The following is a 57,671-nucleotide window of genomic DNA, read 5'->3' as shown; positions in this document are numbered from 1 at the left end:
TCGTCTTCCACCGAGCCCTTGGGCCGGCGCACGTTGGCATTGGCGATGGTGTTGCGCACATCGTCCAGGGCCACGCCGTACTGGTTCAGCGACTGCGGTTCGAGCTCGATACGTACCGCCGGCAGAGAACTGCCGCCGATCTGCACCTCGCCGACGCCCTGCACCTGGGACAGGCTCTGGGACAGAATCGTCGAGGCCAGGTCATAGAGCTGGCCTTTTTCCAGCACATCCGACGTCAGCGACAGCACCATGATCGGCGCCTGGGACGGATTGACCTTCTTGTAGGTCGGCATGCTGCGCATCCCGCTCGGCAACAGGTTGCGCGAGGCATTGATGGCCGCCTGCACTTCCCGCGCCGCACCATTGATGTCACGGTCCAGATCGAACTGCAGGATCACCCGGGTCGAGCCCTGGCTGGACCGGCTGCTCATGGTGTTGATCCCGGCGATGGCGCCGAAGGAACGCTCCAGCGGTGTGGCCACCGTCGACGCCATCACCTCGGGGCTGGCCCCGGGCAGGCTGGCCTGGACCACGATCACCGGAAAGTCCATTTGCGGCAGCGGCGATACGGGCAGCAAACCGAAACTCACGCCGCCCAGCAACATGATGGCCAGGCTCAGCAGCATGGTCGCCACCGGGCGCTTGATGAAAGGTCCCGAAAGGTTCATGGCTGCTCTACCGCTTCCACGGACTCAGGCTTGCGGCCCCAGCGCCGACCGAGACGGTCGAAGTAGAGGTAGATCACAGGCGTGGTGAACAGCGTCAGAATCTGGCTCAGCAACAGGCCGCCAACCATCACCAGACCCAGCGGCTGGCGCAGTTCCGCGCCGGATCCGGTGGCCAGCATCAGCGGCACGGCACCGAACAAAGCCGCCAGGGTGGTCATCAGGATCGGCCGGAAACGCAGCAAAGCCGCCTGATAGATCGCCGTCTGCGGGTCCATGCCCTGATTGCGCTCGGCGTCGAGGGCGAAGTCGATCATCATGATCGCGTTCTTCTTCACGATGCCGATCAGCAGAATGATGCCGATGATCGCGATCATGCCCAGGTCGTTGCCGCTGAGGATCAACGCCAGCAAGGCGCCCACCGCCGCCGAAGGCAAGGTCGACAGAATGGTGATCGGGTGGATGTAGCTCTCGTAGAGCACCCCCAGCACGATGTACATGGTCACCACCGCCGCCAGAATCAGCAGCAACGTGCTCGACAACGAAGCCTGGAACGCCTGCGCCGCGCCCTGGAACTGTGTCTGCACGCCAATCGGCATGCCGATGTCCTTCTGCACCTGTTCGATGATCTGCACCGCATGCCCCAGCGCCACGCCGGGTGCCAGGTTGAACGACATCATCACCGCCGGGAACTGGCCGATGTGGGTGATCGCCAGTTGCGCCTGGCGCTCTTCGATATGCGCCAGGCTGGACAATCGCACCTGGCCGCCATCGGTGGTCTTGACGTGAATCTGCTCCAGCGCCTGCGGGCCGAGCTTCTCGCCGGACTGCGATTGCAGCACCACACGGTACTGGCTGGCCTGGGTGTAGATGGTGGATATCTGCCGCTGGCCGAAGGCGTCGTACAGCGCATCGGTGATGTTCGACACCGACACCCCGACCCGCGACGCCGCATCGCGGTCGATCACCAGATAGACCTGCAAGCCCTTGTCCTGCAAATCGCTGGCCACGTCGGTCAGTTCCGGCCGGTCGGCCAAGGCTTCGACCAGACGCCCGCTCCACAGGCTCAGCAACTCCGAATCCGGCGACGACATGCTGAACTGGTACTGCGTGCGGCTGACCCGGTCTTCAATGGTCAGGTCCTGCACCGGCTGCATGAACAGACGGATGCCCACCAGTTTGTCCAACTCCGGTTGCAGGCGGGCAATCACTTGCGTGGCGCTCAGGTCACGGTCGTGGTGTGACTTGAGGTTGATCAGCAACCGACCGCTGTTGAGGGTCGAGTTGTCGCCATCCACGCCAATGTAGGAGGACAGGCTCTCGACGGCCGGGTCGGCCAGAATCACCTTGGCCAGTTCCTGCTGACGCTCGCTCATGGCCGCGAAGGATATCGATTGCGGCGCTTCGGAAATGCCCTGGATAACGCCGGTGTCCTGCACCGGGAAGAAGCCCTTGGGCACCACCATATACAGGAATACCGTCAGCGCCAAAGTGCCAATGGCCACCATCAGGGTCAGCGGCTGGTGCTTGAGCACCCACTGCAACTTGCGCCCGTAGGCGGCGATCATCCAGTCGATGAACGCGCCGCTGGCACGGTAGAAACGGCCCTGCTCGGCTTCCTTGGGTTCACGCTTGAGCAAGCGTGCGCACATCATCGGGGTCAGGGTCAGGGAAACGACCAGGGAAATCAGGATTGCCACCGCCAGGGTGATGGCGAACTCGCGGAACAACCGCCCGACCACATCCGCCATGAACAGCAGCGGGATCAGCACGGCGATCAGCGACAACGTCAGGGAGATCAGGGTGAACCCGATCTGTTTGGCGCCTTTGAGCGCCGCGTTCAGCGGGCTGTCGCCCTCCTCGATGAAACGCGCAATGTTCTCCAGCATGACGATCGCATCGTCCACCACGAAACCGGTGGCGATGGTCAGGGCCATCAGGGTCAGGTTATTGACCGAGAACCCTGCCAGGTACATCACGCCGAACGTACCGATCAGCGACAGCGGCACGGCCACTGACGGAATGATCGTGGCGCTGGCGCGACGCAGAAACAGGAAGGTGACCATGACCACCAGGGCGATGGCGATCAGCAATTCGTGCTGCACGTCCTTGACCGAGGCGCGGATGGTCTGGGTGCGGTCGGTCAGCACCACCACGTCGAGGCCGGCCGGCAGGTTATCGGTGATGCTCGGCAGCAGGGCCTTGATCCGGTCCACCACCTCGATCACGTTGGCGCCGGGCTGGCGCTGGATGTTCAGCAGTACCGCCTGGTTCTCGTTGGCCCACGCAGCGAGTCGCTCGTTCTCCGCGCCGTCGACAATTTCCGCAACGTCCTTGAGCCGCAACGGCGCGCCATTGGCGTAGGCCAGAATCAGGTTGGCGTAGTCCTTGGGCGATGTCAGCTGATCGTTGGCATCGAGCATCGAGACCCGGGTCGGGCCGTCGAAGTTACCCTTGGGCTGGTTGACGTTGGAAGCGCCGATCAGCGTGCGCACATCCGACAGGTTCAAGCCGTTGGCCGCCAGGGCCTCGGGGTTGACCTTGATCCGCACGGCCTGGCGCTGGCCGCCGGCAATGCTGACCATGCCGACACCGCTGATCTGGGCGATTTTCTGCGCCATGCGCGTATCGACCAGATCATTGAGTTTGGGCAGCAACATGGTTTTGGAGGTGATGGCCAGCGTCAGCACCGGTGTATCTGCCGGGTTGACCTTGTTGTACACCGGCGGTGCCGGCAAGTCCTTGGGCAACAGGTTGGTGGCGGCGTTGATCGCGGCTTGCACCTGTTGCTCGGCGACGTCCATGTTGATGTCCAGGCTGAAACGCAGGGTCAGCACCGAGGCACCACCCGAACTGGTCGAGGCCATTTGCGTCAGGCCGGGCATTTGCCCGAACTGCCGTTCAAGCGGCGCGGTCACCGCACTGGTCATGACGTCCGGGCTTGCACCGGGATACAAGGTCATGACGCGAATGGTCGGGTAATCGACCTGAGGCAGCGCCGAAACCGGCAGCAACCGATAAGCGATGACTCCGGCCAGGATAATGGCCAGCATGCTCAGCGTGGTGGCTACCGGGCGAAGGATGAACAGCCGCGAGAGATTCATGCGCCGCCCTTTTTCGCCTTGTCGGTGGTCGCGGGCTCAGCCGCGTCGGCCGCCGACTTGCCTTGCAGGTGTTCGCCCGGTGTGGCCGGCACATCCTGACTGTCGTTGACCACCTCCACGTCACTGCCGTCCTTCAGGCGGTCGGTACCTTCCAGCACAACCCGGTCACCCGCCGACAGGCCTTCGGTGACCACGGTGTTCAGGCCATCGCTGGCGCCGACTTTCAACTGACGGATCTTGACCTTCTTGTCACCGTCCAGGGCATAGACGAACGTGCCGTTGGTACCGAACTGGATCGCGGCGGAAGGCGCGAGCACTACGCCTTTGAGGGTGTCGGCCAACAGGCGCACATTGACGAACTGGTTGGGGAACAGCGACTGATCGCGGTTCTCGTAGCGGGCCTTGAATTTCAGGGTGCCGGTGGTGACGTCAATCTGGTTATCCAGGCTCTGCAACACGCCAGTGGCTTGCAGTTTGGTATCACCGCGATCCCAGGCTTCAGCCGGCAATCTGGCCCCGCTGCGATAACGGGCAAGCACTGTGTCGAGGCTGTTTTCCGGGAGAGTGAAGGCCACGCTGATCGGCTGGGTCTGGGTGATGATCGCCAACGCGGTGGTGTCGTTGGCGGCGACCAGGTTGCCGACGTCCAGTTGACGCAGGCCGACGCGACCGGTGATCGGTGCGCGGATCCTGGTGAATTCGAGGTTGAGCCTGGCGTCGTTGACCGCGGCCTGATTGGTCTTGACCGTGCCCTGGAACTGACCGACCAGCGCTTCGGCGGTGTCCAGGGTCTGTTTGGCAATACTGTCTTCGCGGTACAGGCCGCGATAGCGCTCGACGTCGACCTGGGCGTTTTTCAGCTGCGCCTGATTCTGCAGCAAGGTACCTTCGGCCTGAAGCAAGGCGTTCTGGTAAGGGCGCGGGTCGATTTCAGCCAGCAGATCGCCCGCCTTGACCATCTGCCCTTCTTCGAAATAAATCTTGACCAGCTCTCCGCCGACGCGGCTGCGGACATTGATGGTGTTGAGTGCCGTGACCGTGCCCAGCGCCTTGAAATACAGCGGGAAGTCACCGATGACTGCCGGCGCCACTCGCACCGGTACCGGCCCGGACGCCCCGCCGAACCCCGGACGCATCCCCCCCGACCGGCCAGTATGCCCGGCGACGGCTTTCTGCCCCGCTGCCTCTTTGGGTGCAGCGCTGCCGGGCCAGAATTTCCAGCACAAGGCGGCGATGACCAACAGGACAAGCAGGCCAAACAGCCAGCGACGGGGACTACGGGAAGCGGAGGATTGCATTGAGTGATCAACCATTGGGCGCGTGGGCTTTTTTTACATGAGGCTGAACGATAAGCACTGGCGGGGCTTAAGCAAAGCGCCTTTACCGGCAATTTACCTTCGGCTTACGTTACAGGTGTTTTATCCAAGACACTGAATCACAAATGAAAACGGCCTGGACAGAGGGTAATGCTGCTCAATGTAGGAGCGAGCGTGCTCGCGATGGTCGTTAACGATGCCGCGTGTTTACTGACTAAACGCAGCGCTCTTGAATCCATCGCGAGCAAGCTCGCTCCTACAAGTCTTTAACTGAACAGCATTTTTGACAGCGGGGGTGTTAACAATTGTAAAGCTGCTTACTTACTTCAGAACGGCAAGTGCCGCTTCGTAATTCGGCTCGTCAGCGATTTCGCCAACCAGTTCGCTGTGCAGTACGTTGTCATTTTCGTCCAGCACCACCACAGCACGGGCGGTCAGGCCTTTGAGCGGGCCGTCTGCGATGGCCACGCCGTAGTTCTGGATGAACTCGGCACCGCGCAGGGTCGACAGGTTCTGTACGTTTTCCAGGCCTTCGGCACCGCAGAAACGCGCCTGGGCGAACGGCAGGTCAGCGGAGATGCACAGCACGACAGTATTGTCGACGCTGCCGGCCTTGGCGTTGAACTGGCGCACGGAGGTGGCGCAGGTCGGGGTGTCAATGCTTGGGAAGATGTTCAGCACTTTGCGCTTGCCGGCAAAGTCCTTCAGGGTGACGTCGGACAGATTGCCGGCAACCAGGGAAAAGGCTGGCGCCTTGGAACCGGCTTGTGGCAGTTGGCCGTTGACTTGAACCGGATTGCCTTTAAGAGTGACTTGAGCCATGAACGGAGTCCTTCTGAACGTTGTTGTAGAGAATTTTGACGAGGCCGAAGTTAACCACGAAATTGTCCGACGACCTATGGTCAAACATAAATTGTCATGTATCAGCACACAAAATTGGATACATGTGCCCTCCCATACACCACAAGACCCTGTGGGAGCGGGCTTGCCCGCGAATGCGGCAGCCCATTCAACATCGCCGTGACTGACAGATCGCGCTCGCGAGCAAGCCCGCTCGAACAGGGACAGCGGTGTTATTTGAGCAACCGCAACATATTGCGATGGCGCGCCTCGAAAATCCGTCGCATGTAGCCATTGACCAGCAACCACTCCATTGGCGCGCCGCCAATCGCCGAATAGGTCACCCGATCGGTGTATAGCGTACCGCCCTCTCCCGCCGCGACCCGATGTTCATGACGAAAGGCGCGCATCGGCCCGCTGAGCATTTCATCGATGAAATGAGCATCGCCCACCTCCCGTATGACCACCATCCAGTTCGACGGAATGATATTGAACATCCAGTGCCGAAAACGAAACTCGCGCCCCACCTCTATTCGCAAGTTACTCAAGTCGACATCGCCCAGCGGTGTGATACGTTCGGGGAAGATTTTCGGGAAATTCACGCCTTCGAGGCAGAAGTCGAGGACTTGTGCTGGTGTGCGGTTGGGAATGAGAGTCGTGAGTTCCAGGACAGGCATGAGCAGTGGCAATCCATTGGCCGGGGGGACCCGCAGGCTACCATCTCACTAAAGCCCCATGCATCCCTTTGGGGTATCCCAAAATTTATTGCGGTTTTTTTGTTAAAGGATTGTCGATTCAGACGCCAATCATTCGACTATCAAGTAACTCACTTACCACAATGGAGAAAAGCCATGCGATTCATGATTATCATCAAAGCCAGCCAGGATTCCGAAGCCGGCGTAATGCCCAGCCAGGAACTGCTGACCGCCATGGGCAACTACAACGAGGAACTGGCCAAGGCCGGCGTCCTCCTCGCCGGTGAAGGTCTGCATCCCAGCAGCAAAGGCGCCCGTGTGCGCTTCAGCGGCGACAAACGCACAGTCATCGATGGCCCCTTCGCGGAAACCAAGGAACTGATCGCCGGTTACTGGCTCTGGCAGGTGAAGTCCTGGGAAGAAGCCATCGAATGGGTCAAGCGCTGCCCCAACCCGATGCCGGGCACCGAAGCCGAGATCGAGATTCGCCAGGTATTTGAACTGGACGATTTTGGCGCCGAGCTCACCCCGGAACTACGTGAACAGGAAGAGCGAGCGTTCGGTCTGGGGAAGAAATGCTGATTAGCGAATCCACGCCGAGGATCTGAATCCTGCAAAACCCGCCGTTCATGCTTGCGCAAATGGCGGGTTTGTTCATTACAGCAGCGATCCCCTCCCGACTTTTGAAGGGTTCAACCCCTTCGACTGGCTGCCAGCCGTTTGCAAAAACAGGGTCTGGTCGCCCAGTGGCTGCCGCTGCCGACACAGAACATCGACGATTCGCGCTCGCTGGTGCGCAGTTTCCTCGATGTCTTCCCCTACGCCAGCGTGTGGACCAGTGAGTTCCACGAGATGCTGCTGGTAGGCTCGCTCGAACCGATCGAACTGGATGCAGCAAAAATCAGCCAACGCTTCCAGCAAGACACGGTTCGCAGCACCTTGCAGGATGTCGGCATCGGCTCGGCCGCTGCGCTGCTCGCGACCTGGGTAACCGACCGCAGCGGCCTGGAACGCTTCGCCGCAGACGCGCAACCGGTGACTGACGATCAACCGCGTATCGAATACGCCCCCTGGGTGCGGGCCAGGGAGATCACCCGGGTGCTGCCGGCCCTGCTGGACTTGCACCAGCCGCCAGCACTGCTGAACGCCGACGCCGGGTTCATCGAGCGCATGAACACCCAGCAACAACGCCTGATGCAGTTCTATCGGGCGAGCCTGCATGCGTACGATGGTGACCGTGAGGCCTGGGCCAGGGATATGCGCGAGGTGATGCGCGGGGATGCGGGGAATCCGTATTACCGGTGGTTTGGCGGAGAATGATTTGACGCCTTCGCGGGCAAGTCGAAACGTCGCACCGCCGCTCCCACAGGTTCGGTGTCGATCACAGAATTTGGGCACGACATAAACCCTGTGGGAGCGGGCTTGCCCGCGAAGGGGCCATCAGCCTCAAAACAATGTCATTTGACACACACCAGCCATCCGGCAAAGCTGCATCGAGCTTCAACGCGCGCCGCAAGGCAATCGCACCTGGACCATGGAAGTCGCAATGCCAAAACATAAAAACAAAGCGTTGACCCCAAACCCTGATTCGCAACCGACCCTGATCTATCGTTACCTGTTCCCTGTCACCATCGGCATCCTGCTACTGGCCGTCGCAGGCATCAGCTGGTTCCTGTTCAGCAGCAAACCGGTCCCGGTGCCCTATGCGCCCGTAAGTACAGCGGTCGTTCAACCCGTCAAGCCACCACCTCAACCGGTTGCCGTGGCACCGGCGAAAATGGTCGACGAGCAACAGTGTCAGGGCTGCCACAATGCGCAGGTCAAGGACTGGCAAGGCTCCCATCACCAACTGGCGATGCAGGAGGCCAACGCCGACACCCTGCTTGGCAACTTCAACAACGTCACGTTCAAGGCGGAAAACGAAACCACCCGTTTCTCGCGCAAGGACGACGGGTTCTGGGTCAATACCCCCGGCATCGATGGCAAAAACGCGGATTTCAAGATCGCCTACACCTTCGGTATCGCCCCCTTGCAGCAATACCTGATCGAGGTCGGCGACGGTCGCTTGCAGGCCCTGGGCGTGGCCTGGGATACCGAGAAGCAGCGCTGGTTTCACCTCTATCCGGGTCAGGGCGTGACCTTCAAGGACCCGCTGCACTGGAGCAAACCGAGCCAGAACGCGAACTTCATGTGCGTCGAGTGCCACACCACCGGTTACAAGCGCAATTTCGACACGGCGAAAAACACCTTCGACAGTCAGTGGAACAGCCTGGGTGTCGGTTGCCAGGCCTGCCACGGTCCGGCCTCCGACCACCTGGAATGGACGGCGAAGAAAAGCGATTTGCTCCATGCCGGATTTGCCGTCGACCTCAAGGACAGGAACGCCACCGTCGAAATCGAAACCTGCGCCCGCTGCCACTCGCGCCGCGCGCCGCTGGGGGATGGTTTCACGGTTGGCAAGCGCCTGATGGATGATTACCTGCCGAGCCCCCTGACCCGTGAGTTGTACGCACTGGACGGCAAGATCAAGGACGAGGTGTTCGAGCACGGTTCCTTCGCCCAGAGCAAAATGTTCGACAAGGGCGTACGTTGCAGCAACTGCCACAACCCGCACAGCACGCAGCTAAAGGCGCCAGGCAATAGTCTGTGCCTGCAATGCCATAACACCGTCGGCAAAACCACCGTGGAAGGCGTCGACGGCAAGGGCCTGCAAGCGAAGAACTACGACTCCATCGAACACACCCGCCACACCATGGGTCAACCGGGTTCGCAGTGTGTGGATTGCCACATGCCCGGCAAGTTCTACATGGGCAACGACTGGCGGCATGACCACAGTTTCAGCATTCCCAACCCCGAGCGGGCGAAAAAGCTGGGTACGCCTGACGCCTGCCTGACCTGCCACCAAGGCAAAGCCGGTGACAAGGTCACCGAACAGTTCAAGCTGTGGAACACCGCCAACGCCAGCGCGGTGCAAGCCCCTCGCTACGACGAAAGCCTGTGGCTGATTCGCAACGGCCAACCGGGTGCGGCGCAGGCGTTGTTCGAGCAACTGCAACGCAGCAATCTGCCGGCGATCCAGCGCGCGACGCTACTCGGCGAATTGTCGCTGTATCCGAGCGAGCAAGCGTTGAAACTGGCCACCAGGGACCTGAACAACCCGGCGCCTCAAGTACGTGAGAGCGCCATACACGCGCTTAGCGCATTCCTGCCGCCACTGGAACGCGCGCCGCTGCTGACACCCTTGTTGAGTGACCCGGTGAAAGCCGTGCGCATCGCCGCCGCCCGGGATTTGCTCAGCGTGGCACGCAACGGCCTGGGCACGGCTCAGGACAGCTGGAATGCCGCCATCGCCGAATACGAGGCAGTGCAGAAAAACCTGCTCGAACGCGCCGAAGCGAACCTTAATCTGGCGATGCTGTATCAGGCCAGCGGACGCAGTGCCGAAGTCGAAGGACTCCTGCGCGCGGCCCTGCAACGCGATCCGGATTTCTTCCCGGCGCTGGTCACCCTGGTGCAATGGCTGGAAGCCAACGGCCGCAGCCAGGAAGGCCATGCCCTGCTGGCGCAAAGCCTCACGGACCACCCCGACTCAGGCCTGCTGCAACACACCCAGGGCCTGGCGCTGATTCGTGCGGGCCAAACCGCTCAAGCCATGCCGTACCTGCACAAGGCCGCGCAACTGGAACCACAGAGCGGACAGTTCGGCTATGTACTGGCGGTGGCCCTGCATGACAGCGGCAAGATCGACGAGGCGTGCGCAGAACTGGAACGGCTGTTGAAAGAACAACCAACCAACCGCAATGCACGGCTGTCACTGATCCAGTATTACCTGGACAACGGCCAGGAACCCAAGGCGCAAGTGCTGTTGCAGGGCTGGAAGAAAATGAACATGGGGGACCCGGCGTTGAAATGATCGGGGCTGAACCGGACGCCCCTTCACAGGCAACCCTTTGGTAGCGGGCTTGCCCGTGAAGACGGCCGTGCGAGCAACGCCCATCCCAGACATGTCACTTCCCCGTTTGCCCTGTATCGGTCAGCAAACAATGCGAACCCCTCAGATTTTTAGTGATATCACTACGCCACTAGTGATAAGGTTCGCGGCGCTTGAAAAACCTCCCCCCATTAGATTTCGAGGCGACATGAAACACGCCTCGGCCAATGACGGCAATGACCGGTCGCAAGGATCAACCATGGAAGCTCTCCGCAAGCTGTTCACCGTTACAGCCCTGACCACAGCACTCCTGACTTCGGGCTGTGCAAGCATCGTCGGTGACAGCAAATACCCGGTGAACGTATCGAGCACGCCTAGCGGCGCCAACTTCACCATTACCAACAAAGCCGGTGTCGTCGTACATAACGGCTCCACGCCCAACACCGTGACACTGCCTTCCGGTCGTGGCTACTTCAAGGGTGAGGCCTACACCATCACCTTCAAGAAAGAGGGTTATGCCGATGCCAGTACCACTCTGGATACCAGCATGAGCGGCTGGTACTGGGGCAACATCCTGCTTGGCGGGTTGATCGGCATGCTGGTAGTCGATCCAATGACCGGCGCAATGTACAAACTTCCCGAGAACGCCACGGGTAACCTCGGCAGTCCGTTGGCCGGCGAAGCAGCAAAAAACCTGACACTGCTGGAAATCGATCAGCTGTCGCCAACCCAGCGCGCGACGCTGGTTCGCATCAACTGACAGCACCCGGCGCATCCCGCCGTTCGGGATGCGCCCTTTGCTCTAGCCCCGCCGACGAAACAACGGCCGCGGCTCAATCACCGAACGCCCGTACAACACGCTCATCCCCGCCAATCCCTTCAATGCATCTTCTGCGGATTTGTCTTCACGCACGGTAAAGCTGTCGAAACCGCATTGGCGCATGTGACTGAGTTGATCGCGCAAGACATCGCCGATGGCGCGCAACTCCCCGGTCCAGCCCAGTCGTGTGCGCAGCAGATACGCCTGGCTGTAACCGCGCCCATCGCGAAAACTCGGAAAATCCAGGGCAATCAGTGGCAATTGATCAAACCAGGGCTTGAGGGCTTCCACCTCATCGTCCGGCCCCAGCCACACCGCATTTCGCTGTGGACTTTCCAGCCAGCGGGCCAGCGGCAGGATCGCCTTGCCCACTGGCGATGGCGGTGCCAGATCCCGAACCAGCATCCACGGATCATCCGCATCGATGCGTGCCTCACCCTTTTCCAGTCGCAACAGATTGTTCACGGCGAAACCTCCAGCGCTTGCGTATAAACCGCCTCCTTGAAAGGCTCCAGGCCGATACGCTGCAACGTGTCGACCAATACTTCCTCGCTCTCGCGATAGCGCACGAAGGTGTCGACAATGCGTTCGATCACCTCGGGCACTTGCGCGGCGCTGAAGGACGGGCCAATGACCTTGCCCAGCGCGCTGTTCTTGCCCTGGGCGCCACCGAGGGTGATCTGGTACCACTCGCTGCCGTTTTTATCGACACCCAGAATCCCGATGTTGCCGATGTGGTGATGACCGCAGGCATTCATGCAGCCGGAAATGTTGAGGCTGATGTCACCCAGGTCATGCAGGTAGTCGAGGTCTTCGAAGCGGGCCTGAATGGCCTGGGCGATGGGGATCGACTTGGCATTGGCCAGCGCACAGAAATCGCCACCGGGGCAGGCGATGATGTCGGTCAGCAAACCGATGTTGGCGCTGCCCAGATTGTGTTCGCAGGCCAGGCACCATAGTGCGAACAGCTCGGCCTTGGGCACGTCCGGCAGGACGATGTTCTGTTCATGGGCAATGCGGATTTCGCCGAAACCAAAGCGCTCGGACCATTCGGCAACCGCCTCCATCTGCGTGTCCGTCACGTCGCCCGGTGGCGCAGCGATGCCGGGCTTGGTCGACAGCACGACGCTGGCATAACCGGGTACTTTGTGCGGCTGCACGTTACGCTGCACCCAGCGGGCGAACGTCGGATTTTCGGCCAGGTGCGTGCCGAAATCGAGATGGGTGTCGGACAGATCACGATATGGCGGTGCGACGAACGCACTGGCCACACGCTCGAATTCGGCGTCGGTCAGTTGCGCGGGGCCATCCTTGAGGTACTGCCACTCATCCTCCACTTCCCGGGCGAAAGCTTCGATGCCCAGGGCCTTGACCAGAATCTTGATCCGCGCCTTGTACTTGTTGTCACGTCGACCATGGCGGTTGTACACACGCAGCACCGCCTCGACGTAGGACAACAAATGTTGCCATGGCAAGCCTTCGCGGATCTGCAAGCCGAGGATCGGCGTGCGCCCCAGACCGCCGCCGACGATCACCCGCAGGAGCATTTGCCCGCTGTCGCCGGGATAAAGATACAGGCCGATGTCATGCATCATGATCGCTGCACGGTCCTGCTCTGCCGAGCAGATGGCGATCTTGAATTTGCGGGGCAGGAACAGGAATTCCGGGTTGATGGTCGACCACTGCCGCAGGATCTCCGCCAAGGGGCGCGGGTCGATCATCTCGTCGGCGGCGACCCCGGCAAAGGCTTCGGTGGTGATGTTGCGTACGCAGTTGCCTGAGGTCTGGATCGCGTGCATTTCCACCTGGGCCAGGCGCTCAAGGATGTCTGGCACCTGGGCCAGTTCGATCCAGTTGAACTGCATGTTCTGCCGGGTGGTGAAGTGGCCGTAGCCGCGATCGTAATCCCGGGCGATGCTCGCCAGCGTACGCATCTGCCGGGCGCTCAGCGTGCCGTAGGGAATGGCCACCCGCAGCATATAGGCGTGTTTCTGCATGTACAGACCGTTTTGCAAGCGCAATGGCAGGAATTCTTCCTCGCTCAGTTCACCGGCCATGAAACGTTCGACCTGATCGCGAAACTGCGCAACCCGCTCGGACACCAGCGCCCGGTCATAGTCGTCGTACTGATACATCTGGCTACCTCATCAGGATTAGGCACAGAACCCTGTAGGAGCGAGCCCTGCTCGCGATGGAGTCAAAGGCGACGCGTTTATCCAGGAAGTTCGCGTTTTCGTTGACGTCCATCGCGAGCAGGGTTCGCTCCTGCAGGGGGGCGCAAGTCGGGCTCTGCGGCTCGTTTCGAGGTAACGACTATGAGCTTGCGGTGCAGTACGTTACAGATTCACTTGAACTCTAAAAAACCGTATCAGAACACGGTGGACAGCCACAGGAATGCCGAAGTATCTGATCCGTACAAATGAACTTACCCTGAGTCTGTTTTGTTTTTACCGGCGTTTTTACAGTGCACGGCATTGCAACCGTGGAAGCATTGAGCATGAGCACAACTACTATCAGTCAGGCCTATAACTACAAGGTCGTGCGTCAGTTCGTCGTGGCGACTGTCTTCTGGGGCGTCGTGGGGATGGCGATGGGAGTGTGGATCGCCTCGCAACTGGTATGGCCGCAGATGAATCTTGACCTGCCGTGGACTACCTTCGGCCGGTTACGCCCGTTGCACACCAGCCTGGTGATTTTCGGTTTTGCCGGCAGCGCGCAATTTGCCGCCAGTTACTACGCGGTACAGCGTACCTGTCAGGTGCGGCTGTTCTCCGACAAGCTCGCCGCGTTCACCTTCTGGGGCTGGCAATCGGTGATAGTGGTGATGCTGATCAGCCTGCCGCTGGGCTATACCACCACCAAGGAATACGCCGAGATCGAGTTCTCCGGCGCGGTGTGGATGACCGTGGTCTGGGTAGCCTACGCCATCGTGTTCTTCACCACCCTTGTGCAGCGCAAGACCAGACACATTTACGTCGGCAACTGGTTCTTCGGCGCGTTCATCGTAGTGATCGCCATGTTGCACGTGGTCAATCACCTGTCGACTCCAGTGAGCTGGTTCAAGTCCTATCCGGTGTATTCCGGGGCCACCGACGCCATGGTCCAGTGGTGGTACGGGCACAACGCGGTGGGGTTTTTCCTGACCACCGGTTTCCTCGGGATGATGTACTACTTCGTGCCCAAGCAGGTTGGGCGGCCGGTGTACTCCTATCGCTTGTCCATCGTGCATTTCTGGGCACTGATCACCCTGTACATCTGGGCCGGCCCGCACCACTTGCACTACACCGCGCTGCCGGACTGGGCGCAGTCGCTGGGCATGGCCATGTCGTTGATCCTGCTGGCGCCGAGCTGGGGCGGGATGATCAACGGCATGATGACGCTCTCGGGCGCCTGGCATAAGCTGCGCACCGACCCGATCCTGCGCTTTCTCGTGCTATCCCTGGCGTTCTACGGCATGTCGACCTTCGAAGGGCCGATGATGGCGATCAAGACGGTCAACGCCCTCTCGCACTACACCGACTGGACCATCGGCCACGTACACGCCGGTGCCCTCGGCTGGGTGGCGATGATCACCTTCGGCGCGACCTACCACATGGTGCCAAAAGTCTTCGGCCGAGCGCAGATGCACAGCACGCCGCTGATCAACCTGCACTTCTGGCTGGCGACCATCGGCACGGTGCTGTACATCGCGTCGATGTGGGTCAATGGCATCACCCAAGGCCTGATGTGGCGGGCGATCAACGACGATGGCACGCTGACCTATTCCTTCGTCGAAGCCCTCCAGGCCAGCCATCCGGGTTTCCTGGTACGTTTCATCGGCGGCGTGTTCTTCCTCGGTGGCATGTTGCTGATGGCGTACAACGTGTGGCGCACGGTATGGGTGTCGGACCTGAAAATGGCACAGCGCGAGGCGCAGATAGCCTGATGATCGAGCTTGCGCTGAATGTACTGGGAGTGGCGAGTCTATGGCTGGCGGTCGAATACTGCTTGAAGCACCAGACCGCCGAGAGTCTTGAAGAGGCGAGCCTGATTCCGTTTGCCGATGATCCGCAAGTGGCACGGCGGGTGGAGTTGGCGACAGGGAAGACCGTGAAAGCGGTTGCCCCGCCGGAGCTGAAATCAGGCTGGGGCAACCTCGATATCTGATGCACTACCCATCAATGTGGGTTATCCGCGCTCCCGAGGAATCAGGCTCTGCAACTGCTGCGCCAGAAAATCCCCATCGAAGACAAAGATGTCCGGATCCTTCAAGCCGTTGGTCTTGCGCCATTGCCAGGCATTGGACGGTGGCAGGCACACGAGCGAAACACTGCCGTAGCGCGCAGCCGTAAAGCCCATCACGGCCACCGAGATCTGTCCGCCGGATCCCATCACGTCCGGCACGAACTCCACCGGTTTGCCAACAATCACGATGGACAGCTTCTCGGTCTTGAATGGCGATGTCTCGACAGGAATGCTCGGGCCCGAGGCGACATAGGCTTCGCGACTCACCTCCAGCAGGTTGGGGGCCTGCACCGGCTCCAGCCACTGCTGGATCTGATCGAACAGGTCACCAATGCGCGTCGCCCATTCCGCCGACTGCGACTCAAACACTGGCTTCTTGTGGGCTTCGCTTTCGGCGTAGTGGCGAAGCATTTCGCCCAGTTGCTGTACGTCATCCATTGCGGTGTTCCTTTGATTGCAGCGGTGCTACGGACATTGAGCATGGCAGATGCGTGATGACGGTGCGCGACTAACAGCCGGGAGGTACGTCGGCGGCGGTGTTCGCCCTGGACGAGTGACTCAACCGGTCTTGGGCGGGCGACGCAGGCGCGCCATGCTCAAGGTGTCCACCAGCACGCCGTCGCGCACGGCGTAATCACGGAACAGGCCCTCGGTTTCGAAGCCGAATTTGCGATACAACGCAATGGCCGCTTCGTTGTCGGCATACACCGAAAGCTCGATGCGCTGCAGATTCATCCAGTTGTCGGCGATATCCAGCGCCGTCGCGAGCAGCTTCGAGCCCACGCCCTTGCCCTGCCACGCCACCGCAACGCCCATGCCGAAACTGCCGGCATGACTGCGACGAATGCGTGAGAACTGCTCCAGGCCGATGTTGCCGATGACCGTGCCTTGATGCAGGGCCACCACTTTCACCAGGCGTTCGTTATCCAGCGCCAGGCGACTGCGCCAGAGTTCGGTGGACTGAAACGGCATTTGCAGGGTCTGCCGGGCGATCTCCGGGGCGTTGTACAGCGCCGTGATGCCTTCGATGTGGGACTCGTTGAAGCGCTCGAGCGTGATGACGGGGTCAGTGGCTGGCATGGGTGAATCATCCTTGAAGCAGACATGGCCGTTCACTCTATAACGCTACCTTCCAGTGTGGCGAGTACCAATGTGGGTGCGACGGTGCGGCGATCCGACCTGCTCGCGATAGCAGAGTGTCAGTCGCCATCAATTTTACTGGGCTGACGCTATCGCGAGCAGGCTCGCTCCCACAGTTGGATCTCGCTCAACTTTCGAACCACTCCCGGCGCTCGCTGAAGGTGTTTTCAATCAACTCGGCGATCATCCGTACCTGCGCGTCGTGCTCGGAATGGGCGTTGACCGCCATCCACACCTGACGCTGCATGGGCTGGCCAAACAGACTTGGCAAGGCAATCAGGCCGCGGTCGAAGTGGCTCATGTAGTGCGGCAGCAGGCCGATGCAGGCACTGCAACGGATCATCTCCAGCATCAACTCCCAGGATTGCAGCTGCACCGCTCCGGCCAGGCGCTGATCGACCAGTGCATTCCACGGCCGGAAGCTCTCAACCTGGCAGTCCTGCCGCCATTGCACCAGGAGAAAATCGGCCAGGTCATCCAGGCATTCCGGCCTGGAGGTAACCCGCGAGTAGCGCTTGGCCATGTGCGGCAGGTAATCCAGTCGCGCCAGAAGTCGTGGTTCAGTGGTGGCAAAGCTCGGCCCCGGTAACGGCGATCCGCTCTCGCCCAGCCACACCACGACGTCGGCGCTGACCGCTTGCAATGACAATTCGCTGTCGAGCGTGATGATGTCCAGCCGCACGCTGGCGTTGCGCCGCAGCAGTGCTACCAGGTCGCGTCCGAGAATGTCATGCAGGATCGAATCCGCCACGGCCAGCCGAATCAACGGCTGTTCGATCACCGGCAAATCGCGCTCATGGGCCAGGGCGATCAATTGTGCGTGCAAGCGCAAGCCATCGCGGCTGAGGCTGAAACCATTGTCTGAATGAGTGAACAGTGGACACTGGAGCTGCGTCTCCAGCAACACCAGTTGCCTGCGCAGGCGGGTGGCCTTGATGTTGAGACTGCGGGCGGCCTGCATGAAGCAACCGCAACGGACGCTAACGATGAAACACTGCGCCGGTTCAGGATCGATAGCCGCTGCCAGCTGACGCCAGGACGGATTTTTATCGATGGCTACGCGATACTCGACAGCCCCCTGGTGGGCGCTGATTTCCATGAATGACATCGAGGACTCCCTGTCGATCTGACACTGACCGCTCTATCCTGCGGATCGTTCATGAACCTGCTGTGACAAGGACTCAGGCGCTGGGTGTCTGGCGAAAGCTCACCGCCAGGCGATTCCAGCTGTTGATGGTGGTGACGGCAATGGTCAAGTCGACCATTTCGCTTTCATTGAACTGCTCCCGGGCCTGGTCGTAGACATCGTCCGGCACGTGGCTTTCGCAGAGCAAGGTGACCGCCTCGGTCCAGGCCAGCGCGGCTCTTTCCCGCGGATTGAAAAAATTGCTGTCACGCCAGACCACAATGGAATAAAGACGCCGGTCGCTCTCACCCAGGCGCCTTGCATCCACCGAGTGCATGTCGGTGCAGAACGCGCAGCCGTTAAGCTGCGAAGCGCGGATCTTGATCAGGTGCAGCAGCGCCGGTTCGATGCTCAAACTGCTGGTCAGGGCCTCCATGGCGATCATGGCTTTCATCGCTTTGGGGGAAGCGCTGTAGTAATCCAGACGGGGTGTCATGGAGCGGCCTCATGGATCGGACAGGTCTGTCCAAGGTAGGCGTTGGTACAGCAACGTTACAGATCCAATTCGGCGAAAAATCCGTGGACCAGCGAAAAGTACGCCAATTGGCGGTTTTTGTGCCACGCAACTTCTGCGTGGCGGCTCATGCGGGTAATCTGGCGCACAGTCTTTGCCTCGTTCAACCAGGGAGCCTTGCCGGTATGGAACTACATGTTGTCATCAACGGCCGCAAGGATCTGGCGGGCCAGTTGTACAACCAACTGCGCAGCGCCATTGAATCCGGTCGTCTGGCAGCAGGGACGCAACTTCCACCGAGCCGCTTGCTGGCCGAACAGCTGGGCATTTCGCGCAAGACCATTTCCGATACCTACGCCCAACTGACCTACGAAAACTTCCTCACCGGGGTGATCGGCAAAGGCACCTACGTCAACGCGCGGGTGTCGAAAGTCGAGCGCAAGCAGAACCCTTCGGAGCTGGCCGGTTACGAGGTGATCGAATCCTGGCGCAACCTGCCGGTGTTTCTGCGTCACCCGACCCTGGAAGGCTCGCTGCGCTACGACTTTATCGGCGGCGCCACCAGCAAGGGCCAGTTTCCCCAGGACGACTGGCGGCGTTGCACTTCCCACGCCTTGCGCCAGATCGCCGCTTCCAAGGGCTTCTACAGCCTGCCGGAGGGGTTGCCGGCCCTGCGCAATGCCATCGCCCGGCATATCGCGTTCTCTCGCGGGGTCAACTGCCAGGACGAAGACGTGGTGGTGTGCAACGGCGCACAGCAGGCCCTGGACCTGATTTCCCGGGTGCTGACCCGCCCAGGCAGCATCGTCGCCATGGAAGATCCCGGTTATCCACCGGCACGCCTGTTGTTCGGTACCCACGGTGCCACGGTGATCGGAGTGCCGGTGGACGCCGAGGGCATCCAGGTGGACAGGATTCCCCTTGGGACACGGCTGATTTATGTCACCCCTTCCCACCAATTCCCGCTGGGCATGCCGATGAGCCAGGAGCGCCGCGTTGCGCTGCTGGCCAGGGCCCATGAACTGGGCGCGATCATCATAGAGGACGACTACGACAGCGAATTCCGCTACGAAGGACGTCCGACGGACTCGCTGCAAAGCATGGATGAGCGCGGGATTGTCGCCTACGTCGGGACCTTCTCGAAAACCCTGCTGCCGGAGCTGCGGCTGGGCTACGCGATCCTGCCTCCGGCCATTCTCGATGCGGTGGTGCGCGCCAAGCAGCTGACCGACCTGCACACCTCCACCCTGCCCCAATGGGCGCTGGCCAAGTTCATCGCCGAAGGTTGCCTGCTCAAGCACATCCGACGCTGCCACACGATTTACGCCGGTCGACGCGAACGAATCCTGGCACGCATGGCCGGTGATCTGGCGCCGTGGCTTGAAGCGGTACCGACCATGGCCGGTTTTCACATGGTGGTGCTGTGCAAAGTGCCGATGGATATTCCATTGGTGATCGAACTGGCGAAAAAAGTCGAAGTCGGGCTCTATGCCATCGACAGCTTTTTCTATCAGCAAGCCCCGCAGGCCGGGTTTTTCCTCGGTTTCGGCGCCATTGAAACCCTGGACATCGACATCGCCCTGGATCGTTTGCGGGATATTTTGCAACAAGTTGCCTGACAGATTGGACTGCGGCTTTATCCGGCGATTGGCTATTGGTGGTCCCCGGGTGCAGGCCTATCCTGCATAGGCGTTATCCCTCAATGAGCAGGATACGTCCGGCCTGATTCAGGAGTGTGAGCAATGTTCAACAAAGCGATCAATACCGTAGAGGTGCAGGCCGTCGCCGGCCGCTCGGACGAACTGGGCAGGCAACTGCAAAAGATCGTCGAAACCCTGCGCGAACTGCCGGGGTGCGAGTCCTATATGGTCGACCGCTGCCCCGAGGACAGCAATCGCTGGACAGTCAGCGCCCAGTGGCAGTCGGAAGCGGCCATGCGATCGCATTTCAACAGTCCCCAGGCTCAAGGCTTCATCGATTTGATCGATTGCCAATTGGCCAATGCCGTCGACTTCAACAGCTTTCCGATCCGCTAAGCCCCCCCCTGTAGGAGCGAGCTCGCTCGCGATGGTCGTCAACGATAACGCGTGCTTACTGGCTGTTCGCGGCGTTTTCGCGTCCATCGCGAGCGAGCTCGCTCCTACAGTTCTTTTATCTGATTGGTCCCCTGTCCTTCCCGAATATTGGCTGTTTGATTGCCCTGCGCAGCGAACTAGATTGTCCCTGACAACCAACCCCACCACAGGTGATGATCCATGAACGTTTTGCGCTTCTGTACCGCTCCCCTCGCTGCCCTGACCTTGACCTTCTGCGCCTCGGCCTTCGCTCATGAAGCGGGTGGCCCTTCAGAAAAGGTCACGGTGCTGCAGGACCAGATGTTGAAAAACGTCCCGGGCAAAAAAGCCTTGATGATCGAAGTCGACTACAAGCCCGGCCAGTCGTCCATCGCTCACAAGCACGAAGGCACGGCCATGGCCTACGTTCTTTCAGGGGCAATCACTTCCCAGGTAAAGGGTGAAAAAGCGGTCACCTACAAGGCAGGTCAGTATTGGTACGAGCCTGCCGGCTCGGAGCACCTGGTCTCGAAAAACGCCAGCGCCACCAAACCTGCCAGGTTGTTGGTGTTCATGGTGTTGTCGCCGGACGAGCAAGTGCTGATCCCATTGGAAAACTGATGGCTGAAGGTATATCCATAAATAAAAACACCCGAATCATTGAATCGGGCGTTTTTATTTCTCACAGCAATTAACTGCACACTTTTAAACCCAATAAAACTATTGGCCGCCAGACAATTACGGAAATTGGCTATTTCAATCAGGCACGTCAGGTTTAGTCTGGAACAACTGCCGAACACTCCGGCAACTATAACTTCCCGACTCAAGTTGTTTCACTGGAGAAACACCATGAAACTTGCGCTTGCCAGTACCTTGACGATGACTGTCTTGATAACCGGCTGTTCGATTCCCACCGCACCTTCATCCGTATCTGCATTGAATGGCCTCTTCACCGAACCGGTTGGCCGCAGTAGTGCCACGAGTGTTCCCAACGGCAGCCATGTCTCACTGGGCATTGTCTACAGCCAGAACACCCAGGCCAACCGTGCTTACCTGCGAGATTATCAGGCCAACGCCGGCACCGGTTTCGGCCAGAGCCTGCTGGTGCAGCCGATTCACGATGCCTACGTCGCCACTTCCAGGCCCGATCTGGCAGTGGACTGGGTCAAGGCCTCCCTGCAACGACAATTCGGTTCGGTCACTGTATACCCGGACATGCAAAGCCTCAGGGCGGCGAAGCCGGATGTGATGGCAGTGGTCGATACCCGCAGTCAGCTGATGACGTCGCGCAGTTCAGACATCAAGGCAGATGTCAGTGCGGATTTTTACGACAAGAACTTTAACTACATCGGTACTGCACAAGGGCATGACGCCCGAGCGCTCAGCCCCGTGTGGGCGGACTTTAAACGCAGCGAAGAGATAGTTGCAGACATTAACGAACAGCAGAATGTGCAAGTAAGGGCGCTACAGAAGTTTGATCAATCGCTCAGCAATTTATTGACCAGTCCGACAAGTAATGTATCGATGATCAATAGTCAATCAAGCAAAAAGTTGTATTGATATCGATTACCCCTTCGCGAGCAGGCTCGCTCCCACATTGGTTCTGTGTATGACGTAAAACCATTGTGGGAGCGAGCCTGCTCGCGAAGGGGCTCGACCCGAAAGCAGAAAAATAAAAAAGCCCCGCATCACTCGATGCGGGGCTTTTTCATTCAACGCCTGATCAAGCCGGTTCCAGCTCGGCGGCGACGGCGGCAGGCACCACCGCTTGACCGCTCAACGCCAGGTCCAGCAGTTCGCGGTTGGCCACCGCGTACATGGCGTAGTCGGTGCCGCTTGCGGCACGGATTTCCACCAGCATGGCGCGCCAGCGCTCGATCATGCCTTCGTACTGCTCCATCCACAGTTCCAGGCGTGTTTCGACGTCCTGGGTGCCGTTGCCCTGTTGCAGGACCGAGATGGTGATCGCACGTTGCTGCCAGTCGACGTCATCACGGAACGCTTCACGGGCCAGGGCCTGCCAGTTGTTTTCCACCGGCAGAGCGCTGATCTGTTGCAGATACCAGGTGATGTCCAGCGCACTGCCCACGGCGAAGTACGCCTTGGCCACGTCGGCAGGATCCTGGCCGGTCACGTCGGAAGCCTCGATGATCGGCAGCAGCGTATACAGGTGCGTGGTGCCAGCCACCATGCGCGCCAACAACTCCGGCACACCGGCTTCGACGTACGCCTGATAACGGGTCTGCCAGGTTTCGCGGATCTCGCCACTGAGCAATTCGTCGAGCTTGAGGCCCAACGCCGCCAGATGCGGACCGAAGTGCGCGACATCACGGGCAGCGTTCTGCTCGTTGCGACGGGCACGCAGGAACCAGCGCGTGGCGCGACGGCCCAGGCGCATCAGCTCGTCCATCAGCTCCAGTTGCACGTCGGCGGAAACCTTGTAGTCCAGGTTTTCAATCTGACGGAACCAGTGCGGGAGGTGGAAAATGTCACGCACGATCACGTAGGCGCCGGCCACGTTCGCCGGGCTCATGCCGGTCGACTCTTTGAGTCGTTGAACGAAGGTGATGCCCATGTGGTTGACCAGATCGTTGGCGATCTGGGTGCTGACGATTTCACGCTTCAGACGGTGACGACGCATCGCCGCGGAGAACTTGCTCACCAGGGTCGGCGGGAAAGCGGTTTCCATGTCGCGGGTCAGGTAGTCGTCGTCCGGCACCAGGGAGCCCAGCAACTGCTCCTTGAGGTCGATCTTGCTGTACGAGATCAGCACCGACAGCTCGGGACGGGTCAGGCCATGGCCTTCAGCGATACGCTCGTTGATCGCATCTTCAGCCGGCAGGAACTCGATGGCACGGTCCAGCTTGCCACGGCCTTCCAGGTCGTTCATCAGGCGCTTGTATTCGGCAATCCGCGGCAAGGCACGACGGGCTGCCAGGGACAGGGCCTGGGTCTGCTTGTAGTTGTTGCCCAACACCAGGCCACCGACTTCGTCGGTCATGCTCGCCAGCAACTCGTTGCGTTGCTTGGCGGTCATGTCGCCGGCCTGAACCACTTCGTTGAGCAGGATCTTGATGTTCACTTCATGGTCGGAGCAGTCCACGCCACCGGCGTTGTCGATGAAGTCGGTGTTGGAACCGCCGCCATTGAGGCCGAACTCCACACGACCCAGTTGGGTCATGCCGAGGTTACCGCCCTCGCCCACCACTTTGCAGCGCAGTTCGTTGCCGTTCACGCGCAGTGCATCGTTGGCCTTGTCGCCGACATCGGCGTGGCTTTCGCTGCTGGCTTTCACGTAAGTACCGATACCGCCGTTCCACAGCAGATCCACCGGCGCCTTGAGCAAGGCGTTCAGCAGTTCGGTCGGGGTCAGCTTGTCGGCCTCGATATCGAAGCGCTCTTGCATCTGCGGGGAGATCGCGATGCTCTTCGCGCTGCGCGAGAAGATGCCGCCGCCTTCGGACATGATGCTGGTGTCGTAGTCAGACCAGGCCGAACGCGGCAGGTCGAACATGCGCTGACGCTCGGCGAAGCTCGATGCCGGATCCGGATTCGGGTCGATGAAAATGTGCAGGTGGTTGAACGCTGCGACCAGTTGCAGCTTGTCGGACATCAGCAAGCCGTTACCGAACACGTCACCGGCCATGTCACCGACACCGACCACGGTGATGCTGTCTTCCTGGACATTGATGCCGCGCTCACGGAAGTGGCGCTGCACGCCAACCCACGCGCCCTTGGCGGTGATGCCCATTTTCTTGTGGTCGTAACCGGCCGAACCGCCGGATGCAAACGCATCACCCAGCCAGAAGCCGTAGTCGATGGCGATGCCGTTGGCGATGTCGGAGAAGGTCGCAGTGCCTTTGTCCGCGGCCACTACCAGGTACGGGTCATCGTCGTCATGACGCACGACGTTGGCCGGCGGCACCAGGGCGCCGTCTTTCAGGTTGTCGGTGATGTCCAGCAGGCCGGAAATGAAGATGCGGTAGCAGGCGATGCCCTCGGCCGCGATCTCGTCACGGCTGCCGCCCAGTGGCAGGCGACGCGGCAGAAAGCCGCCCTTCGCGCCCACCGGCACGATGACCGAGTTCTTCACTTGCTGGGCTTTTACCAGGCCCAGGACTTCGGTACGGAAGTCTTCTTCACGGTCGGACCAGCGCAGGCCGCCACGAGCAACGTTGCCGAAGCGCAGGTGCACGCCTTCGACACGTGGCGAGTACACGAAGATTTCGAACTTCGGTACCGGCTTCGGCAGCTCGGGAATCAGGTGCGGGTTGAACTTGAAGCTGAAGTACGACTTGTTATGGCCGTTGGCATCGGTCTGGTAGAAGTTGGTGCGCAGGGTGGCCTTGATCAGGTCCAGGTAGCGACGCAGGATGCGGTCTTCGTTCAGTACCTGTACGTCGTCCAGGGCGCTGTGAATCGCGAGTTCCAGGCGTTGCTGCTTGTCTTCCAGATCGTCGCCGGACAGCTTGCGCGCCAGGTAGAAGCGGGTCTTGAACAACCGCGTCAGCTCGCGGGCGATGTCGGTGTGGTTGTTCAGGGTGCTGGCGATGTAGCCCAGGTCGAAGCCCAGACGAATCTGTTTCATGTAGCGGGCGTAGGCACGCAGCAGCGCCACATCGCGCCATGGCAGGCCTGCAGTCAGTACCAGACGGTTGAACCCGTCGTTCTCGGCATCGCCACGCACGATGTGGACAAAGGCGTCCTGCAGCGTGTCGTTGAGCTGCTGGATGTCGAGTTCCAGGCCCTCGGCGGCAGTGAACGCGAAGTCGTGAATCCAGAACTCGCGGCCACTGTTGTGACGCAGGCGATACGGGAACTCACCCAGCACGCGCAGGCCAAGGTTTTCCAGGATCGGCAGGACGTCGGACAGTGCCAGCGGAGTATCGGCGTGATACAGCTTGCAGTGCAGCATGCGCTGGCCGGAAACCTGGCCCAGCGGCTGGTAGAAACTCATCACCAGCGGATTTTTTTCGTTCAGGCTCAGCAGGTGCTGCATGTCGACCACAGCCGAGTGGGCTGCGAAACGTTCACGGTAACCGGCCGGGAAGCCTTTCGGGAAGTCGGTCAGCACGTTGGTGCCGTGGGCTTCGCCGAAGCTTTCGATGGTCAGGGCGGCGTAATCGTCCTGCCAGCTGCGGCAGGCCTGCACCACTTCCTTTTCCAGCAGCAACGGGTCGATGTCGAGGCGGTTTTTCGGGTCGACTCGCAGGATCAACTGCACACGGGCCAGCACGGACTCGGAGAAGAAGGTCCAGAACTCGCAATCGGTCGCTTTCAGGCGATCCATCAGTACTTGCTGGATCTTCTGCCGTACTTCGGTGGAATAGATGTCACGCGGCACGTAGGCCAGGCAGTAGCAGAAACGGCCGTACGGGTCTTTGCGCAAGAACACGCGAATCTTGTTGCGTTCCTGGATCTGCACGATCGACATCACGGTGCTGAACAGCTCGTCCACCGGGGTCTGGAACAGATCGTCGCGCGGCAGCACTTCGAGCACCTGCGCCAGTTCCTTGCCCAGGTGAGCCTTGGCCTGGAAGCCGGAGCGGCGTTCGATTTCCTCGACCTTGCGGCGGATGTACGGGATCACCCGCACGCTCTCGCCATACACCGACGAGGTGTACAGGCCCATGAAACGGCATTCCTTGATGACCTTGCCGTTGGCATCGATTTCGCGGATCGACACATAATCCGGGTAAGCCGGACGGTGTACACGGCTTGGGTGGGCGGCCTTGGCGAACGACAACAGGGTCGGTTCGCGCAGGTAGTTCACGGCGTAGTCTTCGATGCGCAGGTCATCGTAGGTCAGGCCGGCGCGCAGCAGTTTGGTCAGGCCAAGGAAGGAATCCTTGTCATAAACGATGTGGCCGCCATCGGTTTCGTCGCTGACCACGAACTCTTCGTAGCCGAGGAAGGTGAAGTGGTTGCCCACCAGCCATTCCAGGAAGCTCTTGATTTCACTCTTCTCGTCGGCGTCGACGGCGAACTGGCTGTTGTCCAGCTTGGTCAGGATGTCCTGGACCTTGGCCTTCATCGGCTCGAAATCACCGACGGCAACGCGAACTTCACCGAGCACCTGCTCCAGCTCTTTGCTCAGGACAGTGAGCTCGGCGGTATTGGCGCAGCGGTCGATTTCCAGGTACATCAACGACTCTTGCAGAATGTCGTCGCCCTGGGTGCCCTTCGGCAGGATTTCCAACAGCTCGCCCTTGCTGCCACGACGCACGCTCAGTACGGTGGTTTGCAGGGTATGGATGCTGTAGCCGCGACGATTGAGCTCGGTACGCACCGAGTCCACCAGGAATGGCAGGTCGTGGTGCAGCACTTCGACCGCCGTGTGGGTCGACTGCCAGCCGTGGCGTTCGTAATCGGGGTTGAAGACACGCACTTGCGGTTGCGCGTGATCGAAGCGCTCAAGCAGGCGCCACGCAGAAAGGGTACAGCCAGCGAGGTCGGACAACCGACGTTGGGTCAGTTCGTCAAGGGAAATGATGCCGAAGAATTGTTCAGCGAACAGCGCCACTTGTGGCAGTGCCTGTTCACTGATGTGCTGCGCCAGTGCCGCTTGCAGTTGGTGCTGGAAGTCGGCTTTGCTGGCTGCGGTGAAGAACGCCATCTGTGGTACTCCGCTTGGGCTTGTTATTGATGGAAGCGTCGCGTGCAAAACCCCTTTTCGGGGCTACCCGTCACCCTGTTCCTGATTCTCGGGCAGAGGAAACAGGGCGACAGGTGGGTGAAGCTGGACGAGACACTCGGGTCACATTCACCTTCCATGAATGGGCATCTGCAAAAACGACTGGGCTGCCTTCAGCGCAATGCCTTTACAGGTGCTCATCCGTTGCGCAGCTTAACGAGTGCGGCAAGGCCCGTGCTTGCGATGCTGCGACATATTCGGTCACCGGCACGCAGCTCAAGGCATGCGCATCGAACAACACTAGCATCCGCACAGAAAAATGACGGTTTTCCGTCCGGCTTTACGGTACGTCAGTACCAGAAATGACCGGCAACACACTGAGTGTTCATGACATGGCCGCAGACACTCGAGCAAGCAGAGGTCCGGAGGGAAGAGACTGTGAATAACCGCCAAGGGAGCGGTGACAAACGATGCAGTGCTTTACAACAATGTACTGATGAAGCTTGCTGGCGGATTCACCAATCCCTTAGTGCTCCCCGCCAGTTCAAGATTTCGGTTTAGGCAATAACACATATCCGCCAATTACCTTGTCATGGGCAATCATCCCCAAGCTGCCATTCTTTACCAAACGCCGCTGAATGGAGGTCTGGTTGCTTATTGAGGTTGTGGAAATTCTGTTTGTACTTCTTCCCCTTGTACGCGACCTCTTCTCCGTAGACTGCGTAAACTTTGCCGGCATCCCACGCCGGGATGTCGCCGCACTCACCTCCCCCGGCAGGCGCTTTGATAGTGATAGGCTCCGCTAGATTAATGGTATGGGTACCATCAGACACATCCACAGAAAGGGTACCTCTGGTGTCGGTAGTGACTGTCGGTGCTCTGAAGGACATCGATTCCGTATTACCTGTCGGAGGCACAAATCCGGTTGCAGTCCAACGATAAGTCAGTGGTTTGTTTGTGGGCGACTCCGCATAGACATGTGCACTGAACGTCTCGCCCGATGCAACTTCCTCTGGCAGCGCAAGCCGTCCTGTAGGCGGTTTGTCGGCCCCGTCTGCCAGCATTTTTTTGATGGCGGCGTCCAGATCGGGTTGAACCCCGATTTCTGTCCGATTGCCGTTGATCTGGGGGTAGCCTGTTTCGACGAGGAGTTCGCGGAGTACTTTCGGTGGAATATTGCCCAGGCCATTGGCACGGGCTACCCCTTGTAAAGAAGCAAGCACCCCCGCAATGATTGGATTCGCTGAAGAAGTGCCGCTATATGTATGGACATAAGCCGTGGTTGGGTTACTTTCGGTCCATGAGGTTGTGGTGACATTACCCCCCCAGCTGAATAAATCGACGCGACTTCCATAATCGGAATAACTCGCCCTGAGGCCGGTCTTGGGTTCAACGGCACCCGCATAAATTGCACCTGAATCGAAAAGGTTTCGATCAAAGTAATCTTTTAAATACGGATGATCCAAATTGACATTTCCGTTAGCCGCAGCCATCACCACATGCGCGCCCTTTTCTTCTGTCATGTAGGCAATTGTGTCGCGTGCTGGACGGTAGAACTCCACAGGCACATAACAGGTGTCCGCACAGTCCATTTCGTCGTCAACAGGGACGTAGCGGTACTGCACGCCTATCTGCACTACATCCCCCGCGTGCAGCTGCTCCGCAAGCTTTACCAGTCGTGCCAGATTCCACTGCGCAAAACCTAACTTTGCAAAAGGTGCAATGCCGGTAGTGCCAAAGCCATTCTCTTGAGAGGCAATAGTGCCCACACTGGCGGTGTCATGGTGCCCTGCGGTGGCACTATCGTTAATTTCCAGATAAGGTTTCGGTAAATCGACATGGTCGTACGACCAATGAGATGCTTCAGAAGATACCACCCGTACTTCCTGACCTTTACCACCAGCAATTTTCCAGGCTTGTACTGCATTCACACCACCGATTTTATAGGGTGGAACGGCAGTTGGTCCTTGCAAGTAATTTTGTTGCCCGGTGTAATCTGGAATATTTTCTTGTACAACATCCACAATGGGCGAGCCGTTATCCATCTCCATACCATCCGCCCGCGGCTCAAACTCAGCCCACTCGACCAATGGATTCTGCTTTAATTGCTCGATCAATTTCTCTGCCTGTTTTTCAGTCAGCGTGTGGGTATCTACTATAAAATAGCGATCCAAACGGTGTCTTTGTAACGCATGTCGCTCCTCGTTAGTTCCAGCCATGGAAGAAGGCACCAGGGCCTTCATATGTGGCACAAGAAGCTTCAGCGCCTTTAAAGTTTGATGACTGCCAGAAGTATTTTCCTGGCCGTCAAAACTGGAAACGCCGTCTTTGGCTAAAAAAATCAAATGCGAATAATCAGGCGCAGCCGCGTACACCGGCAAACACAATGAGGCAGCCCCAAAGAGCACTGCGCCGCACCACATGCTAATCATTTTCATTTTTATACCTTCCTGTAAGTATCCCCTGTAATCATCAAATACCTCCCGCATGCACTGAGGCCGAGTCGCATAACAAACAGCAAGCCCGATAGCTAGTGATTGCTTGGGTGACAGGTAATGCTTTAATCCAAGGAGTGGCTACTGTCAGAAATTACAGTGCCGACAGCTGGTCAACTCTTCTGGTCATTAGCGTTCAGGGTGGATAATGATTGAGCAGGTGTACCTCGTTGTTATTGCTGCGACAAAACACACCGCCCGTAGCCGAGCAGAAACTTTAAAAGACTGGCAGAATCGCGCTCTTGTTTGTCTTCACAGTGCTCGTCAAGCCAGGAAATCCCCATGAAAATGAAAACCGCCCTCTTGATCGTCAACCCGTGCGACGAAGAAGAAGACAACATGGCCATGCTCTGCTGCCACAGCGAACAGGGCGAAATGTTCCTGATGAGCCGCTACCCGGATGAAGACGAGCTGGAAATCACCCTCGACGGCGAACCGTCGACCCTTGAGGGCGTGAAAGTCACGCTCGGCCCTACCCGCCTGTTGATTGAAATCGCGGCGGCGGATGCCGATGCCTTGAATGGGGATGATGTGCTGGAAATCACTCACAGCACTGAAACCAGTGATTTGGCCGAGGTGGAAGAGACGTTGCAGAACATTCTCAAGGGGACCGGGACCTATATCAGCGAGCTCTGATAGAGTCTGGGCGGTCCCCATCGCGGGCGAGCCCGCTCCCACAGGGTTTTGATGCGTTGCAAAGATTGCAGTCCACCTGCGTTCCTTGTGGGAGCGGGCTTGTCGGGTCGCCGCATCGCCGCGATGACGCTCGCAAGAACACTACGCACCTGCTTGCCTTCGTGTTTCAAACAGCTTCGCCCATCATTTCCTGCACTTTGCACAAAATGCCGTTAGTCGCCGCCCCCCGCGATGGATTAAAGTAACGCCCCCAGCCCTGGCGCATTTCGAGCGTCCTCGGCCACCCTTTTGCAGGAACAGTCATCGATGGAACATCGTGAAGCGCTGCTCGCGCTGCGAACCTTTCTTTCAACGCAGATTCTCGGCCAGGAAAAACTCATAGAGCGTTTGCTCATCGCCCTGCTCGCCGACGGCCACATGCTGGTCGAGGGCGCCCCTGGCCTGGCCAAGACCAAGGCCATCAAAGAACTTGCCGAAGGCATCGAAGCCCAGTTCCACCGCATCCAGTTCACCCCCGACCTGTTGCCGGCCGACATTACCGGTACGGAAATCTACCGCCCGGAAACCGGCAGTTTCGTGTTCCAGCAAGGCCCTATCTTCCACAACCTGGTATTGGCGGACGAAATCAACCGCGCCCCGGCCAAGGTTCAGTCGGCCCTGCTCGAAGCCATGGGCGAACGGCAAGTCAGTGTCGGACGCAGCACCTATGAGCTGTCGCCGCTGTTCCTGGTGATGGCCACGCAAAACCCCATCGAGCAGGAAGGTACCTATCCGCTGCCCGAAGCCCAGCTTGACCGGTTCCTGATGCACGTGAAAATCGGCTTTCCCGATGCCACTGTCGAGCGCCGGATTCTGCAGCAAGCCCGCGGAGAAGCCCTGAACGGCGAAGCAAAGCCAGAGCGTCGGGTTACCCAACAGACGATTTTTGCCGCGCGCAAGGAAATCCTCGGCTTGTACATGGCCGACGCCGTGGAGGAATACCTGGTGCAACTGGTCATGGCCACCCGCACCCCGGCCAAGTTCGATCCGGAGATGGCCGAGTGGATCGCCTACGGCGCCAGCCCGCGCGGTTCGATTGCCCTGGACCGCTGCGCCCGCGCCCACGCCTGGCTGGCCGGACGTGATTTCGTCAGCCCGGAAGATATCCAGGCGGTGCTGTTCGACGTGCTGCGCCATCGCATCATTCTTTCCTTTGAAGCCGAAGCCGCTGGCATCGATCAGGACCGGGTGGTCCAGCGGATTCTCGACGTCGTAGCCGTCGCTTGACCCCGATGAACGTCAGCCTGCCGCCCGAGCCGGGCATCCGTGTCAGCCTCGCCGACCTGATCGAGATGCGCCATCGCGTGCGCGAAGTGCAGCTGTTTTCCACGCCGAGCCAGCGCAGCCCGCTGATTGGCCTGCACCATTCCAAATTGCGCGGGCGTGGCGTCGACTTCGATCAGGTGCGCGTCTATCAGGCCGGCGACGATGTGCGCACCATCGACTGGCGCGTGACTGCGCGCACCCAGGAGCCCCACACCAAGCTGTTCCACGAAGAACGCGAACGGCCGATTTTCATCATGGTCGAACAAAGCCGCCGGTTGTTTTTCGGCTCGGGTCAGATGTTCAAGTCGGTGCTCGCCGCACAGGCGGCGAGCCTGATCGGTTGGGCAGCCCTGGGCCACAACGATCGGGTCGGCGGGCTGGTGTATGGCGACAATGAGCACTACGAAATCAAGCCTCGGCGCAGCAAGCAAAGCCTGCTGCAGTTGCTCAACCGGCTGGTGCGGGTCAATCAGTCGCTCAACAGCGAAATCGAGCCGGACCGTGACGCCTTCGGTATCGCCCTGCGCCGCGCCCGGGAAGTGTCACGCCCGGGCAGCCTGGTGGTGGTGATCTGCGACGAACGTTCCCTTTCGGAAAGTGCCGAGCAACAGCTGAGCCTGTTATCCCGCCATTGCGACCTGTTGCTGCTGCCGTTGTCCGATCCTCTGGATCATGCCCTGCCCGCCGCCGGCCTTTTACGTTTCGCCGAGCGCGGTGCGCAACTGGAGCTCGACACCCTGAATTTCGACCTGCGCCAGACTTACCGGGCCCTGGCCGAAGCACGCATCGCTCGCTGGGAGCTGCTCGCGCAGAAGCTGGGCGTCTTGCTGATGCCCTTGAGTACCCAGAGCGAGATGGTCGAGCAACTGCGCGAGTACCTGAACCCACAGAAGCCGGGGAAAGGTCGATGAGCGGACTGGAACAACTGCAACCGCTGATTTCTCCGCCGCCGATCGACTTTTGGCCGCCCGCGCCGGGCTGGTGGATACTGCTGCTGTTGCTGCCGCTACTCGGCTACGGACTGTGGAACCTGCGGCGCTTCATTCCTCGCAAACGCCCCGTGGTGCGCGCCGAACAGCCGCTGGACCCGGTTCGCCTGGCAGCGCTGGCCGAATTGGCGCTGATGCCCAAGCCCTACGACGGTGCACCGGCCGGTGCCTGGCTGCAGCAACTCAACGGCTTGCTCAAGCGCCTGTGCCGCAACCACTATCCCTACAGCCAGAGCCATACCCTCAACGGGCGCAAATGGCTGGCGTTCCTCGACAACCGCTGCCCGGCAGCCGGCCTGACCCGCTGGATGGTGCTCGTGGAAGGTGCCTACAAACCCGAATGCAAACTTGATGACAAGGCCATCGCCGGCCTGACCCAGGCCGTCGACACATGGATTCGCAAGCATGTTTGAGTTCGCCTGGCCGTGGATCTTCGCCCTGTTGCCCTTGCCGTGGTTGATGCGCATCATCCTGCCGGTCGCCGACAGTGGCGAGCCGGCGCTCAAGGTCAGTTTTCTAAGCGATCTGGAAGGCCTCGCCGGCCGCCGCGCCCGCGCCAATCTGCCGGCCTGGCGCCAACAGTCGCCGTTCATTTTGCTGTGGCTGCTGCTGCTGATGGCCGCCGCACGCCCGCAGTGGCTGGGTGAACCGTTACCGATCGCCGCCAGTGGCCGCGACTTGCTGGTCGCGGTGGACGTTTCGGGCTCGATGGATTTTCCCGACATGCAGTGGCAGGAAGAAGACGTCAGTCGCCTTTCGCTGGTCCAGCATCTGCTCGGCGACTTTCTCGAAAGTCGCGAAGGTGACCGGGTCGGCCTGATCCTGTTCGGTAGCCAGGCCTACGTGCAAGCGCCACTGACCTTCGACCGCCACACCGTGCGCGTCTGGCTCGATGAGGCACGCATCGGCATTGCTGGCAAAAACACCGCCATCGGCGATGCCATCGGCCTTGCGCTCAAACGCCTGCGCCAACGTCCGGCACAGAGCCGCGTGCTGATTCTGGTCACCGACGGGGCCAATAATGCCGGTGAAATCGATCCGCTCACCGCCGCCCGACTGGCGGCCAGGGAAGATGTGAAGATCTACCCGATCGGCATCGGTGCCGATCCGGAACAAAGTGGCTCCGTAGGCTTCCTCGGTGTCAACCCGAGCCTGGACCTGGACGAACCTTCCCTCAAGGCAATCGCCGAGGCTACAGGCGGCCAGTACTTCCGCGCCCACGATGGCAAGGAACTGCAATCGATCAAGGTAACCCTCGATCAACTGGAACCCGTGGCCCAGCAACCGACCCAGGCCCGTCCGGCCCAGGCGTTGTATCAATGGCCCCTGGCGCTGGCACTGCTGTTGAGCATGCTGCTGGTGGCCCCCGTACTCTGGCCGGACAACCCGTTGCAACGCCTGTTTACCAAGGATCTGTTTTTGCAAACCCAATTGCTGCCTGACTGGCGCCAGCGTCTCAAACGCCTGCGTCTGCGGAGGCGCCGATGAGTGCGCTGTGGCCCTACTGGTTCCGCCCCTGGTGGCTACTGTTGCTGCCGGTGCTTGGCTGGTTGCTCTGGCAGCTCTGGCACCGCAAGAAGCGCGCCGGGCGCTGGCAGATGATTCTACCTCCAGCCTTTCACGCAGCACTGCTCAGCGGTGGCAGTGGTCGTGACAGTAAATTGCCCTGGGTCGCGCTCGGCGCGGCGTGGTTGTTGACCGTACTGGCGCTGCTGGGCCCGAGTTGGGAACGCGTCGAGCAAACCAGCCAGAAGCCCGCCGACCCGTTGGTGGTGATTCTTGAACTGACCCCGGAAATGCTCGCCACCGATGTCGCGCCCAATCGGCTGGAACAGGCCCGGCGCAAGCTGTTCGATCTGCTGCAAGTTCGCAGCGATGCCCAGACTGCGATCGTCGTCTACGCCGGCAGCGCGCATACGCTGGTGCCGCTCTCCGATGACCTGTCCACCAGCCACAACCTGCTCGATGCCCTCAAACCGTCATTGATGCCCGAGGCCGGCCACCGCGCCGATCTGGCGGTAATCAAGGCCCTGGCCCTGCTGGATCAGGGCGCACTCGGTGACGGGCGGATCCTGCTGATCGGCTCATCCCTGACAGAAGACGAACGCCTGGGAATTCGCCGCGCCATGGCGGGCAAATCGACGCAGTTTCTGATGCTCGGCATCGGCACCGCCGAAGGCTCGCCGATCACCCAGGAAGACGGCAGTTTCCTCAAGGACGAACAAGGCGCGATCCTCGTACCGCGCCTGGACGAGCCTGGCCTGAAAGCCTTCGCCCGCGATCTCGACGGACGCTATCGCCCCGCCCGCCTGGACGACAGCGACCTGCGCGCCCTCGGCCTGCTCGACGGTCCGCGTCACCTGCGCAATGACGGCCAGACGCTACGCCTCGACACCTGGGCCGACCAGGGTTACTGGCTGCTGCTGCCACTGTTGCTGCTCGCGGCCTGCGCGGGACGCCGGGGCTGGCTGCTCTGCCTGCCGCTGCTGTTGGCGCTGCCGCAACCCGGCTACGCTTTCGACTTCGCAGACCTGTGGCTGCGTCCTGATCAACAAGGCGTGCAATTACTCAAACACCAGCGTCCGGCCGAGGCCGCGCGGCGCTTCGAAGACCATCAATGGCAAGGCATGGCGTTCTATGAAGCCGGAGACTACGCGGGCGCCGCCGAGCGGTTTGCCGAGGGCAACGATGCCCATGCCCACTACAATCGGGGCAACGCCCTGGCCAAAAGTGGTGAGCTGGAGGCTGCCCTGGACGCTTACGAACAGGCGCTGGAACGCCAACCGGATTTGCGCCCGGCGCTGACCAACAAGGCGCTGGTGGAAGAGTTGCTCAAGCAGAAAAACAACCCGCCCTCCGCAGAGCCTGCCACCAGCGACGAGCCCCAGGCCAGTGAGCAGCAAACACCGCCCGGTGCCACGACGCAGCCTTCGGACAGCGGCGAGCCGCAGGCGCAAGAACCGCAGGCTGACGCCGACACCAGGCATCCGTCCACGTCGCCCCCCAAGCCTGGAGCCAACGAAGTACCAGGCAGTCAATTGGGTGACGAACAGCACACGACGCCGCCCTTGCGCCCGGCCACCGACAGCATCGAAGGTGAACAGCGTCAGGCGCTGGAGCAGTGGTTACGGCAGATCCCGGATGACCCCGGTGAGCTGCTGCGGCGCAAATTCTGGTATGAACAGCAGCAACATCAGGATCAGGAAAAAACTCGATGACCCGCTTCACCGTTTTATTGCTCGCGCTGCTGCATGGCCTGTTGTTCTGCACCGTTCAGGCACAGGCCGCAGAGCTGGTCGCCAGTGTGGACCGCAGTCGCCTGAGCTCGGGCGAGACGGTCGAGCTGACTCTGGAATCCACCGACGTGACACAGTTCGGCAAACCCGACATGACACCGCTGGAGCCGTTGTTCGAAGTGCGCGGCACACGCCAGGTCAACCAGCTGAACACCCTCAGCGGCGAAAACCGGGCCACCACCCGCTGGATCGTCACCCTTCTGCCCCGGCAAAACGGCAGCGTGGTGATTCCGCCACTGCAACTGGGCGAACTGCAGAGCCAGCCTATCACCCTGCAAGTGGTCGAGAGCGAAACACCGGACAACCCGGACAAACGGGCCGCGGTGTTCATTGATGCCAGCCTCGATCAAACCAGCGTGTACGTTCAGGCCCAGGCGATCCTGACCCTGCGCATCTACCATTCGGTGTCGCTGTACGACGACAGTAGCCTGCCGCCCTTGCAGATACCTGATGCACGCATCGAGCAATTGGGCGACTCACGCACCTACGAAAAAGACATCGATGGGCTGCGCCATGGCGTGATCGAAATGCGCTATGCGATCTACCCGCAACACAGCGGCGAACTGATCATTCCGGCGCAGGTCTTCAACGCTGCGCTGGTCGATGCGCAACCGGTACAGGACAGCGCCCAGGGGCCGAAATCCGGCAAGCTGATGCGCGTGACCTCGGCCGAACTGCTGTTGACGGTCAAGGCCAAACCCATCACCTATCCGGCCGATGCCCCCTGGCTGCCTGCGCGCAGCCTGACCCTGAGCGAAAGCTGGAACCCGGAGCCGGATCATGCCCAGGTTGGCGATTCCTTGACCCGCAGCTTGACAGTGACGGCCGAAGGCTTGTCCAGCACCCAACTGCCACCGCTGCCCGGCACCGATGTCGGCGGTCTGCGCCGCTACCCGGATCAACCGGTGCTCGGCAACCAGAACAGCGAACGCGGCCTGGTCGGCAGTCGTGAAGACCGCGAGGCCCTGGTGCCGACACGGACCGGCGCCATCGAACTGCCCACCGTCGACCTGGTGTGGTGGAACACCTTCGAAGACCATCTGGAACACAGCAGCTTGCCCGCGCGCACGTTGCGTGTGGCGGCCAATCCGAGCCTGGCGGTCGACACCCCGGCCGGCGCCTCAGCGGTCGATGCCGGCGCCGACAGCCAAGCGCTCTGGCGCTGGAAGCTCAGTACCCTGATTCTGGCCTGCACCACTCTGCTCGGCTTCGGCCTCTGGTGGCGTGGCCGCTGGCAACCGGCGGTGGCGCGTGCCGCTCAAACCGGCCCGAGCCCGCGCACCGTGCTTGACGACCTCAAGCGCGCCTGCCAGGCCAACGACTCCCATGCCACCCGCCAGGCCCTCGACGCCTGGGCCCGGCAACAACCGGAAACCCTGGCCGACATGGCCGCCCGCTTCGTGCCGCTGTCCGATGCCCTCGACGGCCTGAACGGCGCGCTGTACAGCGAAACCGGCCAGTATTGGCAAGGTGACGAATTGTGGCGGGCGATCAAGGCGATCCCGATGGCCGAACGGGTTCAGGATCCGGTCGGCGACAGTGGGTTGCCGCCGCTTTATCCCAAGTAATACTTCAAACCTGTGGGAGCGGGCTTGCTCGCGAATGCGGCGGAACATTCAATGATGATGTGTCTGATACACCGCCTTCGCGAGCAAGCCCGCTCCCACAGTCAATCGAGTACGTCCGCAAAATCGGAGCCGGACCACCTCCAACGTGTTTACCAGTAAACTCCCACTCCTTTAGCCACCACCATCTTCCCACGTGGCCATCACCTTTTTTCCTACGGAGTCCGCCTTGCGCTTGTTTCACACCTCCGACTGGCACCTCGGGCAGAACCTGCACGGCCAGGATCGCGATTTCGAACACGGCTGTTTTCTCGACTGGCTGCTGCGTCAATTGAAGCTCGATCAGCCGGATGTGCTGTTGATCGCCGGTGATATCTTCGACACGGTCAATCCGCCGGTCAAAGCCCAGGAACGCCTCTACGACTTCATCGTCAGCGCCCACGAACAGCAGCCAATGCTGACCATCGTGATGATTGCCGGCAACCACGATTCCGGCTCGCGGATCGAATTGCCCGCGCCGTTGATGCGCCGCCTGCGCACCCATGCGCTCGGTCGTGTGCTGTGGCTGGATGACGGGCAACTGGATGCCGAGCGCTTGCTGTTGCCACTGCCGGACGCCGAGGGCAAAACCGTCGCCTGGTGCCTGGCGCTGCCGTTCCTGCGCCCTGCCGAAGTCACCGGCGCGCATCTGGGCGACAACTACCTGCGTGGCATTGGCCAGGTCCATGAATGGCTGATCGAGGCGGCGAACGCAAAGCGCAAGAAAGGCCAGGCGCTGATCGCCATCAGCCACGCGCACATGGCCGGCGGTTCGGTGTCGGAAGACTCCGAGCGCAGCCTGATCATCGGCAATGCCGAAGCCCTGCCCGCCAGCCTGTTCGGGCCGAGCATCAGCTATGTTGCCCTCGGCCACTTGCACAAACCGCAGAAGGTCAACGGCGAGGAACGCATCCGTTACAGCGGCTCGCCGATCCCGCTGTCGTTCTCCGAGATCAGCTATCAGCACCAGATTCTGGACATCAGGCTCGACGGCGAAACCCTGGTCAGCGTCGAGCCGAAACTGATCCCTCGCGCGGTCAATCTGCAACGCATCGGCCCGGCGCCATTGAGCGAGATTCTGCTGCAACTGGCGGATCTGCCGAACATCGATCTGTTGGCCGACATCCAGCGCCAGCCGTGGCTGGAGGTGCGGGTGCGCCTTGATGAACCGCAGCCCGACCTGCGCAATCAAGTGGAAACCGCCCTGCAGGGCAAGGCCGTGCGCCTGGTGCGCATTGCCGCGGAATACGCCGGCAACGGCAGCCGGGACGGCGTCGAGGATGGCAACACACTGATCGAGCTGGACCAGCTCACACCTCAGGAACTGTTCAGCCGCGCCTGGCAGGACAACTACGGCAGCGAGGTCGACGAGCAGACCCTCAAGGACTTTGCCGAGCTGTTGCAGGACGTGCAGATGGAGAGCGAACAGCCATGAAAATCCTCGCGATCCGCCTGAAAAACCTCGCCTCGCTGGCCGGGCCGTTTGAAATCGACTTTACCGCCGAACCCCTGGCCAGTGCCGGACTGTTCGCCATCACCGGCCCCACCGGTGCTGGAAAAAGCACCCTGCTCGATGCGCTGTGTCTGGCGCTGTTTGGCGCCGTACCACGCTTGAACAACACCGGCCGCGACGCCAAGGTGCCGGACGCCGACGGCGAAATCGGCACGGGTGACCCGCGGACCCTGCTGCGTCGCGGCACGGGCGAAGGTTATGCGGAAGTGGATTTCGTCGGTGTCGACGGCCGTCGTTACCGCGCCCGCTGGGAAGCCAATCGCGCTCGGGACAAGGCCGCCGGCAAGCTGCAGGCCAGCCGCCAGAGCTTGCGTGACATCGATCAGGATCAATTGCTCGCCAGCCAGAAAGGCGAATACAAGATTCAGCTCGAAACCGCGCTGGGGCTGAACTTCGAACAGTTCACCCGCGCCGTGCTGTTGGCACAAAGCGAGTTCAGCGCATTCCTCAAGGCCGACGACAACGACCGCAGCGAGCTGCTGGAAAAACTCACCGACACGGCGCTCTACACGCGTCTTGGTCGTCGGGCCTTCGACAAGACCAAGGAGGCGCGCGAGGCCCATAAGCTGTTGCAGGACCAGGCCAGCGGGGTAACGCCGCTGTCGACTGAAGCCCGCGCGGAACTGGACGAGCGCTTCAACCAGGCACAGCAGCACCTCAAGACCCAACAGGCGCAGCTCAAACAGCTCGAACTGCAGGACACCTGGCTCAAGGACCTGCGTCGATTGCAGGACGAGCATCTGGCCGCCAGCGAACAACTGCAATCGGCGCAGACCCACTGGGAGGCCTTGGCCAGTGAGCGCTTGAGGCTCACCCGCCTTGAACAGCTGGCTCCGCAACGGCACCAGTTCGCCCGTAAAGCCGAGGTCGATGCGCTGCTCACACCCTTGGCCGCGCAAATTGCCTTGCAGACGCAGCAACATGGCGAACTCGGCGAGCGCCAGACGCAGCTTGAACAACAGCTCGGCAGCGCCCGGATTGCCTTGAGTGAAACCCAACAGCGACAAGCTGACAGCGCGCCTTTGCTGCGTCAGGCCTTCGAAGCCCAAAGCACCCTCGCCCGCCTGGCCAAGGACACCGCCCTCAGCGCCGAAGCCAGGCAACAGGCGCAACAGGCCTGCACCCAGGGCCAGGGCACGATTCAGACCTTGCTCGATCAGCAAGCCCGTGGCGCCGGGGATTTGCAGCGCATCGCCACCGAGCTGGAGCAAAGCACGCATCTGGCACCCCTGAGCGATGCCTGGAATGCCTACCGTGATCGCCTGCAACAGTTGATGCTGATCGGCAATCGACTGAATCAGGGCCAGGCCGAACTGGCCAGCCTCGAACAAAACGCCGCGAGCACCGAACAAGTACTCACCGCGCAGAAGCAGCAACTGGAGGTGCTGTTCAAGGAGGCCGGTGCCGAACCGGATGCCGTCGCCGAGCAGATCGGCATCCTGGGTAGCCTGTTGCAGGACAACCGTAAACAACTGCGCGCCGTCGAAGACCTTGCGCGCCTTTGGGCCAGCCAGCAGGACCTGGACAAGCGCGGTACAGAACTCCAACAGCGCCAGGTCACCGCGCAGCAGGAACGTGAACGCCTGACCCAGGACGGGGTCAAGGCCAAGGCTGATCTGAGCGTTGCCGAGCAGACCCTCAACGTCACGCGCGAACTGCTGGAGCGCCAGCGTCTGGCGCGCAGTGCCAGTGTCGAAGAGCTGCGCGCACAGTTGCAGGACGATCAGCCTTGCCCGGTCTGTGGCAGCAACGAACATCCGTATCATCAGCCGGAGGCGCTGCTGCAAAGCCTCGGTCGTTTTGATGAGAGCGAACAGGCCAACGCCCAGAAGGCCGTCGACCTGCTCAAGGAAAAACTCACTGACTTGCGAGCCGAAGTCGGCGGGCTGATCGCCCAGCAAAAGGAACTGCTGCAACAGCAGGAGCAACTGGCAACCCGGCAGCATGCACTCACCCCGAGCCTGGAAGCGCACCCGCTGGCTGCCCAACTGCTGAATCAGGATGCCGCCAAACGCGATGCCTGGCTCGTCCAGCAAAACAGTCAGCTCAACCAGAGCATCAGCCAGGATGAGCAACGTCAGAGCGCGCTGCTCACCCTGCAACAGGATGCCGCACGCCTGACCCAGCAACTGCGTCATGCCGAAACCGCGCACCAGCAAGCGGCCCAGCACCTTGGCAATCAACAGCGCGAACTCGGCAACGACCGCCAGCGCCTGGACGAAGAACTCAAGGCATTCGCCAGCCTGCTGCCGGCCGAGACCCTGCAAGCGCTGCGCGTCGAACCGGCCGCGACCTTCATGCAGCTCGACCGGCAGATCGCCGAGCGCCTGGCGCAACTGGAACAACAAAAGGAAGAACTGGCCGAACAGCAACTGCGCCAGCAACACCTGGAGAAGGAACAGGATCGCCAGCAAAGCCGCGTACAGCAATTGCAGGCCGCCGAACAGCAGTTCACCGGGCTGGCGGAGCAGCAACAGGCGAGCCAGCACACGCTCGGGCAATTACTCGGCGAACACAGCAGCGCCGAGCATTGGCAGCAGCAACTGGAACAGGCCGTGGAACAGGCGCGCAGCGCCGAAGCCAGCACGGCGCAAACACTGCAAAGCGTCGTCACGCAGTCAGTGCAAATCGCCGCCGAGCTCAAGGCCCAGCAAGAGCGCTTGCACGCACTGGAAGCTGAAGAGCGTGAGCTCGCCGGCAAGATCGGCGACTGGCGTGCCCGCCATCCCGAGCTGGATGACGGCGGCCTCGAAGACTTGCTGCGCATCGATGACACCCAGGTCAGCGAACTGCGCCAGCGCTTGCAGCACAGCGAAAAAGCCATCGAACAGGCCAGCGTCCTGGTGCAGGAGCGCGACAAGCGCTTGCTCGATCACCAGGCACAACACAACGGCAACCTTGATGCCAAGCAGTTGGCCAGTGCGCTGATCGACCTGCAAAACCTGGCCGCCACCAGCGAGCAACACTGCGCCGAACTGCGCGCCGAACAGGCCGAGGACCAGCGCCGGCAGAACGCCAATCAGGCCCTGGCGCAGAAAATCGCCGACGCCTACGGCGAGTATCAACGCTGGGCACGCTTGAATGCGTTGATCGGCTCTGCCACCGGCGACACCTTCCGCAAGATCGCCCAGGCCTACAACCTCGACCTGCTGGTGCACCACGCCAACGTGCAATTGCGGCAACTGGTGCGCCGTTATCGCCTCAAGCGCGGCGGCAGCATGCTCGGCCTGCTGGTGATGGACACCGAAATGGGCGACGAACTGCGCTCGGTGCATTCGCTGTCCGGTGGCGAGACCTTCCTGGTCTCGCTGGCGCTGGCCCTCGGCCTGGCGTCGATGGCGTCGAGCACACTGAAAATCGAGTCGCTGTTCATCGACGAAGGCTTCGGCAGCCTCGATCCCGAATCCCTGCAACTCGCCATGGACGCCCTCGACGGCTTGCAGGCCCAGGGCCGCAAGGTCGCGGTGATTTCCCACGTACAGGAAATGCACGAACGGATTCCGGTGCAGATTCAGGTCCACCGCCAGGGCAACGGCCTGAGCACCCTGGAGGTGAAATGAACAGGCTCTATTCCTTCCGCCGCTGCCCGTACGCCATGCGCGCACGCATGGCCCTGCGTTATTCGGGCGTGGCCGTGGACATCGTCGAAGTCAGCCTGAAGGCCAAACCCGCCGAGATGCTCGCGCTGTCGGGCAAAGGCACGGTGCCGGTACTGAGCGCCGATGGCCGGGTGATCGACGAAAGCCTCGACATCATGCGCTGGGCGCTGACGCAGAACGATCCGCAGGACTGGTTGCTCAAGGATGATCCTGACGCAGCGGCACACATCGCCCCTCTGATCGAACAGAACGATCAGGTGTTCAAGGTGCACTTGAATCGCTACAAGTACGCCGAGCGTTATCCCGAGCAGCCGATGGAGGTTTATCGTGGCGAGGGCGAAGTGTTCTTGCGCAGGTTGGATCAGTTGCTGGAAGAGCACGACTATTTGCTGGCGGACCATCCGACTCTGGTGGATGTGGCGTTGATGCCGTTCATACGGCAGTTTGCACATGTGGATCGCGAGTGGTTCGGGCAGACGCCTTACCTGCGCTTGCAGGCATGGCTACAGCGGCTTTTGGAGTCAGACCTGTTCACATCAATCATGAAGAAATAACCGCTCTTGTAGGAGCCAGCTTGCTGGCGATGGTGTGTCAGGCACAACAGCGTCAACTGATACACCATCGCCAGCAGGCTGGCTCCTACAAGGGTCAGCGGTGTATCGAGGATTCAGGCCAGCACCCCACACATCCCGATCGCCGAGCAATCGACCTGGAACGGCCCGAAAACCACACCTTCACTCCTGATCGGCGGATTGCCGGCCAGCATGCCCTGGGCATTGGCGTTTTCGATGTTGCGGGCAATGTTGTGATTGGCTTCGATGGCCCGTGCCACCGATCCCGCCGAGCCCTGTCCGATCCCCAACAGGGAGGATCCGTTGGTCATGAACGCCAGGAAGGCGATGACCCAAAGTCTGTGCCCTTTCATGCGCCGACGACTCCTGCGAGTTCAGCCTGATCAACGCTTGCGCTTTGCGCACGCTGTTCAAACTGGATGCCGGGATGAGCGACCTGGATCGGTGCTTCGAAGTTGGATTGCGACTGGGCTGAAAGGCTGACCACCAGCACCATGGCAAGGTAAAGACCGATCGCCACATAGGCGCCGTGTTTGGCAGAAGTGAGAATTGCGCTGGCCATGATGTTCTCCGCAGGCATGTTTCAATGCCCACAGAATCGATCAAAAAAGCCTGGGTAACCACTCAGGGTTATCCATAGTGACCATCAGCGTCGTTGATCATTAAGCCAGACTATTTCAGTCTTCAATAAAACTCATCAAGCGTTCGCGGCCAGCATCCGGCTCACCCGGAACAGGGTCGGCTGCCGACAAAATGGGAGTGGAATAGAGAAACAGAAGAACCAATGCCAGACGCGTCACCATGCTGCCGATCCTTGCCGTAAGGGGGAGTCAAAAAATCAGCGTCAATTTAAACTCATGGCGATGTGATATCAAGTGCGGCATTGATAGCAATTTGATGCTGTCGTAAATGCGTTATGCAGGAGCGACATCACTCTGATCGTTTTCGACACTCGGGTTTTCAACGCAAGGGTCTTCGATCATCAGTGACTTCGCTCCTGCATAAAGGCAGGGGTGAACGTTCAGGCTTGGGTTTTGTGATCCAGCGCGGCGTAGAAGTTGGCGCTCTGTTGCAGGTACTTCTGGGTGTAGCTCTGGGCGTGGGCTTTTTTGTCACTGATTTCAACGTTGGCACTGGCTGGCAGCGCAACGGTGGCAGAAATGGCGGAAGCGGCGATGACAGAGAAGATGTTGAAGTTCATGGCGGTATTCCTCGGATTCAGTTGGCTTGCTTGCCCGGTGGGGCCGTGAAGCAAACTTAACCCTCGAGGGTTCATGCCTTGAAATGCTTTGTAGCATTACCAGATATCAGCGTCATTGATAAAAGCAGGCAGGCCCCATGAACCGGGGCCTGCGGCTTATTGACGCAGTAAAAACCCGAGGTCGCTCGGCGCGTCCATCGGCAGTTTTTGCACAGTCTTGCCCAGCAAACCGGTCCTGACGTCGCGTTCGACGACGACAATCCGGTTGCTCTTCTGGTTGGCGATCAACAGGAATCTGCCGCTCGGATCGAGGCTGAATTCCCGCGGGTGATCGCCCTCCACCGCCCGCCGTTGCAGCTCACTGAGGTGGCCGGTTGCTGGATCAATGGCAAACACCAACAGTTGATTGGCCGTGCCACGGTTGCTGACGTAGAGGTACTTGCCGTCGGCTGAGGCATGCAGTGCCGCGGCTGCCTTGTCTGAGATTGGTTGCCCGGCGGCCAGATCGACCATCTGCGTCTGCTCGAGTTGGCCGTCGTGGTAATCGAACACTGCCACCTGGGCGCTCATTTCCATGGCCAGCCAGGCGTGTTTGCCATCGGTGCTGAACAGCAGATGACGGGGTCCGCTACCAGGCGGCAATTGCACGAATGCCGGGGTGGCCGGGGTCAATGGCAGTTCCGGGTTGGCCTTGGGGTCAAAGCGGTAGGCAAACACCTTGTCGGCGCCCAGGTCGTTGGAGAACACGTATCTGCCGTCCGGCGACGGGATCGTCGAATGCACGTGGGCCGAGGCCTGGCGCTCGGGATTGACCCGGCTCGCCGGGTGGCTGCTCATCTGCACCACAGGTTTGAGCTTGCCATCGGCCGCCACCGGCACTACCGCGAGGGTGCCGCCCGGGTCTTCGGCCACCGAGTAATTGCTGACAAACAGATGGCTGCCATCGGCGCTGAGACTGGAATGGGTCGGCTCGTTACCCAGGCTTTGTACCTGGCTGATCAGGCTCAGCGCATGGGTCTTGGGATCAATCGAGTAACTGCTGACGCGCCCTACCGGATCGGCCTGACCCGGGCCATTTTCATTGACCACGAACAGGTGTCGCTGGTCCTTCGACAGGGTCAGCCACGAAGGATTCTCGCTTTTGATCACTTGCAGGGGCCTGGCATTGATCTGCCCGGTGCTGCTGTCGAAAGCCAGGCGGTAGATCCCCTGGCTCTGACCGGCGGTGTAGGAACCCACGAGCAGTTGATAGTCGTCGGCGGACGCAGCCTGAACCCCCATCGCACCGATACTGCCGGCCATCAACAGTGGCCAGAGGTTACGCATCGCCTTGGTCGTCATCTTCGTTGTCACCGCTGACGACATCGCCCAGGCACACCAAACGGTGTTCACCCGAGTCACCGGTGATCAACCAGCTTTGCAGCGAGGTATCGAAGGTCGCGGCCTGGATCTGCGCCGGGGTGAACTCCCAGTGTTTGGCCGCGCGGCCGTCCATGCATTCGATATGCAGGTTGTCATCGACATCAAGGGCGAATTCGAAGGCATGCAGCCCATCGATTTCCACCATTCCACAGTGTTCGAGGGCATTGAGCAGGGTGTCGGTTGCGGCAGTCATGGCAGTCAATCTTTGGGTGGGAAAACCGCAATGATAGCTCATGGCACCGCATTCCCCTCATCCGGAATGACCAACCTGTGGGAGCGGGCTTGCTCGCGAAGGCAGCGTGTCAGTCGACATCAATAGTGACTGTCACTCCCTCTTCGCGAGCAAGCCCGCTCCCACAGGGATTGTGTTTGTCTGTTACAGCGCCTCACGCGATGGCTGGCCATCCACCAATCGCTGGATACGCAGCGGATTGCCGTTCTTCAGCGCATCCGGCAGCAAACTGTCGGGGTAGTTCTGGAAACACACCGGCCGCAGGAAGCGATCGATGGCCAGTGTACCCACCGACGTACCACGTGCATCGGACGTTGCCGGGTAAGGTCCGCCGTGGACCATCGAATCACAGACCTCCACGCCTGTCGGATAGCCATTGAGCAGGATTCGCCCGACCTTCTGTTCCAGCATCGCAGTCAGCCCTGTGAACTGCTCGAAGTCCGCCGGCTCGCCAATGACAGTGGCTGTCAATTGGCCGTGCAGGCCGTTCAAGGCGGCCATCAGTTGTGCATGATCGGCCACTTCAACCACCACCGTGGTCGGACCGAACACTTCCTCCTGCAGCACTTCATCGCCGTCGATCAGCAAGCTGACATCGGCCTTGAACAACTGCGGCTGCGCTTGATTGCCCTGCTGCGGATGACCGGCCAGGTGCTTGACGCCCGGATGCGCGAGCAGTTTTTGCAAGCCCTGGCCATAGCTGCTCAAGGTGCCGGCGTTGAGCATGGTTTGCGCCGGCTGATCTGCCATCAACCCGGCCACTTGCTGCACAAAGACGCTGAATGACGCCGAGCGAATGCCAATCACCAAACCGGGATTGGTGCAGAACTGCCCGCAGCCCTGAACCACCGACGCGGTCAAATCCCGGGCGACGGTATCGGCCCGCACCTGCAATACCTGCGGCAGCACGATCACCGGGTTGATGCTCGACATCTCGGCGAACACCGGAATCGGTTGTGCACGGGCCGCGGCCATGTCGCACAAGGCACGACCGCCCTTGAGCGAACCGGTGAAACCCACGGCCTGAATCGCCGGATGCTTGACCAGTGCCTCGCCGACACCAGCGCCGTAGATCATGTTGAACACGCCCGCCGGCATGCCGGTTTTCTCGGCAGCGCGAATGATTGCGTCGGCCACCCGTTCAGCCGTGGCCATGTGACCGCTGTGGGCCTTGAACACCACCGGGCACCCGGCGGCCAGTGCCGATGCGGTATCACCGCCGGCGGTGGAGAACGCCAACGGAAAGTTGCTGGCACCGAACACCGCCACCGGCCCGAGGCCGATACGGTATTGGCGCAGGTCCGGACGCGGCAACGGCTGACGCTCGGGTAATGCCCGGTCGATCCGTGCGCCGTAGAAATCACCGCGACGCAAGACTTTGGCAAACAGGCGCATCTGGCCGCTGGTGCGTCCACGCTCGCCTTGAATCCGGCCTGCGGGCAACGCCGTTTCGCGGCAGACCACAGCGACAAAATCATCACCGAGGGCATCCAGTTCATCGGCAATGGCATCGAGAAACTGCGCCCGTCGCTCCGCGCTGAGGCTGCGATAGGCCGGATACGCGGCCGCCGCGGCGGTGGCCGCCGCAGCGACCTCCTGCTCTGTCGCCTGATAAAAATCATGGGGCAAGGCTTCGCCCGTCGTCGCATCGACACTCTGCAACTTGATGCTACCGACAGCGCTGCGTTGGCCGCCGATGTAGTTGTGACCAAGAATCCGGGTCATGGGTAAATCCTCAAAGTGTGCCGACGGTGCCGGGCTCGAAAGCCGCTGCGACCGGTGCGATGCCGTTGATCAACGGCGCACCGAATTCGGCCTGGGTGATCTCGAACACGTCCCCCGGTTGCGTGCGAATGCCGTCGGCGAAGGACAGGGTCGCGGTGCCGAAGAAGTGAATGTGCACATCCCCCGGGCGCAGGAACTGGCTGTACTTGAAATGATGGAATTCCAGGTTGGCGAGGCTGTGGCACATGTTCGCCTCGCCACTGAGAAACTCGTTCTGCCACAGCACTTCGCCGTCGCGCAGGATGCGACTGGTGCCCGCCAGATGCTGCGGCAGTTCGCCGACCCGCAATTCCGGGCCATAGCTGCAACTGCGCAGTTTCGAGTGAGCCAGATACAGGTAATTCTTGCGTTCCATGACGTGATCGGAGAATTCGTTACCCACGGCAAAGCCCAGGCGATACGGTTTGCCGTCATGACCAATCACGTACAGGCCACTGATCTCGGGCTCTTCACCGGCATCCTCGGCGAACGGTGGCAGAGGAAAAGGTTGGCCTGGCCGCACGACAATGCTGCCGTCGCCCTTGTAGAACCATTCCGGCTGCACACCGGCTTCACCCGCTGCCGGTTTGCCGCCCTCCACGCCCCATTTGAAGATGCGCATGGTGTCGGTCAGCGCCGCTTCGTCGCCACTTTGCTGGTGCATCTTGTCCCGGGCCGACGCGCTGCCCAGATGGGTCAGGCCTGTGCCGCTGATGAGCATGTGCGCCGGGTCCGGATGGTCCAGCGGCGGCAGGATGCGCCGTTTCGTCAGCAGTTCGGCATAGTCATGGCTGATGCCCAGCCCCTGGTCTTGCACCTGTTGCTCAAGGCTTGCGCCCGCCTCGATCGCCGCCAATGCCAGATCGCGAACCGTGCGCGCGTCCTGCACTTCACGGACCAGGCCCGCCTCGACAACGCCGACACGGCGCTCGCCGTTACTCAACTCGAACTGAACCAAACGCATGAATCTTCTCCTGTAAACAATACGTCAGAACACCGCAGAACCAATGTGGGAGCGGCGGTGCGGCGATCCGACTTGCTCGCGAAGGCGGAGTGTCAGCCACCAGCAATGTTGAATCTGATGACCCCTTCGCGAGCAAGCCCGCTCCCACAGTTTTAATCCGTGTGAATCCTCAGACTCAGGTACGGGACGCTCCACGCGCACTCGCCGCAAACTCATCCGCCGGCAACACGTGCTGGCGTTCCAGCAGGCGATAGACGACGCCAGTCAACACCAACCCGAACACCATCACGCCAGACAGGAAGTACAGCCCCGAAGCCAGGTTGCCGGTGTATTCCTTGAGTGCGCCGATCACGAATGGACCGAGGTAGCCACCGAGGTTGCCCACGGAGTTGATCAAGGCGATCCCCGCCGCCGCACTGGCGCCGGCAAAGAAGCGGCCCGGCAAGGTCCAGAACACTGCCGTGCAGGAGAACAGTGCGAATGCCACCAGGCACAACGCCGCCAGTTGCAGCACCGGCACCGACAGCCAGGCGCTGAGGAACAGACCAATCGCACCCAGCACGTAAAGCACGGCGAGGTGGCCGTAGCGGTCATTCAAACGATCGGAACTGCGTGGAATGATCAGCAGGCCGATGATCCCGAAGATGTACGGCACCGCGGAAACGAAACCGGTCACCAGATCGCTGCCGCCGAATTGCTTGATCAAGGTCGGCAGCCACAAGCCCAGGCCATAGATGCTCAGGGTCACCGGCAGGTAGAACAGCGCCAGCAGCAGGACGCGCTTGTCCTTGAGGGCGTGCAGCGGATTGCCATGGCGGGTCTGGCCGTACGCGTCCAGATCCTTTTTCAGCTCGCCACTGAGCCAGTCCTTTTCCGCCTGGTCCATCCACTTCACCTGTTGCGGGCCGTCCGGCAGGTAACGCAGCACCGGCCAGGTCAGCAGGATCGCCGGGGTGCCAATGACGATGAACAGCCACTGCCAGCCGTGCAGCCCCAACACGCCGTCCATGCCCAGCAAGCCACCGGACACCGGGCCGGTGATCATCATCGCAATGGGTTGCGACAGGATGAACAACCCGAGGATCTTGCCGCGATGGCGCACCGGGAACCATTGGGTGATGTAGTACAGGACACCGGGGAAGAACCCGGCCTCGGCCGCACCGAGCAGGAAGCGCATCAGATAGAAGCTGTTCGGCCCCTGGACGAACGCCATGCCGATGGTGATGGCGCCCCAGGTGACCATGATTCGCGCGAACCAGCGCCGGGCACCGAAACGATCGAGCATCAGGTTGCTGGGGATTTCCAGCAGGAAGTAGCCAATGAAGAACAGCCCGGCGCCGAGGCCGTAAGCCGCATCGCCCAGGCCAATGTCGGCGCCCATGTGCAGCTTGGCGAACCCCACGGCGGAGCGGTCCACATAGGCGATCAGGTACAGCAGGATCAGGAAGGGAATCAGTTTCAGCGTGATGCGACGGATAAGCCGCAGTTCCTGGCTCATGAGATCGGTCTCCGATTGTTGTTGTTATGGAACCTCGGGGGACGCCTCTCGCGAAATGTTCGCCAGGACCATCCCTCCGTTTGAGTGGACTATATAGTAATACTATTTACTCAACAACACTTCCAAAGCGCGGGATTTGAGCTTATGTTACGCCTCAGCTCGAACAATATAGTCATACAATAAGAGAATCGATCATGTCTGATAAGAAACCCACCCTGCGCTCGGCCCAATGGTTTGGCACGGCCGACAAGAACGGCTTCATGTACCGCAGCTGGATGAAGAATCAGGGCATCGCCGACCACCAGTTCCATGGCAAGCCGATCATCGGCATCTGTAACACCTGGTCGGAACTGACCCCGTGCAACGCGCATTTCCGCCAGATTGCCGAGCACGTCAAACGCGGGGTGATCGAGGCCGGCGGCTTCCCGGTGGAGTTTCCGGTGTTCTCCAACGGCGAATCGAACCTGCGCCCGACCGCCATGCTCACCCGCAACCTGGCGAGTATGGACGTGGAGGAAGCCATTCGCGGCAACCCGATTGACGGCGTCGTGCTGCTGGCCGGTTGCGACAAGACCACCCCGGCGTTACTGATGGGCGCCGCCAGTTGCGACGTGCCGGCCATCGTCGTCACTGGCGGGCCGATGCTCAACGGCAAGCACAAGGGCAAGGACATCGGCTCCGGCACCGTGGTCTGGCAGCTCAGCGAACAGGTCAAGGCCGGCACCATCAGCATCGATGACTTCCTCGCGGCCGAGGGCGGCATGTCCCGCTCGGCCGGCACCTGCAACACCATGGGCACCGCCTCGACCATGGCCTGCATGGCCGAAGCGCTCGGTACTTCCCTGCCCCACAACGCGGCGATTCCGGCCGTTGATGCGCGCCGCTACGTGTTGGCGCACATGTCCGGCATGCGTGCCGTTGAGATGGTGCGCGAAGACTTGAAACTGTCGAAGATCCTCACCAGGGAAGCCTTCGAAAACGCCATTCGCGTCAATGCCGCCATCGGCGGTTCGACCAACGCGGTGATCCACCTCAAAGCCATCGCCGGGCGCATAGGCGTGGAGCTGGACCTGAATGACTGGACCCGTATCGGTCGCGGCATGCCGACCATTGTCGACCTGCAACCGTCCGGGCGTTTCCTGATGGAAGAGTTCTATTACGCCGGCGGCTTGCCGGCGGTGCTGCGTCGCCTCGGTGAAGCGAACCTGATCCCGAACCCGAATGCCTTGACCGTCAACGGCAAATCCATCGGCGAGAACACCAAAGACGCGCCGATCTATGGCGAGGACGAAGTGATCCGCACCCTCGACAACCCGATCCGCGCCGATGGCGGCATCTGCGTGTTACGCGGCAATCTGGCGCCACTGGGCGCGGTGCTCAAGCCTTCCGCCGCCACGCCCGAGTTGATGCAGCATCGTGGCCGTGCGGTGGTGTTCGAGAACTTCGACATGTACAAGGCACGGATCAACGACCCGGAACTGGACGTGGATGCCGACTCGATCCTGGTGATGAAAAACTGCGGGCCGAAGGGTTATCCAGGCATGGCCGAGGTGGGCAACATGGGCTTGCCGGCCAAGCTGCTGGCCCAGGGCGTGACCGACATGGTGCGCATTTCCGATGCGCGCATGAGCGGAACGGCGTACGGCACCGTTGTCCTGCACGTCGCCCCCGAAGCGGCCGCCGGTGGACCGCTGGCTGCGGTGAAGGAAGGTGACTGGATCGAACTCGATTGCGCCAGCGGCCGCTTGCACCTGGATATTCCGGACGCCGAACTGGCCGCGCGCATGGCCGACCTGCAACCGCCACAGCAGTTACTGGTGGGTGGCTACCGCCAGCTGTACATCGACCACGTGCTGCAAGCGGACCAGGGTTGTGACTTCGACTTCCTGGTTGGCTGCCGCGGAGCCGAAGTGCCGCGCCACTCTCACTGACACCACCTCCCACCCTGTAGGAGCGAGCTTGCGCGCGATGGGCTTCAACGATAACGCGGGGAACCTGACACCCCGCGGCGGTCTCAGGTTTATCGCGAGCAAGCTCGCTCCTACAGTTTAGGCTCTGGCGACCTCCCTCCCCGCGCCTGCTATCATGCGCGACACCTATTCGCACAGGACCGCGCCGTTCCCCATGGATTACCGCAAACCCTCCGACCGCAAAAGCATGCACTCGCGCATCGTCCAGGAACTGGGGATGCAGATCGTCTCGGGACGTTTCCTGCCGGACGACAAACTGCCCGCCGAAGCGCTGTTGTGCGAAGAATATGCGGTCAGCCGACCGGTGCTGCGTGAAGCCACCCGGGTACTGGTTGCCAAGGGCCTGGTGTATTCCCGCCCGCGCGTCGGCACCGTGGTCAAGCCGCGCAAGGACTGGCACATGCTCGACCCGGACGTGCTGCACTGGTTGATGCAGAGCAGCCCGCAGAATCAGTTTTTCGACCTGCTGACCAGTGTGCGCAGCATCATCGAACCGGCCGCTGCCGCCCTCGCCGCGCAGTTCGCCACGGAAGCGGACATTGCATCCATCGGTGAAGCCTACCAGCGCATGGAAGCCGCGCCGACGCCGGAGGCGCTGTTGCAGCCTGACCTGGATTTCCACAGCCGCATCGCCGATGCAACGCACAACGACTTGCTGGCCAACCTGTGCAACATGCTCTCGGTGGCCATCGCCGAAGCCTTGAAGCACTCGAACCAACGGCCGAACCTGCATGAGCTGGCGCTGCCCCGGCACAAGGCGATCCTGACCGCCATCGAAAACCGCGACGCCCTCGGCGCGCGGCATGCGACGCTGGTGCAACTGGATGATGCGCGTAGTGCGTTGAATGTGGTGCTGGGCAGCGATCCCGCTTAATCACCGGCCCCCTGTAGGAGCGAGCTTGCTCGCGATGGTGTGTCAGCCACATCGATTCCGACTGACACTCCATCGCGAGCAAGCTCGCTCCTACAACAGGGACTGGTGCGAATTCGAGATATAAAAAAGCCGCAACCCTGAGGTTGCGGCTTTTTCATTTCAGCCTGGATCAGTGGGCGAACAACGAGTTGCCCTTCTGCCCCGCCAGCTTCTCAGGCTTGATCAGGAATCGCGCCAGTGCCGGCAACAGCCACAGCGCACCGAACATGTTCCACAGCAGCATGAAGGTCAGCATCAGCCCCATGTCGGCCTGGAACTTGATGGCCGAGAAGATCCAGGTGCACACGCCGATGGCCAGGCACAGACCGGTGAACAGCACGGCCTTACCGGTGGATTTCAGCGTCTGGTAGTACGCCTCTTGCAGCGGCAGGCCGGCACGCAGGAAGCTTTCCAGACGGCTGTAGATGTAGATGCCGTAGTCCACGCCGATCCCCACCCCAAGCGCCACGACCGGCAGGGTCGCCACTTTCACGCCGATGCCCATGAAGGCCATCAGGGCGTTGCCGAGTACCGAGGTCAACACCAGCGGCAGCACGATGCACAGGGTCGCCGCCCACGAGCGGAAGGTGATCATGCACATGACCGCAACGCAGATGTACACCAGAATCAGGATGGTCAGCTCGGACTTCTTGATCACCTCGTTGGTGGCCGCCTCGATACCGGCGTTACCGGCCGCAAGGATGAACTCCAGGCCTTCCTTGTTGTTTTCCCTGGCGAACTCCTGCACCGCATGCACCGCGCGATCCAGGGTCTCGGCCTTGTGATCGTTGAGGAACACCAGTACCGGCGCCAGGGAACAGCTGTTGTTGTACAGACCGTCAGCGCGGGCAATGGAGTTGTTCAGCACATCAGGGTTACGTGACAGGGTTTCCCATTTCAGGTTGCCCTCGTTCATGCCCTTGATCATCTGCTTGGACACGGTCACCAGCGAGATCGCCGACTGCACGCCCTCGGTGTTCTGCATCTTCCACATCAACTCGTCGATCGGTGCCATGGCTTCGTAGCGCGAGCAACCTTCGGCCTTGGTCTTGACCATCACCACCAACACATCGGAACTGGTGGAGTAGTTGTTGATGATGAAGTTGTTGTCCTTGTTGTAGCGCGAGTCCGGACGCAGCTCCGGGGCACCCTGGTCGAGGTCGCCGATCTTCAGGTTCTGGCTGTACCAGAGGCCGCCCCCAAAGGCGATCAGCGCCAGCAGAATGGAAACCGGTGCGACTTTGGCGCTGGCGAAATTCGCCAGCAGGCGCCAGAACGGATGTTCGCGGGTTGCGTCTTTCTTGCTGCGGGCCACGGCACGCTTGCTGATGCCGACATAGGAAATCGCCACCGGCAGCAGGATCAGGTTGGTGAACACGATTACCGCCACACCGATGGACGCGCCGATGGCCAGCTCACGGATCACGCCGATATCGATGATCAGCAGCGTGATGAAACCCACCGCATCCGCGAGGATCGCGATCATCCCCGGCAGGAACAATTGACGGAAAGTCCGGCGCGCCGCCGTCAGGGCGTTGTCTGCCTCACTTGATTGCAGGGCGATGCCGTTGATCTTCTGTACGCCGTGGGAAATACCGATGGCGAAGATCAGGAACGGCACCAGCATCGAATAGGGGTCGAGCCCGAAACCGAAAAAGTGCATCAACCCCAGTTGCCAGACCACCGCCACCAGCGTCGTGCTCAACACGGCGACGGTACTGCGCAGGCAGTTGGTGAACCACAGCAGGAGGATCAGGGTGATGACGAAGGCGACACCGAAGAACATCACCACCATCACCAGGCCATCGATCAGGTCGCCGACTTTCTTGGCGAAACCGACGATGTGAATCTTCACATTCGGGTTCTGTGCTTCGAACTTGGTGCGGATCTTGTCTTCAAGCTCGTGGGAGAACTTGCGATAGTCCAGCGCCAGCAGCTTGCCCTGGTCTTGCGGGTCCGGGTAGGACTCCAGCAATGGAATGTCGACGATGCTCGACTTGAAGTCGTTGGCCACCAGCCGCCCGATCTGCCCGGACTTGAGCACGTTGTTGCGCAGCAGGTCGAGGCTGGCCTGGGAGCCGTTGTAGCTTTGCGGAATCACTTCACCGCCGGCGAAGCCCTCTTCCGTCACTTCGGTCCAGCGAACGCTCGGGCTCCACAGCGACTTGAGGCCGGAACGATCGACACCGGAAATGTAGAACACCTCGTCGTTGATCTGACGCAGGGTCTCCATGTACTCCTTGGAGAAGATGTCGCCGTCGGTGGCTTCCACCGAAATCCGCACGGTGTTGCCCAGGTTCGTCAGGTCATTGCGGTGCTCCATCATCTTCTGGATGAAGGGATGCTCCAGCGGGATCATCTTTTCGAAACTGGTGGACGGACGAATCAGCGTGGCCTGCCAGAACAGGAAGATACTGACCAGCAGGCAGATCGTGATCACTGCCGGGCGGTTGTTGAAGATCAGGCGCTCGAGGAACGTCGCCTTGTCCTGATGATGAGTACTCAAGGAAGTCATAGCTCCGCCTTCTTGTTATTAACCCGGCTCATTTGCCCGACTCGGTGCCGTTTGGCGAAGTGACGCGAACGCCGCCCTGCCCGGCCAGAACCAGATTGCCATTGCCTGCCGCAGTCACTGCCGAGACGGAAATACGGTCCGGACGGTTGACCACCGTGAAGGTTTCGCCATCGTCGCTGCTGCGAATCACCGAGCCGCCGTTGCCGACGATCACGATGGAACCATCGTCGAGTAGCGTGCCGCCGGACAGCCCGAATTCCAGGTCACCTCGTTCGGCCTTGAGCTCGACTTGCTCCCAGGTGCTGCCGAAATCCGTGGAACGGTAAAGGTTGCCGCGCAGTCCGTAGGCCAGCAGCGTATTGGGCTGTGCCGTGCCGATCACGCCAAACAGCGAGCCTTCGTACGGACCTTCGAGTTTTTCCCAGGTCTGACCCCAGTCCGCAGAGCGGAACATGCTGCCCTGCTCGCCGACGATGAACAGCCCGGCGTCCTTGACCGCGGCAATCGCGTTCAGGTGGTACTGGTCTTCGTTGTCCAGGCGGTCGCTGGCGTCTTCCCAGTTTTTTCCACCATCGGTGGTGGCCATCAACGAACCATAAGCGCCCACGGCAAAGCCGCTGTTGACGTCCTGGAACCAGACGTCGAGCAGCGGCGATTCGCGTTTCAGATCTTCGAATTGCCTGGTCCAGGTCGCACCGCCGTCCTCGCTGGCGAGGATCTGCGCATCGTGGCCGACGGCCCAGCCGTGCTTGTCATCGACAAAGAACACCGACGTCAGAAGGGCCCGGGTCGGGACCTTGGCCTGGGTCCAGCTGGCGCCCTGGTCATCGGAATACAGGATGTGCCCACGATCCCCGACCGCCACCAGGCGCTTGCCGGCATGGACGACATCGAGCATCAGGCTTTTGGCAGCCTTGGCAGATTCAATGGAATAAACAACGTCGGATGCTGGCGCCGCTGCGGCCAGCGCAGGTGCCGACAGCATGGCAGAGCCCAACAGCGAGAGCGCTGTAGCCAGCAACGCGAATTTGCGTAGTGCCGGCGGGCGGCAGATACCCACACCCATGACAGGCTCACTCATAGACCTTCCCCCATTATTATTGTTAGGTCGTTCAACCTTTCTGGGCGCCGCAAGGGTGCATGCCTGGACCCGCTGTTTCAGAGCATAGTCCTGAAAGCCGCAATCCAGAGCCCCTTCGGAAGCTGGCTTATCCTATCGGTGTTTTTTAATGTCTGACAATCGACGCCACGTTATGTTTTGTTAACCGGTGGGGATGGGGGCTTGTTCTGAATGGTTGGGTATCAGGTGGGGTGATTGCGGTTTTGGGGTGGGTGGTTGTGTTCGGTGTACATATCCGTTGCTGCGGTAATGGCTGCTTTTCCAATCGGCGTACATATCCATTTCTGCGGTAACGGCTGCTGGCGGTTTCGCTCTTACAGCGAGTCCCTTTTTCAAACGCCAAAAAGGAACCAAAGGCTTCGCCCCGGCGTACGGCACCTCGCCAAGGCTCGGTGTTCCCTCGCTACGGTGTCCATCAGGGGGCATCGCCTACGGTCTGCTTCGCGACGACCTCCTCTCGATGTGTGCGGCTTCGCCGCACGGCGCTACGCGCCTAACCCCCTGATGAACACCTACGCTCGGCCTGCCGAAGGGGCGAAAGATCAAAAGCCAGATCAAGATCAAGATCAAGATCAAAAGCCAAAGCCAAAGCCAAAGCCAAAGCCAATAGGGAATTTTGAAAAATTGGGTGAAGCCAGATGGGAACTCGGTCGGCTGTCAGGCCGCCTTCGCGAGCAAGCTCGCTCCCACAGAAAAGCAAAAGCAAGAGCAAAAAAAGCGGCGTACACCCACGCCCCTCACCACTCATCAGGCCGAGCGTTAGCTCGCCTGCAGCTCTTGATCTTGATCCACCCGCCCCCTCGGAAGGCTGAGTGGAGGTGTTCATCCGGGGATGGGCGCGCAGCGCCGTTCGACGCAGTCGAACACATTGCATGTAGGTGCAGCGAAGCAAACCGGAGGGCAATGCCCCCGGATGAATGCCGGAGCGAAGGAACCCCGAGCCTTGGCGAGGGGCCGTACGTTCGGGGCGAGACCTTTTGGTTCCTTTTGGGGCGTTTGC

General features: G+C 60.6%; 45 protein-coding genes and 1 pseudogene (1 of these 46 running past the window's edge). 22 read left to right on the top strand and 24 right to left on the bottom strand.

Annotated features, from left to right (window positions below; genetic code table 11):
- The 5 genes from RS887_RS24000 to RS887_RS23980 form a co-directional block, all read right to left on the bottom strand.
- Positions 1-668: the 5' end (the start) of an efflux RND transporter permease subunit gene (locus RS887_RS24000; RefSeq protein ID WP_322617341.1), read on the bottom strand. It extends 2,440 nt beyond the left edge of the window; 668 of the gene's 3,108 nt are visible here — the first part of the coding sequence; it begins with the start codon at positions 666-668; its stop codon lies off the left edge, out of view.
- On the bottom strand, positions 665-3,769 hold the full coding sequence (locus RS887_RS23995; RefSeq protein ID WP_322617340.1) for an MdtB/MuxB family multidrug efflux RND transporter permease subunit: 3,105 nt from the start codon (positions 3,767-3,769) through the stop codon (positions 665-667). Before RS887_RS23995 ends, RS887_RS24000 begins: the two co-directional genes overlap by 4 nt.
- Positions 3,766-5,082, bottom strand: a complete 1,317-nt coding sequence (locus RS887_RS23990) for an MdtA/MuxA family multidrug efflux RND transporter periplasmic adaptor subunit (RefSeq protein WP_322617339.1) — start codon at positions 5,080-5,082, stop codon at positions 3,766-3,768. The genes RS887_RS23995 and RS887_RS23990 overlap by 4 nt, the downstream gene beginning before the upstream one ends.
- Positions 5,083-5,406: 324 nt before the next feature.
- Positions 5,407-5,907 (bottom strand): thiol peroxidase, encoded by a 501-nt coding sequence (gene tpx, locus RS887_RS23985; RefSeq protein WP_007996495.1) that lies wholly within the window; start codon positions 5,905-5,907, stop codon positions 5,407-5,409.
- A gap of 251 nt (positions 5,908-6,158) precedes the next feature.
- Positions 6,159-6,602, bottom strand: a complete 444-nt coding sequence (locus RS887_RS23980; RefSeq protein WP_322617338.1) for a polyketide cyclase — start codon at positions 6,600-6,602, stop codon at positions 6,159-6,161.
- Between the two features lie 174 nt (positions 6,603-6,776).
- Between RS887_RS23980 and RS887_RS23975 the strand changes: the two genes are divergently transcribed.
- The 4 genes and pseudogenes from RS887_RS23975 to RS887_RS23960 all read left to right on the top strand — a co-directional run bounded on the left by RS887_RS23975 (position 6,777) and on the right by RS887_RS23960 (position 11,311).
- Positions 6,777-7,202 carry a YciI family protein gene (locus RS887_RS23975; protein WP_322617337.1) on the top strand — a complete coding sequence of 142 codons (426 nt, stop codon included), beginning with the start codon at positions 6,777-6,779 and terminating at the stop codon, positions 7,200-7,202.
- Positions 7,203-7,322: 120 nt separating this feature from the next.
- Positions 7,323-7,940 (top strand): annotated as a pseudogene (locus RS887_RS23970) (spermidine synthase); the annotation flags it as partial.
- Positions 7,941-8,166: 226 nt separating this feature from the next.
- Positions 8,167-10,533, top strand: coding sequence for a tetratricopeptide repeat protein (locus RS887_RS23965; RefSeq protein ID WP_322617336.1), 2,367 nt, complete (start codon positions 8,167-8,169; stop codon positions 10,531-10,533).
- A 277-nt stretch (positions 10,534-10,810) separates the two neighbouring features.
- Positions 10,811-11,311 (top strand): hypothetical protein, encoded by a 501-nt coding sequence (locus RS887_RS23960; RefSeq protein WP_322617335.1) that lies wholly within the window; start codon positions 10,811-10,813, stop codon positions 11,309-11,311.
- A 42-nt stretch (positions 11,312-11,353) separates the two neighbouring features.
- Here RS887_RS23960 and RS887_RS23955 read toward each other — a convergent pair whose 3' ends face one another.
- Positions 11,354-11,836, bottom strand: a complete 483-nt coding sequence (locus RS887_RS23955) for a DUF934 domain-containing protein (RefSeq protein WP_322617334.1) — start codon at positions 11,834-11,836, stop codon at positions 11,354-11,356.
- Complete coding sequence (locus tag RS887_RS23950) at positions 11,833-13,506, bottom strand: nitrite/sulfite reductase (protein ID WP_322617333.1); 1,674 nt, start codon at positions 13,504-13,506, stop codon at positions 11,833-11,835. The genes RS887_RS23955 and RS887_RS23950 overlap by 4 nt, the downstream gene beginning before the upstream one ends.
- A gap of 362 nt (positions 13,507-13,868) precedes the next feature.
- Here RS887_RS23950 and ccoN point away from each other — a divergent pair, with 362 nt between their 5' ends.
- Positions 13,869-15,296 (top strand): cytochrome-c oxidase, cbb3-type subunit I, encoded by a 1,428-nt coding sequence (gene ccoN, locus RS887_RS23945; RefSeq protein ID WP_322617332.1) that lies wholly within the window; start codon positions 13,869-13,871, stop codon positions 15,294-15,296.
- On the top strand, positions 15,296-15,517 hold the full coding sequence (locus RS887_RS23940; RefSeq protein WP_322617331.1) for a cbb3-type cytochrome c oxidase subunit 3: 222 nt from the start codon (positions 15,296-15,298) through the stop codon (positions 15,515-15,517). The genes ccoN and RS887_RS23940 overlap by 1 nt, the downstream gene beginning before the upstream one ends.
- A 21-nt stretch (positions 15,518-15,538) precedes the next feature.
- Here the strand turns inward: RS887_RS23940 and RS887_RS23935 are convergent, their stop codons facing one another.
- The 4 genes from RS887_RS23935 to RS887_RS23920 all read right to left on the bottom strand — a co-directional run bounded on the left by RS887_RS23935 (position 15,539) and on the right by RS887_RS23920 (position 18,357).
- The gene (locus RS887_RS23935; RefSeq protein WP_322617330.1) at positions 15,539-16,033 is read right to left on the bottom strand and encodes a hypothetical protein; all 495 of its coding nucleotides are present in this window, start codon (positions 16,031-16,033) and stop codon (positions 15,539-15,541) included.
- A 120-nt stretch (positions 16,034-16,153) separates the two neighbouring features.
- Complete coding sequence (locus RS887_RS23930; protein WP_322617329.1) at positions 16,154-16,675, bottom strand: GNAT family N-acetyltransferase; 522 nt, start codon at positions 16,673-16,675, stop codon at positions 16,154-16,156.
- Positions 16,676-16,862: 187 nt separating this feature from the next.
- Positions 16,863-17,843, bottom strand: a complete 981-nt coding sequence (locus RS887_RS23925; RefSeq protein WP_322617328.1) for a LysR family transcriptional regulator — start codon at positions 17,841-17,843, stop codon at positions 16,863-16,865.
- 73 nt (positions 17,844-17,916) lie between these two features.
- Complete coding sequence (locus tag RS887_RS23920) at positions 17,917-18,357, bottom strand: carboxymuconolactone decarboxylase family protein (RefSeq protein ID WP_322617327.1); 441 nt, start codon at positions 18,355-18,357, stop codon at positions 17,917-17,919.
- Between the two features lie 203 nt (positions 18,358-18,560).
- On the opposite strand from RS887_RS23920, the gene RS887_RS23915 reads away from it, so the two are divergent.
- The 4 genes from RS887_RS23915 (at position 18,561) to RS887_RS23900 (ending at position 21,989) form a co-directional block, all read left to right on the top strand.
- Positions 18,561-19,994: a PLP-dependent aminotransferase family protein gene (locus tag RS887_RS23915; protein WP_322617326.1), complete on the top strand. Its 1,434-nt coding sequence runs from the start codon at positions 18,561-18,563 to the stop codon at positions 19,992-19,994.
- Positions 19,995-20,117: 123 nt separating this feature from the next.
- Positions 20,118-20,411, top strand: coding sequence for an antibiotic biosynthesis monooxygenase family protein (locus RS887_RS23910; protein WP_111287197.1), 294 nt, complete (start codon positions 20,118-20,120; stop codon positions 20,409-20,411).
- 219 nt (positions 20,412-20,630) lie between these two features.
- Positions 20,631-21,050: a cupin domain-containing protein gene (locus tag RS887_RS23905; RefSeq protein WP_322617325.1), complete on the top strand. Its 420-nt coding sequence runs from the start codon at positions 20,631-20,633 to the stop codon at positions 21,048-21,050.
- Positions 21,051-21,278: 228 nt separating this feature from the next.
- Positions 21,279-21,989: an ATPase gene (locus RS887_RS23900; RefSeq protein ID WP_322617324.1), complete on the top strand. Its 711-nt coding sequence runs from the start codon at positions 21,279-21,281 to the stop codon at positions 21,987-21,989.
- A gap of 163 nt (positions 21,990-22,152) precedes the next feature.
- Here RS887_RS23900 and RS887_RS23895 read toward each other — a convergent pair whose 3' ends face one another.
- On the bottom strand, positions 22,153-27,045 hold the full coding sequence (locus RS887_RS23895) for an NAD-glutamate dehydrogenase (RefSeq protein ID WP_322617323.1): 4,893 nt from the start codon (positions 27,043-27,045) through the stop codon (positions 22,153-22,155).
- Positions 27,046-27,653: 608 nt separating this feature from the next.
- Positions 27,654-29,501, bottom strand: a complete 1,848-nt coding sequence (locus RS887_RS23890) for a S8 family peptidase (protein WP_322617322.1) — start codon at positions 29,499-29,501, stop codon at positions 27,654-27,656.
- Between the two features lie 339 nt (positions 29,502-29,840).
- Between RS887_RS23890 and RS887_RS23885 the strand changes: the two genes are divergently transcribed.
- From RS887_RS23885 to RS887_RS23840, 10 genes are all read left to right on the top strand, one after another.
- Positions 29,841-30,194, top strand: a complete 354-nt coding sequence (locus RS887_RS23885) for a hypothetical protein (RefSeq protein WP_322617321.1) — start codon at positions 29,841-29,843, stop codon at positions 30,192-30,194.
- 306 nt (positions 30,195-30,500) lie between these two features.
- A complete protein-coding gene (locus tag RS887_RS23880) occupies positions 30,501-31,460 on the top strand; it encodes an AAA family ATPase (protein ID WP_007994509.1) in 960 nt (319 codons plus the stop codon).
- A 5-nt stretch (positions 31,461-31,465) separates the two neighbouring features.
- A complete protein-coding gene (locus RS887_RS23875; RefSeq protein ID WP_322617320.1) occupies positions 31,466-32,410 on the top strand; it encodes a DUF58 domain-containing protein in 945 nt (314 codons plus the stop codon).
- A complete protein-coding gene (locus RS887_RS23870; protein ID WP_008020063.1) occupies positions 32,407-32,901 on the top strand; it encodes a DUF4381 domain-containing protein in 495 nt (164 codons plus the stop codon). The genes RS887_RS23875 and RS887_RS23870 overlap by 4 nt, the downstream gene beginning before the upstream one ends.
- On the top strand, positions 32,894-33,976 hold the full coding sequence (locus RS887_RS23865; protein ID WP_322617319.1) for a VWA domain-containing protein: 1,083 nt from the start codon (positions 32,894-32,896) through the stop codon (positions 33,974-33,976). The genes RS887_RS23870 and RS887_RS23865 overlap by 8 nt, the downstream gene beginning before the upstream one ends.
- A complete protein-coding gene (locus RS887_RS23860) occupies positions 33,973-35,706 on the top strand; it encodes a tetratricopeptide repeat protein (RefSeq protein ID WP_322617318.1) in 1,734 nt (577 codons plus the stop codon). The genes RS887_RS23865 and RS887_RS23860 overlap by 4 nt, the downstream gene beginning before the upstream one ends.
- Entirely contained in the window at positions 35,703-37,352 is a 1,650-nt protein-coding gene (locus RS887_RS23855; RefSeq protein ID WP_322617317.1) for a BatD family protein, read from the top strand. The genes RS887_RS23860 and RS887_RS23855 overlap by 4 nt, the downstream gene beginning before the upstream one ends.
- A gap of 226 nt (positions 37,353-37,578) precedes the next feature.
- Positions 37,579-38,823, top strand: coding sequence for an exonuclease SbcCD subunit D C-terminal domain-containing protein (locus RS887_RS23850; RefSeq protein WP_322617316.1), 1,245 nt, complete (start codon positions 37,579-37,581; stop codon positions 38,821-38,823).
- On the top strand, positions 38,820-42,461 hold the full coding sequence (locus RS887_RS23845; RefSeq protein WP_322617315.1) for an AAA family ATPase: 3,642 nt from the start codon (positions 38,820-38,822) through the stop codon (positions 42,459-42,461). Before RS887_RS23850 ends, RS887_RS23845 begins: the two co-directional genes overlap by 4 nt.
- The gene (locus tag RS887_RS23840; RefSeq protein ID WP_322617314.1) at positions 42,458-43,054 is read left to right on the top strand and encodes a glutathione S-transferase; all 597 of its coding nucleotides are present in this window, start codon (positions 42,458-42,460) and stop codon (positions 43,052-43,054) included. Before RS887_RS23845 ends, RS887_RS23840 begins: the two co-directional genes overlap by 4 nt.
- 113 nt (positions 43,055-43,167) lie before the next feature.
- On the opposite strand, the gene RS887_RS23835 is transcribed toward RS887_RS23840, so the two are convergent.
- From RS887_RS23835 to RS887_RS23795, 9 genes are all read right to left on the bottom strand, one after another.
- Positions 43,168-43,425, bottom strand: a complete 258-nt coding sequence (locus RS887_RS23835; RefSeq protein WP_085714892.1) for a hypothetical protein — start codon at positions 43,423-43,425, stop codon at positions 43,168-43,170.
- Positions 43,422-43,634 carry a hypothetical protein gene (locus RS887_RS23830; RefSeq protein WP_322617313.1) on the bottom strand — a complete coding sequence of 71 codons (213 nt, stop codon included), beginning with the start codon at positions 43,632-43,634 and terminating at the stop codon, positions 43,422-43,424. The genes RS887_RS23835 and RS887_RS23830 overlap by 4 nt, the downstream gene beginning before the upstream one ends.
- Before the next feature lie 115 nt (positions 43,635-43,749).
- Positions 43,750-43,875: a hypothetical protein gene (locus tag RS887_RS23825; RefSeq protein WP_008020073.1), complete on the bottom strand. Its 126-nt coding sequence runs from the start codon at positions 43,873-43,875 to the stop codon at positions 43,750-43,752.
- A 218-nt stretch (positions 43,876-44,093) separates the two neighbouring features.
- Positions 44,094-44,273, bottom strand: a complete 180-nt coding sequence (locus RS887_RS23820; protein WP_322617312.1) for a hypothetical protein — start codon at positions 44,271-44,273, stop codon at positions 44,094-44,096.
- Positions 44,274-44,429: 156 nt separating this feature from the next.
- Positions 44,430-45,599 carry a lactonase family protein gene (locus tag RS887_RS23815; RefSeq protein ID WP_322617607.1) on the bottom strand — a complete coding sequence of 390 codons (1,170 nt, stop codon included), beginning with the start codon at positions 45,597-45,599 and terminating at the stop codon, positions 44,430-44,432.
- The gene (locus tag RS887_RS23810; RefSeq protein ID WP_322617311.1) at positions 45,592-45,930 is read right to left on the bottom strand and encodes a DUF5629 family protein; all 339 of its coding nucleotides are present in this window, start codon (positions 45,928-45,930) and stop codon (positions 45,592-45,594) included. The genes RS887_RS23815 and RS887_RS23810 overlap by 8 nt, the downstream gene beginning before the upstream one ends.
- 141 nt (positions 45,931-46,071) lie before the next feature.
- Positions 46,072-47,652 carry an aldehyde dehydrogenase (NADP(+)) gene (locus tag RS887_RS23805; protein WP_322617310.1) on the bottom strand — a complete coding sequence of 527 codons (1,581 nt, stop codon included), beginning with the start codon at positions 47,650-47,652 and terminating at the stop codon, positions 46,072-46,074.
- Positions 47,653-47,662: 10 nt separating this feature from the next.
- Positions 47,663-48,655, bottom strand: a complete 993-nt coding sequence (araD1, locus tag RS887_RS23800) for an AraD1 family protein (protein WP_322617309.1) — start codon at positions 48,653-48,655, stop codon at positions 47,663-47,665.
- Positions 48,656-48,830: 175 nt separating this feature from the next.
- On the bottom strand, positions 48,831-50,153 hold the full coding sequence (locus RS887_RS23795; RefSeq protein ID WP_322617308.1) for an MFS transporter: 1,323 nt from the start codon (positions 50,151-50,153) through the stop codon (positions 48,831-48,833).
- Positions 50,154-50,347: 194 nt separating this feature from the next.
- Between RS887_RS23795 and RS887_RS23790 the strand changes: the two genes are divergently transcribed.
- Both RS887_RS23790 and RS887_RS23785 read left to right on the top strand, forming a co-directional pair.
- On the top strand, positions 50,348-52,084 hold the full coding sequence (locus tag RS887_RS23790; RefSeq protein ID WP_322617307.1) for an IlvD/Edd family dehydratase: 1,737 nt from the start codon (positions 50,348-50,350) through the stop codon (positions 52,082-52,084).
- Positions 52,085-52,277: 193 nt separating this feature from the next.
- Positions 52,278-52,997: a FadR/GntR family transcriptional regulator gene (locus RS887_RS23785; protein WP_032829613.1), complete on the top strand. Its 720-nt coding sequence runs from the start codon at positions 52,278-52,280 to the stop codon at positions 52,995-52,997.
- A 169-nt stretch (positions 52,998-53,166) separates the two neighbouring features.
- On the opposite strand, the gene RS887_RS23780 is transcribed toward RS887_RS23785, so the two are convergent.
- The gene (locus RS887_RS23780) at positions 53,167-55,551 is read right to left on the bottom strand and encodes an RND family transporter (protein ID WP_322617306.1); all 2,385 of its coding nucleotides are present in this window, start codon (positions 55,549-55,551) and stop codon (positions 53,167-53,169) included.
- Positions 55,552-55,579: 28 nt separating this feature from the next.
- Positions 55,580-56,632: a WD40/YVTN/BNR-like repeat-containing protein gene (locus tag RS887_RS23775; RefSeq protein ID WP_322617305.1), complete on the bottom strand. Its 1,053-nt coding sequence runs from the start codon at positions 56,630-56,632 to the stop codon at positions 55,580-55,582.
- Between the last annotated feature and the right edge of the window lie 1,039 nt (positions 56,633-57,671).

The sequence above is a fragment of the Pseudomonas sp. BIC9C genome, assembly GCF_034541995.1.
Taxonomy (GTDB): Bacteria; Pseudomonadota; Gammaproteobacteria; order Pseudomonadales; family Pseudomonadaceae; genus Aquipseudomonas; species Aquipseudomonas fluorescens_CC.
Note: the sequence above shows the minus strand (reverse complement) of the source record. Positions and strands in the feature narration are given on the sequence as shown.

Excerpts from the sequence above, each read along its gene's own strand:
- RS887_RS23965 (WP_322617336.1), top strand. The coding sequence starts at position 8,167 with ATGCCAAAACATAAAAACAAAGCGTTGACCCCAAACCCTGATTCGCAA.
- RS887_RS23890 (WP_322617322.1), bottom strand. The coding sequence starts at position 29,501 with ATGAAAATGATTAGCATGTGGTGCGGCGCAGTGCTCTTTGGGGCTGCC.
- RS887_RS23870 (WP_008020063.1), top strand. The coding sequence starts at position 32,407 with ATGAGCGGACTGGAACAACTGCAACCGCTGATTTCTCCGCCGCCGATC.
- RS887_RS23860 (WP_322617318.1), top strand. The coding sequence starts at position 33,973 with ATGAGTGCGCTGTGGCCCTACTGGTTCCGCCCCTGGTGGCTACTGTTG.
- RS887_RS23880 (WP_007994509.1), top strand. The coding sequence starts at position 30,501 with ATGGAACATCGTGAAGCGCTGCTCGCGCTGCGAACCTTTCTTTCAACG.
- RS887_RS23820 (WP_322617312.1), bottom strand. The coding sequence starts at position 44,273 with ATGAACTTCAACATCTTCTCTGTCATCGCCGCTTCCGCCATTTCTGCC.
- RS887_RS23875 (WP_322617320.1), top strand. The coding sequence starts at position 31,466 with ATGAACGTCAGCCTGCCGCCCGAGCCGGGCATCCGTGTCAGCCTCGCC.
- RS887_RS23785 (WP_032829613.1), top strand. The coding sequence starts at position 52,278 with ATGGATTACCGCAAACCCTCCGACCGCAAAAGCATGCACTCGCGCATC.
- RS887_RS23885 (WP_322617321.1), top strand. The coding sequence starts at position 29,841 with ATGAAAATGAAAACCGCCCTCTTGATCGTCAACCCGTGCGACGAAGAA.
- RS887_RS23775 (WP_322617305.1), bottom strand. The coding sequence starts at position 56,632 with ATGAGTGAGCCTGTCATGGGTGTGGGTATCTGCCGCCCGCCGGCACTA.
- RS887_RS23830 (WP_322617313.1), bottom strand. The coding sequence starts at position 43,634 with ATGGCCAGCGCAATTCTCACTTCTGCCAAACACGGCGCCTATGTGGCG.
- RS887_RS23940 (WP_322617331.1), top strand. The coding sequence starts at position 15,296 with ATGATCGAGCTTGCGCTGAATGTACTGGGAGTGGCGAGTCTATGGCTG.
- RS887_RS23900 (WP_322617324.1), top strand. The coding sequence starts at position 21,279 with ATGAAACTTGCGCTTGCCAGTACCTTGACGATGACTGTCTTGATAACC.
- RS887_RS23790 (WP_322617307.1), top strand. The coding sequence starts at position 50,348 with ATGTCTGATAAGAAACCCACCCTGCGCTCGGCCCAATGGTTTGGCACG.
- RS887_RS23825 (WP_008020073.1), bottom strand. The coding sequence starts at position 43,875 with ATGGTGACGCGTCTGGCATTGGTTCTTCTGTTTCTCTATTCCACTCCC.
- RS887_RS23960 (WP_322617335.1), top strand. The coding sequence starts at position 10,811 with ATGGAAGCTCTCCGCAAGCTGTTCACCGTTACAGCCCTGACCACAGCA.
- RS887_RS23805 (WP_322617310.1), bottom strand. The coding sequence starts at position 47,652 with ATGACCCGGATTCTTGGTCACAACTACATCGGCGGCCAACGCAGCGCT.
- RS887_RS23925 (WP_322617328.1), bottom strand. The coding sequence starts at position 17,843 with ATGTCATTCATGGAAATCAGCGCCCACCAGGGGGCTGTCGAGTATCGC.
- RS887_RS23990 (WP_322617339.1), bottom strand. The coding sequence starts at position 5,082 with ATGGTTGATCACTCAATGCAATCCTCCGCTTCCCGTAGTCCCCGTCGC.
- RS887_RS23915 (WP_322617326.1), top strand. The coding sequence starts at position 18,561 with ATGGAACTACATGTTGTCATCAACGGCCGCAAGGATCTGGCGGGCCAG.
- RS887_RS23995 (WP_322617340.1), bottom strand. The coding sequence starts at position 3,769 with ATGAATCTCTCGCGGCTGTTCATCCTTCGCCCGGTAGCCACCACGCTG.
- RS887_RS23855 (WP_322617317.1), top strand. The coding sequence starts at position 35,703 with ATGACCCGCTTCACCGTTTTATTGCTCGCGCTGCTGCATGGCCTGTTG.
- RS887_RS23810 (WP_322617311.1), bottom strand. The coding sequence starts at position 45,930 with ATGAGCTATCATTGCGGTTTTCCCACCCAAAGATTGACTGCCATGACT.
- RS887_RS23845 (WP_322617315.1), top strand. The coding sequence starts at position 38,820 with ATGAAAATCCTCGCGATCCGCCTGAAAAACCTCGCCTCGCTGGCCGGG.
- RS887_RS23905 (WP_322617325.1), top strand. The coding sequence starts at position 20,631 with ATGAACGTTTTGCGCTTCTGTACCGCTCCCCTCGCTGCCCTGACCTTG.
- RS887_RS23935 (WP_322617330.1), bottom strand. The coding sequence starts at position 16,033 with ATGGATGACGTACAGCAACTGGGCGAAATGCTTCGCCACTACGCCGAA.
- RS887_RS23895 (WP_322617323.1), bottom strand. The coding sequence starts at position 27,045 with ATGGCGTTCTTCACCGCAGCCAGCAAAGCCGACTTCCAGCACCAACTG.
- RS887_RS23865 (WP_322617319.1), top strand. The coding sequence starts at position 32,894 with ATGTTTGAGTTCGCCTGGCCGTGGATCTTCGCCCTGTTGCCCTTGCCG.
- RS887_RS23980 (WP_322617338.1), bottom strand. The coding sequence starts at position 6,602 with ATGCCTGTCCTGGAACTCACGACTCTCATTCCCAACCGCACACCAGCA.
- RS887_RS23815 (WP_322617607.1), bottom strand. The coding sequence starts at position 45,599 with ATGCGTAACCTCTGGCCACTGTTGATGGCCGGCAGTATCGGTGCGATG.
- RS887_RS23910 (WP_111287197.1), top strand. The coding sequence starts at position 20,118 with ATGTTCAACAAAGCGATCAATACCGTAGAGGTGCAGGCCGTCGCCGGC.
- RS887_RS23780 (WP_322617306.1), bottom strand. The coding sequence starts at position 55,551 with ATGACTTCCTTGAGTACTCATCATCAGGACAAGGCGACGTTCCTCGAG.
- ccoN (WP_322617332.1), top strand. The coding sequence starts at position 13,869 with ATGAGCACAACTACTATCAGTCAGGCCTATAACTACAAGGTCGTGCGT.
- RS887_RS23975 (WP_322617337.1), top strand. The coding sequence starts at position 6,777 with ATGCGATTCATGATTATCATCAAAGCCAGCCAGGATTCCGAAGCCGGC.
- RS887_RS23950 (WP_322617333.1), bottom strand. The coding sequence starts at position 13,506 with ATGTATCAGTACGACGACTATGACCGGGCGCTGGTGTCCGAGCGGGTT.
- RS887_RS23835 (WP_085714892.1), bottom strand. The coding sequence starts at position 43,425 with ATGAAAGGGCACAGACTTTGGGTCATCGCCTTCCTGGCGTTCATGACC.
- RS887_RS23920 (WP_322617327.1), bottom strand. The coding sequence starts at position 18,357 with ATGACACCCCGTCTGGATTACTACAGCGCTTCCCCCAAAGCGATGAAA.
- RS887_RS23840 (WP_322617314.1), top strand. The coding sequence starts at position 42,458 with ATGAACAGGCTCTATTCCTTCCGCCGCTGCCCGTACGCCATGCGCGCA.
- RS887_RS23930 (WP_322617329.1), bottom strand. The coding sequence starts at position 16,675 with ATGCCAGCCACTGACCCCGTCATCACGCTCGAGCGCTTCAACGAGTCC.
- araD1 (WP_322617309.1), bottom strand. The coding sequence starts at position 48,655 with ATGCGTTTGGTTCAGTTCGAGTTGAGTAACGGCGAGCGCCGTGTCGGC.
- tpx (WP_007996495.1), bottom strand. The coding sequence starts at position 5,907 with ATGGCTCAAGTCACTCTTAAAGGCAATCCGGTTCAAGTCAACGGCCAA.
- RS887_RS23795 (WP_322617308.1), bottom strand. The coding sequence starts at position 50,153 with ATGAGCCAGGAACTGCGGCTTATCCGTCGCATCACGCTGAAACTGATT.